The sequence below is a fragment of the Corynebacterium nasorum genome, assembly GCF_032821635.1.
Taxonomy (GTDB): domain Bacteria; phylum Actinomycetota; class Actinomycetes; order Mycobacteriales; family Mycobacteriaceae; genus Corynebacterium; species Corynebacterium kefirresidentii.
On sequence record NZ_JAVBIE010000010.1, the window covers coordinates 1 to 57,671 of the forward strand.

General features: G+C 57.3%; 43 protein-coding genes, 1 tRNA gene and 1 pseudogene. 18 read left to right on the plus strand and 27 right to left on the minus strand.

What is annotated here, in order from left to right; translation table 11 throughout:
• Window positions 1–868 precede the first annotated feature (868 nt).
• From RAE07_RS08725 to RAE07_RS08735, 3 genes are all read left to right on the plus strand, one after another.
• On the plus strand, window positions 869–1,678 hold the full coding sequence (locus RAE07_RS08725; protein ID WP_198010439.1) for a GDSL-type esterase/lipase family protein: 810 nt from the start codon (window positions 869–871) through the stop codon (window positions 1,676–1,678).
• 378 nt (window positions 1,679–2,056) lie between these two features.
• Complete coding sequence (locus RAE07_RS08730; protein WP_248099971.1) at window positions 2,057–5,326, plus strand: cytochrome P450; 3,270 nt, start codon at window positions 2,057–2,059, stop codon at window positions 5,324–5,326.
• Window positions 5,327–5,364: 38 nt separating this feature from the next.
• On the plus strand, window positions 5,365–7,050 hold the full coding sequence (locus RAE07_RS08735; RefSeq protein ID WP_259825171.1) for an AMP-binding protein: 1,686 nt from the start codon (window positions 5,365–5,367) through the stop codon (window positions 7,048–7,050).
• A gap of 101 nt (window positions 7,051–7,151) precedes the next feature.
• Here RAE07_RS08735 and RAE07_RS08740 read toward each other — a convergent pair whose 3' ends face one another.
• The 7 genes from RAE07_RS08740 to RAE07_RS08765 all read right to left on the minus strand — a co-directional run bounded on the left by RAE07_RS08740 (window position 7,152) and on the right by RAE07_RS08765 (window position 13,163).
• Entirely contained in the window at window positions 7,152–7,307 is a 156-nt protein-coding gene (locus tag RAE07_RS08740; RefSeq protein ID WP_234288152.1) for an IS3 family transposase, read from the minus strand.
• A gap of 57 nt (window positions 7,308–7,364) precedes the next feature.
• Window positions 7,365–7,973 (minus strand): IS3 family transposase, encoded by a 609-nt coding sequence (locus RAE07_RS08745; protein WP_317001695.1) that lies wholly within the window; start codon window positions 7,971–7,973, stop codon window positions 7,365–7,367.
• Complete coding sequence (locus RAE07_RS08750; RefSeq protein ID WP_317001734.1) at window positions 7,958–8,227, minus strand: hypothetical protein; 270 nt, start codon at window positions 8,225–8,227, stop codon at window positions 7,958–7,960. Before RAE07_RS08750 ends, RAE07_RS08745 begins: the two co-directional genes overlap by 16 nt.
• 1,166 nt (window positions 8,228–9,393) lie before the next feature.
• Window positions 9,394–10,452, minus strand: coding sequence for an SGNH/GDSL hydrolase family protein (locus RAE07_RS11945; RefSeq protein ID WP_369075971.1), 1,059 nt, complete (start codon window positions 10,450–10,452; stop codon window positions 9,394–9,396).
• Entirely contained in the window at window positions 10,335–11,135 is an 801-nt protein-coding gene (locus tag RAE07_RS08755) for a GDSL-type esterase/lipase family protein (protein WP_259825176.1), read from the minus strand. The genes RAE07_RS11945 and RAE07_RS08755 overlap by 118 nt, the downstream gene beginning before the upstream one ends.
• Before the next feature lie 48 nt (window positions 11,136–11,183).
• Window positions 11,184–11,495 carry an SGNH/GDSL hydrolase family protein gene (locus tag RAE07_RS08760; RefSeq protein WP_259825177.1) on the minus strand — a complete coding sequence of 104 codons (312 nt, stop codon included), beginning with the start codon at window positions 11,493–11,495 and terminating at the stop codon, window positions 11,184–11,186.
• 1,356 nt (window positions 11,496–12,851) lie between these two features.
• Window positions 12,852–13,163 (minus strand): hypothetical protein, encoded by a 312-nt coding sequence (locus RAE07_RS08765; RefSeq protein ID WP_259825180.1) that lies wholly within the window; start codon window positions 13,161–13,163, stop codon window positions 12,852–12,854.
• A 340-nt stretch (window positions 13,164–13,503) separates the two neighbouring features.
• Between RAE07_RS08765 and RAE07_RS08770 the strand changes: the two genes are divergently transcribed.
• The 7 genes from RAE07_RS08770 to RAE07_RS08800 all read left to right on the plus strand — a co-directional run bounded on the left by RAE07_RS08770 (window position 13,504) and on the right by RAE07_RS08800 (window position 26,432).
• Window positions 13,504–14,904 carry an NAD-dependent succinate-semialdehyde dehydrogenase gene (locus RAE07_RS08770; protein WP_259825181.1) on the plus strand — a complete coding sequence of 467 codons (1,401 nt, stop codon included), beginning with the start codon at window positions 13,504–13,506 and terminating at the stop codon, window positions 14,902–14,904.
• A 137-nt stretch (window positions 14,905–15,041) separates the two neighbouring features.
• Entirely contained in the window at window positions 15,042–16,988 is a 1,947-nt protein-coding gene (locus RAE07_RS08775) for an alpha/beta hydrolase-fold protein (protein ID WP_248099979.1), read from the plus strand.
• 2 nt (window positions 16,989–16,990) lie between these two features.
• Window positions 16,991–17,422 (plus strand): hypothetical protein, encoded by a 432-nt coding sequence (locus RAE07_RS08780; protein ID WP_239206628.1) that lies wholly within the window; start codon window positions 16,991–16,993, stop codon window positions 17,420–17,422.
• Window positions 17,423–17,444: 22 nt separating this feature from the next.
• Window positions 17,445–18,356, plus strand: a complete 912-nt coding sequence (locus tag RAE07_RS08785; RefSeq protein ID WP_248099981.1) for a cutinase family protein — start codon at window positions 17,445–17,447, stop codon at window positions 18,354–18,356.
• Window positions 18,357–18,415: 59 nt separating this feature from the next.
• A complete protein-coding gene (locus RAE07_RS08790; RefSeq protein ID WP_248099983.1) occupies window positions 18,416–20,128 on the plus strand; it encodes an AMP-binding protein in 1,713 nt (570 codons plus the stop codon).
• A 78-nt stretch (window positions 20,129–20,206) separates the two neighbouring features.
• Window positions 20,207–24,901 (plus strand): polyketide synthase, encoded by a 4,695-nt coding sequence (locus RAE07_RS08795; protein WP_317001696.1) that lies wholly within the window; start codon window positions 20,207–20,209, stop codon window positions 24,899–24,901.
• Window positions 24,876–26,432, plus strand: coding sequence for an acyl-CoA carboxylase subunit beta (locus RAE07_RS08800; protein WP_317001697.1), 1,557 nt, complete (start codon window positions 24,876–24,878; stop codon window positions 26,430–26,432). The genes RAE07_RS08795 and RAE07_RS08800 overlap by 26 nt, the downstream gene beginning before the upstream one ends.
• Window positions 26,433–26,628: 196 nt before the next feature.
• Here RAE07_RS08800 and RAE07_RS08805 read toward each other — a convergent pair whose 3' ends face one another.
• From RAE07_RS08805 to trmB, 5 genes are read right to left on the minus strand one after another with little or no spacing between them, the layout of a single operon-like run.
• Window positions 26,629–26,958 carry a DUF3054 domain-containing protein gene (locus tag RAE07_RS08805; RefSeq protein WP_239208205.1) on the minus strand — a complete coding sequence of 110 codons (330 nt, stop codon included), beginning with the start codon at window positions 26,956–26,958 and terminating at the stop codon, window positions 26,629–26,631.
• Window positions 26,955–27,971 carry a lysylphosphatidylglycerol synthase transmembrane domain-containing protein gene (locus RAE07_RS08810; protein WP_317001698.1) on the minus strand — a complete coding sequence of 339 codons (1,017 nt, stop codon included), beginning with the start codon at window positions 27,969–27,971 and terminating at the stop codon, window positions 26,955–26,957. The genes RAE07_RS08805 and RAE07_RS08810 overlap by 4 nt, the downstream gene beginning before the upstream one ends.
• A complete protein-coding gene (locus RAE07_RS08815) occupies window positions 27,972–30,125 on the minus strand; it encodes an MMPL family transporter (RefSeq protein WP_023020054.1) in 2,154 nt (717 codons plus the stop codon).
• A gap of 12 nt (window positions 30,126–30,137) precedes the next feature.
• A complete protein-coding gene (locus RAE07_RS08820) occupies window positions 30,138–30,731 on the minus strand; it encodes an NYN domain-containing protein (RefSeq protein WP_023020053.1) in 594 nt (197 codons plus the stop codon).
• Window positions 30,732–31,508: a tRNA (guanosine(46)-N7)-methyltransferase TrmB gene (trmB, locus tag RAE07_RS08825; RefSeq protein WP_259825190.1), complete on the minus strand. Its 777-nt coding sequence runs from the start codon at window positions 31,506–31,508 to the stop codon at window positions 30,732–30,734.
• Between the two features lie 347 nt (window positions 31,509–31,855).
• Here trmB and RAE07_RS08830 point away from each other — a divergent pair, with 347 nt between their 5' ends.
• Window positions 31,856–33,679, plus strand: coding sequence for a phosphoenolpyruvate carboxykinase (GTP) (locus RAE07_RS08830; RefSeq protein WP_049359979.1), 1,824 nt, complete (start codon window positions 31,856–31,858; stop codon window positions 33,677–33,679).
• Window positions 33,680–33,723: 44 nt separating this feature from the next.
• Here RAE07_RS08830 and RAE07_RS08835 read toward each other — a convergent pair whose 3' ends face one another.
• A complete protein-coding gene (locus RAE07_RS08835; RefSeq protein ID WP_317001699.1) occupies window positions 33,724–34,467 on the minus strand; it encodes a class I SAM-dependent methyltransferase in 744 nt (247 codons plus the stop codon).
• A 24-nt stretch (window positions 34,468–34,491) separates the two neighbouring features.
• Between RAE07_RS08835 and RAE07_RS08840 the strand changes: the two genes are divergently transcribed.
• Window positions 34,492–35,601 (plus strand): glycosyltransferase family 4 protein, encoded by a 1,110-nt coding sequence (locus RAE07_RS08840; protein ID WP_316327404.1) that lies wholly within the window; start codon window positions 34,492–34,494, stop codon window positions 35,599–35,601.
• Here the strand turns inward: RAE07_RS08840 and RAE07_RS08845 are convergent.
• Together RAE07_RS08845 and RAE07_RS08850 are read right to left on the minus strand one after the other, a co-directional pair.
• On the minus strand, window positions 35,516–36,934 hold the full coding sequence (locus RAE07_RS08845) for an MmpA family trehalose lipid delivery protein (RefSeq protein ID WP_317001700.1): 1,419 nt from the start codon (window positions 36,932–36,934) through the stop codon (window positions 35,516–35,518). The two genes, RAE07_RS08840 and RAE07_RS08845, sit on opposite strands and share 86 nt — an antisense overlap.
• Window positions 36,924–38,081: a PorA family protein gene (locus RAE07_RS08850; RefSeq protein ID WP_317001701.1), complete on the minus strand. Its 1,158-nt coding sequence runs from the start codon at window positions 38,079–38,081 to the stop codon at window positions 36,924–36,926. Before RAE07_RS08850 ends, RAE07_RS08845 begins: the two co-directional genes overlap by 11 nt.
• A gap of 9 nt (window positions 38,082–38,090) precedes the next feature.
• On the opposite strand from RAE07_RS08850, the gene RAE07_RS08855 reads away from it, so the two are divergent.
• Complete coding sequence (locus tag RAE07_RS08855; protein WP_317001702.1) at window positions 38,091–39,251, plus strand: acyltransferase family protein; 1,161 nt, start codon at window positions 38,091–38,093, stop codon at window positions 39,249–39,251.
• On the opposite strand, the gene RAE07_RS08860 is transcribed toward RAE07_RS08855, so the two are convergent.
• Genes RAE07_RS08860 through RAE07_RS08870 form a run of 3 tightly spaced genes read right to left on the minus strand, consistent with a single transcriptional unit; the run spans window position 39,172 to window position 42,969 of the window.
• Window positions 39,172–42,240: an alpha-(1->3)-arabinofuranosyltransferase domain-containing protein gene (locus RAE07_RS08860; protein ID WP_317001703.1), complete on the minus strand. Its 3,069-nt coding sequence runs from the start codon at window positions 42,238–42,240 to the stop codon at window positions 39,172–39,174. The two genes, RAE07_RS08855 and RAE07_RS08860, sit on opposite strands and share 80 nt — an antisense overlap.
• 2 nt (window positions 42,241–42,242) lie before the next feature.
• Window positions 42,243–42,440 (minus strand): DUF2613 domain-containing protein, encoded by a 198-nt coding sequence (locus RAE07_RS08865; RefSeq protein WP_005325448.1) that lies wholly within the window; start codon window positions 42,438–42,440, stop codon window positions 42,243–42,245.
• 22 nt (window positions 42,441–42,462) lie between these two features.
• Window positions 42,463–42,969, minus strand: a complete 507-nt coding sequence (locus RAE07_RS08870; protein ID WP_317001704.1) for a universal stress protein — start codon at window positions 42,967–42,969, stop codon at window positions 42,463–42,465.
• Window positions 42,970–43,027: 58 nt separating this feature from the next.
• Between RAE07_RS08870 and RAE07_RS08875 the strand changes: the two genes are divergently transcribed.
• From RAE07_RS08875 to RAE07_RS08885, 3 genes are read left to right on the plus strand one after another with little or no spacing between them, the layout of a single operon-like run.
• Window positions 43,028–44,188, plus strand: coding sequence for a glycoside hydrolase family 3 N-terminal domain-containing protein (locus RAE07_RS08875; RefSeq protein WP_317001705.1), 1,161 nt, complete (start codon window positions 43,028–43,030; stop codon window positions 44,186–44,188).
• 34 nt (window positions 44,189–44,222) lie between these two features.
• Window positions 44,223–45,911 (plus strand): VanW family protein, encoded by a 1,689-nt coding sequence (locus RAE07_RS08880; RefSeq protein ID WP_316360686.1) that lies wholly within the window; start codon window positions 44,223–44,225, stop codon window positions 45,909–45,911.
• Between the two features lie 13 nt (window positions 45,912–45,924).
• Window positions 45,925–46,224 (plus strand): hypothetical protein, encoded by a 300-nt coding sequence (locus RAE07_RS08885; protein WP_239206591.1) that lies wholly within the window; start codon window positions 45,925–45,927, stop codon window positions 46,222–46,224.
• 23 nt (window positions 46,225–46,247) lie between these two features.
• Here the strand turns inward: RAE07_RS08885 and RAE07_RS08890 are convergent.
• Window positions 46,248–46,321: transfer RNA gene (locus RAE07_RS08890), tRNA-Gly, on the minus strand.
• 65 nt (window positions 46,322–46,386) lie between these two features.
• On the opposite strand from RAE07_RS08890, the gene dcd reads away from it, so the two are divergent.
• Both dcd and RAE07_RS08900 read left to right on the plus strand, forming a co-directional pair.
• Window positions 46,387–46,950, plus strand: a complete 564-nt coding sequence (dcd, locus tag RAE07_RS08895) for a dCTP deaminase (RefSeq protein WP_034656041.1) — start codon at window positions 46,387–46,389, stop codon at window positions 46,948–46,950.
• 42 nt (window positions 46,951–46,992) lie between these two features.
• Window positions 46,993–48,321 (plus strand): UDP-glucose dehydrogenase family protein, encoded by a 1,329-nt coding sequence (locus tag RAE07_RS08900; protein ID WP_317001706.1) that lies wholly within the window; start codon window positions 46,993–46,995, stop codon window positions 48,319–48,321.
• 65 nt (window positions 48,322–48,386) lie between these two features.
• Here RAE07_RS08900 and RAE07_RS08905 read toward each other — a convergent pair whose 3' ends face one another.
• From RAE07_RS08905 to RAE07_RS11950, 8 genes and pseudogenes are all read right to left on the minus strand, one after another.
• Entirely contained in the window at window positions 48,387–49,550 is a 1,164-nt protein-coding gene (locus RAE07_RS08905) for a YibE/F family protein (RefSeq protein ID WP_317001707.1), read from the minus strand.
• A 149-nt stretch (window positions 49,551–49,699) separates the two neighbouring features.
• Window positions 49,700–50,929, minus strand: a complete 1,230-nt coding sequence (locus RAE07_RS08910) for a pyridoxal phosphate-dependent aminotransferase (RefSeq protein ID WP_317001708.1) — start codon at window positions 50,927–50,929, stop codon at window positions 49,700–49,702.
• Window positions 50,930–50,968: 39 nt separating this feature from the next.
• Window positions 50,969–51,625, minus strand: coding sequence for a DUF1707 domain-containing protein (locus RAE07_RS08915; RefSeq protein ID WP_317001709.1), 657 nt, complete (start codon window positions 51,623–51,625; stop codon window positions 50,969–50,971).
• A 57-nt stretch (window positions 51,626–51,682) separates the two neighbouring features.
• Window positions 51,683–52,957 carry a cation:proton antiporter gene (locus tag RAE07_RS08920; RefSeq protein WP_317001710.1) on the minus strand — a complete coding sequence of 425 codons (1,275 nt, stop codon included), beginning with the start codon at window positions 52,955–52,957 and terminating at the stop codon, window positions 51,683–51,685.
• 34 nt (window positions 52,958–52,991) lie between these two features.
• On the minus strand, window positions 52,992–55,724 hold the full coding sequence (locus RAE07_RS08925; RefSeq protein WP_317001711.1) for a (Fe-S)-binding protein: 2,733 nt from the start codon (window positions 55,722–55,724) through the stop codon (window positions 52,992–52,994).
• 97 nt (window positions 55,725–55,821) lie between these two features.
• Window positions 55,822–56,718, minus strand: a complete 897-nt coding sequence (locus RAE07_RS08930) for an oxygenase MpaB family protein (RefSeq protein ID WP_317001712.1) — start codon at window positions 56,716–56,718, stop codon at window positions 55,822–55,824.
• A 32-nt stretch (window positions 56,719–56,750) separates the two neighbouring features.
• A complete protein-coding gene (locus tag RAE07_RS08935; protein ID WP_232212560.1) occupies window positions 56,751–56,984 on the minus strand; it encodes a hypothetical protein in 234 nt (77 codons plus the stop codon).
• Between the two features lie 387 nt (window positions 56,985–57,371).
• Window positions 57,372–57,518: pseudogene (locus RAE07_RS11950) on the minus strand (FAD-dependent oxidoreductase); the annotation flags it as partial.
• Window positions 57,519–57,671: the final 153 nt, after the last annotated feature.

Consider the following 57,671-nt stretch of genomic DNA (forward strand, 5'->3'; position numbering starts at 1 on the left):
TCGTAGAGGGCCACGGCATCGCGTTTGAACTGTTCGGAGTACCTGGACATGGTGGTAGATTACCTTTCTTCCAGCCCGACTGGGCTGGATATCAGGTGTCCACCAAACAGGGGTCAGGTCCACATGCATTGTGACTCTCAACCCCCGTTTTATTCGAACAGCGTAAAGAGAGCGTCAAGGGAATTTTGGTATCAGTGGTAAAGCGCACTAGCAGTCAGTTAGCGCGTGTAGGTGCCATTCCGGTGCATTGAACGAAAAACGGCCCTACTAAGGAGCAGTGCACCGCCAAAGCGATATTCCAATGTGTCAACTCGAATGCATGCTTACAAACTAGACACGCCTTCTGCTCAAAAGACGGAGGAATTTCCGAACGCTGTTCAAGCATTTATGGTTTGCATGTAGTGGAATCCGCGCAAATTTAGTGCTCCAGTGCGAGGAGATTTAGCAAGTAATGGGGAGACATGGGATACAGCGCAGAAAGGGATTTCTAAAAAAGTTACAAGCTATACAGAATATCCCTGAGGAACTTTGAGATGACGTGTAACATTTTAACGAAAGCTGAAAAACTATAAATAGTGCCACTGTGGTACTGTCAAAGATTGGCCAGTCAATTTTAACCTTGAGAAGAGGACCAATGAAGATACGAAAAATTTGCGGTGTAATAGTCGCGCTCGCCATCGGGGTATCAGGGGTGCCAATTGCACAGGCAGCCCCTTCTTTACCATCGTTACCTCAAGAAGCGCCGACACTTCCCCCGTTGCCGCAAATGCCACCGCTTCCCCCGTTGCCGCAAATGCCACCGCTTCCCCCGTTGCCGCAAATGCCACCGCTTCCAGCGGCACCAAAAAACCTCCAACCAAAGCCTCAAGTGAACCAAAACGTTCGGGAAACCTATCTGAGCTTTGGCGACTCCGTAGCGGCCAACCCTACAGCACTAGACGTGGCGGTATACAAGACTAAAAAGAACGTCCCGAATCTTGAGTGGCCAACCATTCGCAATGGCTCCTGCGCACAGGATCCTAACAACTTTGCAGTTCAGGCTGCGAAGCGTACTGGCCTGCGCCTAGAGGACTATTCTTGTCCGGGAGCGACTGCATACGTCGAACCGCACGGAAATGATGCAATCCCACATGACACAGTTCGTCAGCAGGTTGAGCGAGCAATAGCGGATCGTAAGCTCGATGCGAATACGCGGCTGGTGACTATCAGTGCTGGAGTTAACGACACTTACCAGCCAAATAACTTGCCATCAATGACTACACAGCCCCAACGAATGGCTCGTTACGATGCGGCAATGACAGGTGCTATTAACCGTGTGAAAAGCGTCGCCCCCAACGCAAAAGTAATTCTTCTGGGAATCCCAGATGAAACAGATGGGCACAATCATACGTGTGGCTCTAATCTTCTAGGGGTTACCAGTCACTGGTATTTCCCACTTGTGGCCTATTACCAAGATGAAGTGCGAGAACAGCAACGATTGGCCGCTCTGCATACGGGAAGTGAGTTTCTGGATATGGTCGCCGAGATTTCCGTTCAAAGTGGCAAGAATGGGTGCTCTAATGATCCTGGACGTTATGGTGCCTCGATCTTTGACGATTCACCGCATAAGTTGGCCGGGCATCTCACTGATGCCGGGCACGGATATTATGGTAGGCGTATTGCCGAAACTTATCGCTAAGGCATCCAAATGGGTCAACAGGCAGGCGATGGAAATAGCCATTAATCCCTGTCTATGACTTTTACTAGAAGAGACGACAATTTCGTCATTGACACAGAAAAAACGACATTATGACTCCTGAGTTTGTATTCACACTGGTCCAGAACTATCCGCTCACGACGCCGCTGGTTCATCTAACCGGTACATTGCGTTTAGACAACTTCTTGGACAGAACCTTGAATGCATGGCCGAGCATTCAACAAGTATTTCAATTATTCTAGAAGTACGCCTTCAAGAGCCATTTAACGTAGCTGTACAAATTCCTAGCTGTAAGTCCTAAAAAGACTTCAATCCGAGACGTATTACTGAGATGTGAATTCAAAGAAGGAGCTAATCTAGATGGCTGGCACTATCACCAACGCCTCGAAAAATGACAATAACTCAACTTGTTTGGCGGAATTGCCGGGACCCAAGGTTTACCCGTTTGTCGGAACTGCATATTCGGTTGACCCTAATAACATTGTACAATCCGCAACTAAGCTTGCTAAAGAACATGGGCGATTTTATCGACAGGTAATCCCTGGGACAGAGCCTTTCTATGTAGTGAGCTCCTTCGCACTGGTGGATGAACTATCGGATGAATCCCGATTCCATAAATTAGTCCACCCTGCTCTGCAAGTAGTGCGTAATTTTGCGGGGAATGGACTGTTTACTTCTGAATTTGATGATCCGGAGTGGGGCAAGGCCCACCGTATTCTCATGCCAGCCTTCAACCCGTTAGCGTTGCGAAGTATGTATGGTCAAATGACGGACATTGCGGACCAGTTAATGCTTAAGTGGTCCAGAAATTCTTCAGGAGCGGCAGTTGACGTTGCTAATGATTTCACTCGTTTGACTCTCGATACAATCGCACTATGCTCGTTCAGCTATCGGTTTAACTCGTTTTACACCGAAGGTTTCCACCCGTTTGTCAATGCAATGGCAAGAGGCCTACATCATGCAGGCCGAAAAGCGCACGCACTTGAAATTCAAAAAAAGCTTGACTTTATTGGTCAACACCGGTTCCAAGGGGACATTAAAACCATGGAAAATACGGTGGATGAGCTGATTTCAGAACGGCGTCGGAATCCCAGCGCTGAGGGTGATGAAGATGTTCTCGACGTGATGATGAACGCTGAAGATCCGTCGACCGGTGAAAAGCTAAGCGATGAGAATCTCCGTTACCAGCTCATTACTTTTCTGATTGCAGGCCACGAGACTACCTCAGGACTTTTAAGTTTTGTGGTGTATGAGTTAATCAAGAATCCGGAAGTCCTTAAGAAGGCTCGAAAATTAACAGACAAGGTTTTGAATGGTCGCTTTCCTAAGTATGAAGATCTTAAAAATCTGGGATACATAGACCAGATCTTACGTGAAGGCCTGCGACTATATCCGACGGCACCAGCATATGCTGTGACACCTTATAAAACCACCACAATCGGCGAAAATGGAGGAACGGCTGGCGAACCTGTAACTGTTAATCCAGGCGACACTCTTCTTGTCCTTTTGGGACACATGCATCGTGATCCGGCTGTGTGGGATAGCCCTGAGGAATTTAGACCGGAGAGGTTTGAATTTGAGAGTGCAAAGAAAATTCCCCACAACGCTTGGAAGCCGTTTGGCAACGGCGAGCGATCCTGCTTAGGCCGTGCATTCGCCATGCAGGAAGCGACAATGGTTCTTGCTTTAATTATCCAACACTTCGATCTTGAATTCGCTGATCCTTCATACGAACTGACCATGTTGGATGGACTCACTTCGAAACCGAAAGACCTATTGATCAACATCGCTCCGCGAGAAAAGTTCCCGTACCGGGGTCGAGGCGGGGAGTCTGAGACCGAAGCAGGTGGGTCGATTTCCGGCGAGGAAAAGTTTGACAAGGTTGCGGTTGCCGAGCCAAACGGGCATAAGCTGCGGCTATTCGTCGGATCCAATGCTGGGACTTCTCGGAATCATGCGAAAAAACTGGAAGCGTTCGCTAATTCGCAAGGTTTTGAAACGGAGGTGGCTGACCTCGATGATGCAGTTGATGACCTGCACTCTGGAGACGTAGTAATAATTGCTACCAGCTCTTATGAGGGATTGCCGCCGGAGAATGCGAAGTCTTTTTTCAAGTGGCTGACCACTGGGGACTGTCCTGACTTAGGTGAAGTAAGCTTTGCCGTAGTTGGTAGTGGTAATTCCGAATGGGCGGAAACGTTCCAACGCGTGCCGTCAGTCATCGATCAGGCTATGGAAGCGGCGGGGGCTAACCGGCTCGTCGATAGAGGAGCTGTAGATGTTCGCGGAGACTACCTCTCGGATTTCGCGGACTGGGAAAAGCAGCTTTGGCAGGCTATTGGAGATCATCTTTCGGTAGAAATTAACCGCCAAGACGAAGCGAATTCAGTTCAGATCCAGTACATGAGCGAAGGTCGAGCAGATGCCCTGTCGACCGATTCGGAGAGCGAGTTTTTTGAGGCCGAAGTTCAAAGAGTTGTCAGGCTTTCAACCGCCGCAGATGGACCGATCAATGATAAGTACCGGGTGGATATAGAGCTACCTCAAGAAGTTAATTATTCTACAGGTGACTATCTTGAAGTACTACCGCGAAATCCAGAAGTTTCAGTAAATCGCGTTTTGGATCGATTTAGGCTTTCAAGCGAAGCCCGCATAAAGCTGAACGGCAAATCTACGATTCTTCCAGTCGGCCAAGTGATGACTCTTACTGAACTGCTTACTAACTACGTTGAGCTTGCAACTCCAGTTAGTAAACAGCACATCGGCATCCTACAACGCAACTGTGTGTGCCCCCCGGAAAAGAAGGAATTGGAAATGCTCCTTGAGCCGGCCACTTATGCTCAGTTGTTGAGGAATAGGACCTCATTGATAGACCTCCTCGAGAAGTATTCATCAATTGATTTGAGCTTTGAAGAGTATTTGTCCCTCCTTGAGCCACTGAAGCCCCGCCGCTACTCTATTTCCTCCTCCTCTTTGGCGTCTACGAATCGGGTGTCCCTTACCTTCTCTAGGCTAGAGTCTCCAGCTTGGTCTGGAAGTGGAGTTTTTTCCGGTGTTGCCTCTAACTATCTAGCTGGACTAAAACCAGGGGCAAAGGTTTGCGTTTCCGTTGTTGGTGGAAACCCCCATTTCCGCGCCGATGACGTGGACAAACCAGTGGTGATGATTGGTGCGGGTACAGGGATCGCACCTTTAAGGGCGTTTATCGAGGAACGCGCGATTCAATCACGGAATAGTAGGCGTGCTGTGGAACCTGTACTACTCTTTTTCGGATGCCACGGACCAGATTCGGATTACTTGTATCGGGAAGAATTGGAAGTCTGGGAGAAAGACGGTCTAGTCGACGTTAGGACAGCCTTTTCTAGGCATCCAGAAATGAATTCTTCCCAAAATGAGGTGAAGTACGTCCAAGACAAAGTATACGAGAATCGTCACGAGGTAATGGACTATATTTCCAGGGGCGCGAGGGTCCTAGTTTGCGGAGATGCGACCAAGGTTGCGCCCTCGGTGCGTGAAGTCATGCGAACGATTGTTGGGGAACATCTCAACCTAGATGAAAGCGCTGCCGCCGCTGCAGTTGGAAAGATGGAACGAGAATCGTTTACCTATGTCACTGATGCATTTTCATAAAATTGCAACTAGGTAATTTAAGCCGTGAAAGGAAAACAATGTCAAAATACACACTGCAACCTAACACTCAGCATGGTGTTCCTAGGAAGGAAGTTGTTCGTCAGTTCCTTTACTTTCTTAACGTCATTCGGAAAAACAACATCTTTGAGTTCGGTTCGGCGCGGGAGGTAAGGTCCGACTTTGAGACTATTCGAAGGTTTGGGACGTTGGAAAGTGGCGCATTGGCGAATACCGCACGCCGTCACCCTGAACGTCTGGGCCTAGTTGATGATGACGGCGAGCTAACGTTTGGTGAGTGCTTCGAGCAAGTGACTCGACTAGCAACCGGACTTCTCAAAAACGGTGTGGAGGACGGAAGCAATGTAGCCGTCATGGCACTAAACGGGCGTGCTGCAATATTTCCGCTTTGCGCACGTCAGATGGCTGGCTACCATATTTTCATGATTAACGCCAACAGCTCTGGCCCCCAGATCGAGCGCGTGCTTGAGTTCCATGAAGTTAAAACCCTCATCGTGGACCAATGTTTCTACGAAAGGCTTACGGAGACTACTAAGAAGACGTGTCAGATCATTATTGGTCACGTGGAGGATAGCTCCTCCCTCCCTGAGGATGTCCTTACTATGGAGGGAATCATAGAAGCCGGCAGTCCTAATTTGAGCCTCCTGCCCAAAAAGCCTACGAAGTCTCAGCATGTCGTGATGACCTCGGGTACCACAGGAATGCCGAAGGGAGTTGTACGCCGTCAGCTTAAGTCGCCTCAGGGTATTGGACCGGTTTTGGACGCTATCCCATGGCGCCGAGATATGTCTGTCCTTCTTACAGGCGTACTATTTCACTTCTACGGCTGGGGTAATATGCTGTTGTGCTTATTTACCGGTTCGACGATAATTACTCAACGCAATTTCGATTCAGCGAAAGCACTTGAACAAGTGGAACGGTATGGTGTGGATGCGTGGATCAGCTCCGCCTCTCGGCTTCGCGGGATGATAGGTTATTTGGATAAGAACGGTATTGACCGCGTGCCTGGCCTTGAGTTTGTAACGTCCTCGGGTAGCCCCCTCACCCCTTACGAGGTGCAAAAGGTAAATCAAAAGTTCGGCCCCATTTTCCACAATTGCTACGGTTCCACTGAAACTTCTGGTCTTGCGATTTCTGCAGCCGAAGACTTGGCGGCAGACCCAACGTTGACTGGTACTATTCACCCAGGCTCAATGATTGAGATACGAAACGATGACGGTCAAGTGGTTCCCGACGGCGAAGTAGGGGAGATTTTCGCCGGTGCCTACGACATGTTTGCCGGATATACCGATCCATCAATTGATATTAAAACTCAAAATGGGCTACTGCGTATGGGTGATCGCGGCTATAAGAAGGGAAATAAGCTATACGTGGGCGGGCGTGCGGACGACCTAGTAATTACGCAGTATGGTGAGAAGATTTTCCCTTCTGAGCTAGAGGACTTACTGATCCGAGACAGTCGTGTCGCAGAGGTACATGTACACGGCGTTCAAGATCCTGACTTTGGCCAGGCTCTCCGTGCCTACATCATTCGGGAAGACGGCGTGAGTTCGGAGGAGCTTACAGAAGATGAAGTTCGCCGGCTAGTCCGCGAAGGCTTGTCCGACGCGCACACTCCTCGCGACGTGTTTTTCGTTACTGATCTTCCTCGCAACCCAATGGGTAAGGTTATACGCCCTGAGCTTCCTGGCGAGTCGACAGCCTAGAGAGTTCGATTCGTCTGTGTAGGATGAGATTTTCTAAGCCGATTCTCTCCTCTGCTTGCCTCCTGATATGAACCGGCCCCAAAAGTTGGACTGGTTTAATTCTAGGTGGTTAGACGTTCAAGGGCTTGATTCCGATAGTGCATCGGGGTCAGGCCCTTTAGTCGTTGTTGGATGGGTTCGGTTTTGTACCACTGGATGTAATCTTCGATAGCATGGGTGAGTTCCTCGACGTTGCTAAAATCCTCTCCGTGGTACATATCGGTTTTAAGTGTCCGAAAAAGTTGACCATTACTGCGTTGTCGTCACAGTTGGCTTTACGCGACACTGACTGAACACCGCCGTTGTCGTGAGTCAAAGTACGCCAGGTCGACTGCTGGTATTGGAAGCCTGGGTAGGTGTGCATCATCCACCCAGCCTTCGGCGCACAGGCCGCAATCGCTTTTGTCAATGATTTTGACGATAAACGCTATCGACAGTGATTTAGACACGGTGTGAGGGACAATGGGACGGTCGATGAGATCCATTACTGGGGACAAATACACTTTGCGGCCTGCAGTCCTAAACTCGGTAACGTCGCTAACAAAGATGGTGTAGGGCTTGTCTGGAGTGAACTTGCAGTCAAACTTTTTGCCAGCAATGCGACGGATGGTTCCTGCGTAGGAAGTAAAGGGCTTGCGCTGACGGATTTTGGTCCGAAGGCCCATCTGGCGAATGAGCTTGTAGACGAGTTTGTGGTTGACCAGCCAGCCTTTATTACGCAAGTCCGGCAACACTTGCCGGTGGCCGTAGCGATGCTTGTTGCGCCCGATGCTTCCTAGGATTGTTTGCTTTACCGCAGCATGCTTATCTGGCTTTTCGAGTCGCTTTTGATCGTAGAAGAATGTCGCCCGTGGCATACCTGCCGCTGCTAGGAGGTCTTCCAAGCGGTGTGGCGGCTTGGGGTTAACGATCGCCTGTTTTTCAGGAGTGTCCCTGGTTTCTCAAGTACCGCAATTTTTTTTAGATAGGCATTATCGGTTCGCAACTGGTCGTATTCGCGAGGCAATTTGTCTCCTTCAGTAAGCATCTTCGGGTTAGCTGCGCCTTTAGGCCTACCCTTCGGCTTGGGCTTTAACGCTTCATCACCGCCTTTTCGCCATTTCCGCGGCCGATCTCTGACCACCTGATCTGGCGACAGGCCAAACTCACGGACAAGATTGTACTTTGTCTCGCCGGCGAGGTGGCGTTGGACAACTTCTTTTTGACCTCGAAGGAGTACTGCTGCTTTGAGGGCTTTTCACAAGACACAGCTTGTCATGGAGCAAGAACCGACGAAACAAAACACGGACTAGATCAACGCGAACACCAACTTGATGAGCTGCAGCCCAGTAACCATAACTCTTCGCGAAACGGGCCACCAATTCTCCCGCTGCCTAACTGACAATAAACTACGTGCGCGAATACAACTGCTCCCCACTAGAGTAGGTAATTAATTTCTCAGGTCAACTAATGAGGCGCAGTACAATACGGGGAGGGCTGAGGGGCTTCAGTTGGTAGTACTTCTGAAGGCCGGGGTGGTGAAAAGTTATATAGCGGGGGCGCTCTACATCCAGCTAAAACTACGATCAATCTAGCAAGTTTCTCAAATTTTCGAGATGCCCCCAAGATTAACCAGAGCGACTAAACTACTCTTCTTCAACATAACTGAATGGGGACCGTTCCTCGACGGGGATTCGGTGGATTCCTTTTTCGACTGCTACCCACTGGTTGTTATATTGAACAATTAATTGCTTAAAAACTATTTTGATACCGTACTCATATCACTATATGAGAAAGCCTGGAGGCTTGGGGTTAAGTATCAATCAACGCCGAAGCAAGTTGCTACTCTGAAGATCCCTAAAATGCCCGCACCCCCAAACGTTCTATCTTCGTTGTTTTGTGACGAAGAGGGCTGCCGTTTTTGAGAAGAACGCCCTTTTTGTGTTTAGCTCAGCTACTTCTTTACTGGGCATGTCAAGTTTGGAGGAGTGCTCGTCAGTATCCAAGTCCCGCTAACTTGGCCGTCCATCACTCGAGGATGACCTCTGACACCCGAGTTGGTTGATTGGCGTAGACATCGGGAAGCTAGGCACCGTAAAATCCTCTCTCGCCTAGCTACACGAAGGCCGTGGCCGTATTAACGCGTCTTGTAAAAAGTTATTGCGACCAAGAGGTCTCCGTCAGACGCATGAACGACCAAATAACCGCGCTCGGTGTTTACAATCTGAGGAAATCACGAGCCTCCGAACTACCTAAGGCCCGAATTTCTCGACTACCTGGGCCAGAAGCCACTGAAATTTTCAACTGCTCCGCTCGGGCAGGAGGTTAGCGAACCTTGCGGGCGATTTCTTGTGCCATGTGTTGTTGGCCTAATGCGGTGGGATGAGCGATTAGATTGCCCTCGGGAAGCCCGTGGAAGTTGGAGTTTCGTTGATCCGGCGGTTTGCACCAACCTTCATCGTCATTTGGGGGGCTGATGTAAGTCGTGTGTGACTCCAAAGCTGCTTGTTTAAGCGTATAGTTCACCTTAGTGAGAAAGCTTTCAATGTATCGTCGATCGCTTAGAGAGAGAAAGCCACTTTCTGGGCAAATGGGCTCTGAGGTCGCGGCGGTGTAATAACCTGTGAAGAATATTTGGGCCGCCGGTGCGCGTCTCTTTACATCGTTGGCTATATCGATCATTCGCTGTTTAAGATTCCTGCCAGTGAAATCGGGGTTGTAGATACTTCCATCTGTTACAGGCTCGGCGAGGGGCGCGCACTCGGGCAGTCCGGGAATTTGAACGTGGGGTGCGCAACTAGCAAAAAGGGCGGCTAAGCCTGCGTCGTTTCCCCCGAGACTAATGGTGACTATTTTTGTGTCGGGGGTGAGATGTTGCTTCTGAGGACTTGGAGCGGTGAGCGGCAGAGTGTGATGTTGAGGGTTGTCATATTGGTAGGTAAACGCCCAAGCGCAGGTGGCATCGTCGAGCTGGAGGTTGAGGAGCTCAGCTAGTCGGTGGGGGTAGTTGTCTCGGTCTCTGACGCAGGCCGGGGTGCTCCCCGGAGCAGGCCGTGTGATTGTGCCCGTGGAGGCGTAGGAGTCCCCGAGTGCTACGTATTTGTCTCCTGGTCGGAGGGCTTGAGCGGAGGGTGCTAGGGCCGTGGTTGTAAGTATTGCGGTTAAAAGTGCGGCAGTGATTTTTTGGGCGTGCAAGAGTCTATCCAATGTACCAGGGAAGAAAAGCCTAGGCCTTTGATTGTTTACTCGGAACTGGCGGCATGGGGCTATTTTGCAATGTTTCGCCCAATGAACCGGCCATATTCGTGTGTGCCGTGGGCATTGAGGTGGAAAGGCAGGTTTCCTGGTGCTGGTGGCATGATGTCGACGAGATTTACCCACCATCGGTCTGGGGAGCAGGCGTCGTGTCCTTGGGACATCGGCCATGCGTCGAGGAAGGTAGCGTTGTTTTTTTGCGTGACTTCACGGAGTGTGTTTTGGAGGCGCTGTTCGGTGCCAGCGGTACTACCGGCTGGGATGGGTAGTGGGTTTGATGACCCCAAGCCACTGTTGTAGCAGGACATGTTATTGAAAGATACATGTGGGTAGCCGACAACAATGACTTTAGCATTTGGTGAATGGTGATGTGCTACGCTAATGGCGTTACGCAGACCGCTTCGGATTGCGCGTTCCGAAGCAGCAACATCAGACCCGTATGGGTATGTATCGTTGGCGCCTGCGACAATGACTACGTTTTTGGTCTGTGGGTTGAGATCGCCGCGTTGTGCTGCAGTTCGAAGCGCGTCTTCAATGTGTATACCGCCAGTTGCGAAAGAGGCGCCTGCGCATTGGTACTGATCGACGTGGGCGCCCCCAGAAGCGATGGCTATTTCATTGGCAATGGAGCCGTCGGTGACGCAGCCTACTCCAGTATTTGTCTTGACTTTGGCTTTATTTTGCAAGAAATCGGTGAGCGTTGGGTTTGCTACCACGCTGTCTCCGGTGAGGACAGTGTTGCCTGGTACTGCGGCTGTTGCAGTGATATTTCCGGCCATGAGAGCTGCGGCTGCGATGGAAGTTGCAACCATTTTAGTGTGGAGTCGCATTCTTAGGTTCTTCCTGGGATTGTCGTCTCGTTAACGCTTTTGAAGTTCGCTGGTGATGATTCTGGCCATTCCGTCGTGTCCGATATCTGTCGGGTGCATAGGCATGACGGAAGGTGCTGCTTGAGTTTTCAACGCTACAGTCCAACGCTGAGTGGCGTCAGGTTGGCAAGTGTCGTGGGTCTTGGCTTGGTCATAGAGGTTGATGAAGTTGGCTCCTAAAACTTGTGCTGCGCGTCCGATTTCACGGTTGAATTCGGCTTCCGCATTAGTAGCACCTGGGAAGGAGATAGGCACAACTCTGATGCCATCGTTAATCGCGCACAGCGTGTCATTTACAGTCATTGGCAGGTAGTTGACCATAGTGATCCGCGCTTTGGGGGCAACTCGGCGGATTTTGTCGAACTCTGAGCTGAGTAGCGCTCGATAGTTGGATCCTTTGGGAATGTTTGGGAGGGTGGAGTTGGCTAGGGCATCTATATGAGTGTCTGGCTGAAGTCCTCCGTACATGAAGACGACTTCTTTAGTGTGGTACCGGTACGAATCGCGTCATTTACGTAGGCGTCCACCCAGTAGCTGGTTCCGTTGCAGGAGTAATCTGCGAGGGTGTAGTGGAAGTTATCGGCGGTTTGATGTGCCCAGTTCCGTTTGTCATTAAAGCAGGGGTGGATTTGGATGTAGGGCTTGTAGATGCGCGGCTACCAGGTGCTCCGCCGTTGGCGGTAAAAGAATCACCGAAGGTTACCATTTCCTGCCCTTGGCTTGCGTTGGCAGTTTGGGTGAGGGAGAAACTCGCGGTGAGGGCGATGAAGCCGGCAGTTATCCTGTTTTATATTTTTCATGGTCTTAGGGATCGGGAACAATAGGAGTGTGTGAGGTTTGCTCATCACCCTGACAAACGTAGTGCTTATACAGAGAAAATCCAATTCTGAGGGGCGGTAATTCCTGTTATGGGGGTGAAAATTGGTAGCCGTGTGAGTTTAGAGGCTCTTGAATCCGAGTCTGTGAAAGTATCATTTTTCCGTTTGTGACAAGTGCGAGTTTCCCAGCCTAAGTGTTTTGAAACAGTAACGCGTGAATAGGCGCTGATGCACCGGTGTATATTTAACTAGCAGAGGGAATAGGTGCAGCGGGAGTGCGCGAACTCTATGAAATACTGCAACGTCGCGTATAGAAAACCGGTTTTCCGCTGACTTGCAACCGTCGTCCGAAACGATGGCCGTACGGCCACTGACAGCCAGTCAGAGGAGGGGGACTTAAAGAGCGGCTCAAACGCATCGCATTGGGGAGAAGATCGACAGGGAAGACTGTCCGAATGGTGCCTCCCCTCGAAAACGCGATTGTCTAACGACTTGATCCAGTTCGACATGAAGTAGAGTTTTGGAAAAGAAAACTGGTTAAAGTCGACAATCTTCTACGTCCATGCTGTACTAACCGATTGCTTCGCTTTTCATAAGATCTGAAAGAACCTATGGCCTAGCAATAGGCGCCCAACCTGTAGCACGCCAATCAAGAGGACGTTTTCCCTAAAACTAGATGATAAAAGATTGCGGGTGGGAACGGACTTATAAGTCCGTTCCCACCCGCAATCTTTTGGAAGGCGCATGATCTTTTGGAAGGCGCATGCCTAAACTAGTGCCGTGCTGCAGGAGCTTTCAATATCACTAGCATGTAGTAGGGTGCCGAGTGTTAAATGGGGGGTTAACCGCCCAAAACACTGCCTAGTGCGCTGAGATCCAGTTCGGAAGCCTGAAAGTCGTTCAGTAGCTCGGAAGAGCCAGTCTTGTTGAGGAAATTCGAGGAACCCAAGTCGCCGAAAGAGGAACCGCCAACCTCAAGGTTAACCTCTTCTGGGTAAGTCGGAGACGACATTGGTGGAAGCTCCGGGAGGTTTACTTCCGGCAAAGATATGTTCGGGAGCTTAATTTCTGGGAATTTTCCTCCAGAAATGTGAACTAGAAGGTCTTTAATGGGACCAGAAACGATTTCGTTGATTTGAAGCAGTACGGCCATAGCCATTCCTTCAATCGTGGGGATAGTACTGGGTGGTACGTTCACAGGTGTTACAAAAGGGTGCAACAGTTACGTCTCATATGTTTTTGCGTCAGTACAGGTTCCGAGAAGCTACGTGGCTGCTTCTTAGTGGCATTCAAGCCGGACATAGGTGTTGGATCTGGATGGGGGCATTGGCCTGTCGCTTGGCATCAAATAATCATTAAATAAACAATCCTTAAATTATTCGTTTACCGGGGTTTTGGGGAGTTGTAAATCCTGCGTAACTAGCCCAATCTAGAGCCGAGTTCGTCGCTCCATAAGCTTGCGTGGGTTGTGATCCGCGACTATACAGGGGCCCATGTTCGCTATTGAGAATCCAAGCACAGGCAAGAGTGAAGACAAGTTTGAACGCATCGATGATTCGCAGCGCGATGACATCCTAGACCGTTCCACCGCGGCCTACGATGCATGGCGTAGTACTCGCATTGAGGAGCGTGCCGCGGTTTTGTCCCGCGCTGCGGACCTTTATGAAGAGCGCATCGATGAGTTGGCAGATCACATCGGTCGTGAAATGGGCAAGCTGACCCGTTGGGCAAAGGCCGAAGTGCAGATTGTTGCCGATATCTATCGCTACTATGCCGAGCATGCGCACGAGCTGCTCGCAGATGAGTACCTGCCGGCTCAGAACGCGCACAAGACCGTGGTACGCAAGGAGCCGATTGGCCCATTGTTGGGCATTATGCCGTGGAACTTCCCGTACTACCAGGTAGCCCGCTTCGCAGCTCCTAACCTGTTGCTGGGTAACACCATCGTGCTCAAGCACGCTTCCATCTGCCCGCTGTCTTCCCAGGCATGTCAGGACATCTTGGAAGAAGCTGGTCTGCCGAAGGATGCGTATATCAACATTTATGCTTCCGGTTCCCAGATGGATGCTTTTGTAGCGGATAAGCGCATCAAGGGCGTTTCTTTGACCGGCTCCGAGGGTGCAGGCTCTGCCGTTGCTAAGACCGCTGGCGAAAATTACAAGAAGTCCGTGCTGGAGCTGGGTGGCAATGACCCATTCCTGGTTATCGATGATGAGAATCTGGAGTGGGTACTGGATCAGTACAACCTGATTCGCATGTATAACACCGGCCAGGCCTGCAATGCGCCGAAGCGCCTTATCGTTCTAGAGGACTTCTATGACCGCACTGTGGAGTACCTGGAAAAGAAGATCGGGGACATGAAGGTCGGCACTTATGACGACGAGAATGCCGATATCGGTCCGCTTTCGTCTATTGACGCTCGCGATGAGATTGTGGAGCGCCTCGAAAAGGCTGCGGCCAACGGCGACGCCAAGATTCGCGTAGGGGGTAAGAAGATCGATCGCGAGGGCGCCTACATGGAGCCTGCACTGCTTACCGACGTCGACCCATCCGCCGACGTAGGCTGCAACGAGATCTTCGGCCCAGTGGCGATTGTGTACAAGGCCAAGGACGTCGAAGAGGCCATCGAGATTGCCAATAACTCTGAGTACGGTCTGTCTAGCTCCGTGTGGGGCACTGACTTGGATGCTGCGTTTGAAGTAGCCAACCAGCTCAACGATGGCATGACGTTTGTTAACGAGGCGTCGGTAACCGCAGCAGGCCTGCCATTCGGCGGCGTGAATCGCTCCGGCTATGGCCGCGAGTTGGCGCGCTGGGGCGTAGGCGAGTTCGTCAACGAGCACCTGTACCGCGTGAGCGGACAGGATAATCCGGGTAATTCCCCGGCAATGTAGCGGCGTGTCTGTCTAGCGTAAGTCTCAAGTTCAACTTAAACTTGAGTGCACGATAGACAGCTCACGCCGTAGGCATCGGTCCGGGGGAGGGGAACCCTCGGAAAGGTACCGCGGCAAATCTTCAAGGACGTTTACCTATGCGCAAAAGCACTTCCCCGAGCAAGGCTCGCAAGGGCCTTGCTGTGGCCGCAGTACCTACCGCCATCGCCGTGGGTTTGGCCCTGCTGCCAAACGCCACCGCACAATCTTCTGTAGGCGATCTCTCTTCCGCAATCGGCGGCGATTCCAGCCTGTCCGATCATTTCGCACCGAAGGATCCACCCGCCCGCACCCCGCTGAACACCGAATACCCGGATGTTAAGGGCCTGCCGGAGGGCGTGAAGATCAACCGCGTGGAGTACCTAACCAACCGCCACTTGATGGTCTACATCAAGTCTGCGGCGATGCCGGACAAAGAGCAGAAGGTGCAAATCCAGCTCGCCCGTGACTGGTACTCCCACCCAGAAAAGAAGTTCCCAGAGGTATGGGCACTGGATGGCCTGCGTGCGCGTGACGATGAGTCCGGCTGGACCATTGAAACTAATATTTTGAACCAGTACGCCGACCGCAACGTCAACCTGATCATGCCGGTAGGCGGCGAGTCTTCCTTCTACTCGGACTGGGAGCAAGCAGACCGCGGTAAGCACTATATGTGGGAGACCTTCCTGACCAAGGAATTGATCCCGATCCTGGACAATGAGTACCGCTCCAACCACAAGCGCGCGGTAACCGGCCTGTCCATGGGCGGTACTGCCGCGATGAACCTGGCTGAGCGCAACCCGCACCTGTTTAGCTTCGTGGGTTCTTTCTCCGGCTACCTCGATACCACTACGCGTGGCATGCCGGAAGCCATCATGGCTTCGCAGCGCGATGCCGGCGGTTATGATTCCCGCAAGATGTGGGGCCAGCCGGGCTCCCAAAACTGGATCGACCATGATCCAAAGCTGGGCATTGAAAACCTGAAGGACATGAAGGTATATGTCTCCGCAGGTTCGGGCAAGGATGACTTTGGCAACGCCAACTCCGTGGCTAAGGGCCAGGCAAACCTCGCTGGCATGGGCTTGGAGGTCATCTCCCGTATGTCCACCCAGACCTATGTTGATTATGCGAAGCGCGCCAAGATTGACCCTGTGGTTAAGTTCCGCCCATCCGGCGTGCACAGCTGGGAATACTGGCAGTTTGAGATGCAGCAGGCATGGCCATACATCGCAGATGCATTGCAGATGGACAAGGCCGACCGCGGTGCGGACTGTGAGGCAATCGGAGCCATCGCTAAGGAGACCAAGAGCGGCGTTATTGGCTCTTGCTTGAATAATGAGTACGACGTCGCTAAGAAGGGCAAGGCCCAGGACTTCGAGTCTGGCACCGCTTACTGGTCCCCAGACACCGGTGCGCATGCCCTCTTCGGCCGCATTGGTGCTCGCTACGCCGAAATCGGCGGACCAACCTCCTGGCTTGGCTTCCCGAAGACCGGCGAGTCCAAGACGCCAGATGGCAAGGGCCGCTTCGTGCACTTTGAGCACGGCTCCATCTACTGGTCCGCGGAGACTGGCGCTTGGGAGATTACCGGCGATATGTTCCAGGCTTGGGGCAAGAATGGCTACGAAAAGGGCGACCTGAAGTACCCGACCGGCTCGGTAAAGAAGGTCGGTGAGGGCTACATGCAGGAATTCCAGGACGGAATCCTTACCCGTAACCCGGATGGCTCCAACCAGGTAGTACACGGTGCTATCGGCGCCAAATACAAGGACATGGGCGGCGCGGAGTCTGCGCTCGGCTTCCCGACGTCCGGAGAGAACGCCGTCAATGGCGGCTTCTTCCAGACCTTTGAAAAGGGCAGCATCTACTGGTCCCCGAAGACTGGTGCGCACTACATTCTGAAGAGCAAGATTATGGACCGCTGGGGCCAGGCTGGCTGGGAGCAGGGCGAGTTCGGCTGGCCTACCTCTGACTACTCCGAGATTGCCGCTGGTGGCTTGAGCCAGGAATTCCAGCACGGCAAGATCAGCGAGGTTCTGGGCCAGGTTCGGACCGAGAAGAAGTAGTCATGCGCAAGCTAGTAGTAGTGGGCGCGGCGCTGTGCTTGACCCTTGCGGGGTGCGGTTCTGCCACGGTGGATAGCGAACCTTCGCAAGAGACCGAGGTCGCGCCCCTCGAGCGGGAGTCGGAGGCCCCTACCTCTGCGGAAGAGACATCCTCTAAGTCGCAGGAAGACCGCGGTGCGCGTGAGATCTCTGAAATTCCCACCGCCGAGCTGCCGGAATCGGAAGCCAAGTACCTAGGCAGGCTAAAAGACGCCGGCGTCAACGTCGATGGCGTAGAAGATCAGCTCCTCGGCGCGGGCAAAGCAGCCTGTGATGAGAATGATGTCACCCTCTCTGCGGTCGCCGGCCAGCTTGTTGAGCAACAGCGCACCACGATGGGCTTTGAAGAGCTTTCTAAGCTGATTGCGGATTCCGCACGTACAGGGATTTGCTAGGTTCACCTGGTACAACTAATCCATGAGAAAAACCATTACCGTTGTCGCAGTCCTCGTCGTTTTAGCTGTTATCGGCGTGGGCGCGTCGCGTTACCTCAACCAGGGCACGGACTCCCCAGCTCCGCATTCCACGGAGCAGGCTGCGCCACCGCCGCAGCAGCCCGAGTGGTGCCCGCGCGTGGAGTTCATTTCCGCCCCGGGTACGTGGGAATCTGCGGCTGACGACGATCCCCTTAATCCTTCTGCCAATCCGCGCTCGTTCATGCTGTCTATTACGAAGCCATTGCAGGAGGCCTACGGGGAGGACGTGAAGGTATGGACCCTTCCTTATACCGCGCAGTTTAAAAACATCAATGCACAGCATGAAATGAGCTACGACGATTCCCGCAATGAGGGAACCGCCAAGATGAATGATGAGCTGCGCAGTGTGCATGAGAGCTGCCCGGCAACCAAATTCATTGTGAGTGGCTTTTCTCAGGGGGCGGTCATTGCAGGTGACGTTGCCGATGAGATCGGTGGCGGCCAGGGTGCAGTGCCGGCGGAAAGCATTGCAGGTGTGGCCCTTATTGCAGATGGTCGCCGCCAAAATGGCGTTGGCCAAAACCCAGGCCGCAAGGTCGGCGGCGTGGGTGCGGAAATTGCCCTCCAGCCGGTATCCGGTTTAGTTCAGCCCATCGTTCCGGGTGCGTCCATGCGTGGTGCGCGCCCGAATGGGTTCGGTAGCTTGGCGGATCGGACCTTCCAGATTTGTGCGCCCAATGATTCAGTCTGTGATGCCCCGCCAAACGTGTCTAATGCGCTGGAGCGCGCGCAGGGTTTGATTGCCGCGAATGGCGTCCATGCGCAGTACGCCTCTAATAGTGGTGTCATTGATGGCACGACGGCTAACCAGTGGGTAGTGGGCTGGGCCCGACAGCTTATCGACGCCGCGTAACAGCAATTCCCCACCCTCCGATAGTTTTATTAAAGAAACCATTCACTTAAGGAGATTCCATGGATCTGAAAGCGCAGATGGGGCAATTCCTAGCGCCCGAGTTCAGTTTGGCCCAGCTGGCAGAAAGGCTCTACCAGGCGGAGACTGACCCAGACCGTGTGGTTATGCGCCAGTGGATCTACGGTGAGGAAGAAACCTGCCGGGAGCTTAGCCGCGCGCAGGTCAATAAACGCATCAAGGTGGTGGCGGCGCGACTGCAGCAGGTAGCAGATCCGGGCACCCGCGTTGCCATCTTGGCTGGTAATTCACCGGAATACGTCTTTGGCTTCTTGGGTGCACTGTACGCGGGTATGGTGCCGATTCCGCTTTATGACCCCAATGAACCGGGCCACGCGGACCACTTGGAGGCGGTATTCGGTGATTGCGAACCGCCTATCGTGGTGACGAATCGTGTTTCTGCCGCCGCTGTGCGTAAGTACTTCTCTGCCCAGCGTGAGCGCCCGCGGATTATTTCCCTCGACGCTCTTCCTGATTCCTTGGCTGGTTCTTGGACACCCGTGGAGGGAAGCGCGGAGGACACCGCTTTCCTGCAGTACACGTCTGGGTCCACTCGGACCCCGGCCGGCGTGGAGCTCACCAACCGAGCGATTATCACCAATGTTGCGCAGATCTTCCAAGCACTGCAATTGCAGATGCCGGCTCGCATCGTCTCCTGGCTGCCAATGCACCACGATATGGGCATCATTTTGGCCGTATTCGTTACCATTTTGGGCTTGGACTTCGAGATGATGACCCCACGCGATTTCATCCAACACCCAGACCGCTGGATCCGGCGTTTGACCGCCGGCGAGCAAGCTACGTACTCCGCTATCCCCAACTTTGCGCTGGAACTGGCCGCGCGCCATGCCAAGGATGCTGATTTCTCGCACGTAGCAGGCATCATTATCGGCTCAGAGCCGGTAACGGAGGCGGCCGTGGATTCCTTCTTGAATGCCTTCAGCGTGGATCGTTCCGTGCTGCGCCCGTCCTATGGTCTGGCAGAGGCGGCGCTTATTGTATCTACCCCGCAAACCGACAAGCGCCCAGTCATCTCCCACTTCAATCGTGCCGAACTGGCCGCGGGACGCGCCATCATCGAGGATAAGTCCGACGCGACTGTGGCCTATGTGTCCAATGGGCAGTGCGTGCCGCATCAGCACCTTGCCATCGTGGACCCGGAAACGCGCGCTGAGGTCAAGGACGGCGTAATCGGTGAAATCTGGGTGCATGGTCCCAATATGGCTACTGGCTACCTCAATCGGCCTGAGGAAACCGCCGTGACCTTCCGCAATACCTTGGGTGAGCGCCAGCAGGACGGCCTGCCAGAAGACGATTACTGGATGGCAACCGGTGACCTAGCCGCCATCGTGGATGGTGAGCTTTATATCACTGGCCGCCTGAAGGACCTCATCGTCATCGCTGGGCGCAATCACTATCCGCAGGATATTGAAAGCACCGTACAAGCAGCGTCCACGCAGGTGCGACCGGACTCCGTTGCCGCCTTCTCTGTGGAAGGCAAGGATTCTGAATCTCTCGTATTGTTGGTGGAGCGCGCCGATGATGCGCAGCCGGCCGGCGATGCAGAGGCGTCCGCAGTCATCCGCACCGCCGTCACCTCGCATCATGGAATTACGCCAGATGACATCGTGTGGAAGGCCCCAGGGGAAATCAACCGTACTTCTTCCGGCAAGATTGCGCGCCGTGTAGCTAAGAAGAACTATGTAGGGATCTGATTTATCGCTAACAAAGTGACAAAATATAGCGATATATCCTCTTGCCATTTAATAACTTCTCGTAATGAAAGACCTTTTATGACCATCGAGCAACTGCGAGCATGGCTGCGTGACTGGGTCGCCCAGGCCACCGGTGTTTCCCCAGAAGAGATCCTAGATTCCAAGCCCCTGGAAAACTATGGTCTTTCTTCGCGGGATGCTGTAGTGCTATCTGGCGAACTGGAAAATCTACTCGGTACCCGCCTCGATGCCACCGTGGCATACGAGTACCCAACCATCGAATTGCTGGCAAATCGCCTGTTGAACGCTCCAACGCCTCAGCCTGAGGCGCACTCTCCTCGCATAGCGCATGGAGCCGATGCCGCGGTTATTGGTCTTTCGGGCCGCTTCCCGGGTGCAAAAAATGCCCAGGAATTCTGGTCCATGCTGGCCGAATCCCGCGCCGGAACAGGTCCACTGCCGGTAGGACGTTGGTCCGAGTACTCGGCGGACCCTGTAATGAGCGAGAAGATCACCCAGCAAAATACCGATGGTGGCTATATCGAGGATATTGCTTCCTTCGACGCTGAATTCTTTGGTCTTTCTCCACTCGAAGCCGCCAATATGGACCCCCAGCAGCGCATCCTGTTGGAGCTGGTGTGGGAAGCGCTAGAAAACGCTGGTGTTCCTGCCAACGAGCTGCGCGGCACGCAGACTGGTGTGTACATGGGCTCGACCAATAATGACTATGGCATGCTCATCGCCGCCGATTCTGCCGAGATGCATCCTTATGCGCTGACCGGTATTTCTTCGGCTGTGGTGGCCAATCGCATTTCCTATGCCCTGGATTTCCGCGGCCCTTCCATCAATGTGGATACGGCCTGCTCCTCCTCCCTCGTAGCCGTCAATCAGGCGGTGAAGGACTTGCGCACGGGAAGCGCGGACGTGGCGCTGGCCGGTGGCATAAATATCCTCGCCGCTCCCCACGCGTCGACGGCGTTTTCTGAATTGGGCGTTACCTCTCCGACGAGTGCCATTCACGCTTTTTCTGACGACGCCGATGGCATCGTGCGCGCCGATGCCGCTGGTGTCCTCGTCCTCAAGCGTTTGGAGGACGCGGAGGCGGACGGCGACGATATCTTGGCTGTCATTAAAGGCTCGGCCGTCAACTCCGATGGGCACTCCAATGGCTTGACCGCCCCGAATCCGGAGGCACAGGAGGATGTTCTCCGCCGAGCTTATGCCGATGCGGGCGTGAATCCGCAGGACGTGGACTATATCGAGGCCCACGGCACCGGCACCATCTTGGGCGATCCGATCGAAGCTTCCGCTTTGGGGCGGGTGCTCGGCGCCGGTCGTGGCGCGGATGCGCCGATTTTGCTGGGATCTGCCAAAACCAATATCGGCCACTCCGAATCCGCTGCGGGCGCGGTGGGCCTTATCAAGGTCATCCAGGCCATGCGCAATGATGTGATTCCGGCGAATATCAATTACTCGGCGCCGAACCGTTATATCGATTTCGAAGCAGAACGCCTGCAAGTAGTCGAGGACCCGCGCGAGTGGCCCGAATACTCCGGCCGCAAGGTCGCTGGCGTATCCGGTTTTGGCTTTGGTGGCACCAATGCGCACGTCGTGCTCACCGATTACCGCGGCACCCCGGCCGAGCGCGAGCCGCAGCTTTCCACCGACACGGTCGCGTTGCCGGTCTCTGGCCTCTTGCCATCGCGCCGGGCACGCGCTGCGGCCCTGTTGGCGGACTTCATTGAGGCGGAAAAGCCCGCGCTTGTCGACGTCGCCCGTACCGTCGCCCGCCGCAATCACTCCCGCTCTCGCGCCGTCGTGGTGGCTAGCTCCGCCGAGGAAGCAGTCAAGCGCCTGCGCCAGGTGGCCGAGGGCAAGGTTTCCGTGGGAATTGCCGCTGCGGATTCCCCGCAGGTGCCGGGTCCGGTATTTGTGTACTCCGGATTTGGCTCTCAGCACCGCAAGATGGCCAAGGACATGATTGCGCTCTCGCCACAGTTCAAGGCCCGCTTGGAAGAGCTAGATAAAATCGTGGACTTTGAGTCCGGGTGGTCCATCATGGACATTGTCAACGATGATGCGCAAACATATGACACCGAGACTGCTCAGGTAGCCATTACTGCTATCCAGATTGCAGTGACGGACTTGCTGGCCTCCTTTGGTGTGCGCCCTGCCGGTGTGATGGGCATGTCCATGGGCGAGATCGCAGCGGCCTATGCCGCGGGCGGTATTTCCGCCGAGGACGCTATGGTAATCGCCTGCCACCGCGCGCGGTTGATGGGTGAAGGTGAGGCGTCGCTAAGCGATGCCGAACAAGGAGCCATGGCCGTAGTTGAGCTCTCTGCCGAGGATATTGCCGCGCTTGATGGAAACATCGAGCCTGCCGTGTACACCGGTCCAGGAATGACCACCGTGGGCGGCCCGCGCCAAGAGGTGCTGGACTTGGTGGAAAAGCTCGATGGCGAGGGCAAATTCGCCCGCGCTCTCAATGTGAAGGCGGCCGGGCACACTTCGGCCGTAGACCCCATCCTGGGAGAGTTGCATGCTGCCATCGCAGGTATGGAAGCCAAGCCGCTGCACACCCCGCTATTTTCCTCCGTCGATAAGGGCACGGTCTATCGTCCTGGAACCACCGTGCATGATGAGGATTACTGGCTGCGCATGACCCGCCACTCGGTCTACCTGCAGGATGCCACCGAGGCAGCCTTCACTGCCGGGCACAACCAGCTGGTAGAAATCTCGCCAAACCCGGTTGCGCTCATGGGGCTCATGTCCACCGCCTTTGCGGTAGGCAAGGCCGATGCGCAACTGCTGTATGCCCTAAAGCGCAAGGTAGATCCCACCGAGTCTCTCCTCGACTTGCTCAGCAAGCTCTATGTCGCCGGCATGCCGGTGGACTTCGGTGCGGTCTTTGGCTCTGGCGCACGCGTAGAAGCCCCCTATACCCAGTTCAACCGCCAACGTTTCTGGACCAATGCCCGTCCATCGGCCGGCGTTTCTGGCCTGCCGGGCGCACGCGTTAACCTGCCCGAGGGCAAGGTTGCCTTCTCCACCAATGCGGACCAAGCGCCATCCGCCCTGGCCATCGTCGAGGCTGCGGCCGAGGCCGTCAAGCCAGGAGCACGCATCATCGCCACCGAGGAACACGCCGATTTGCCACCGCACGGCGAGGTCACCACGGTGGTAAATCAGTCCATCGGCGGTATGTCCGTGGCTGTCTACGCTGTTCGTGGTGCACAGACAGAGCTGGTGGCGGAAGGCTTTGCCTCCGCTTTGGATTTGGGTGCGGCGCCTATTCCAGGCGTGGCTGAGGTGCCCGAAAGCGCGCCTGCAGCGACGGAAGAAGTCGCTGCCGTGCGCTGGGATCCCACGGAGGAAACCGTGGAGGACCGCCTCGCGCTCATCGTTTCTGAGTCCATGGGCTATGACGTCTCTGACCTGCCGCGAGAGCTGCCGCTCATTGACTTGGGCTTGGATTCCCTGATGGGTATGCGCATTAAGAATCGCGTGGAAAATGACTTCCAGATTCCGCCGCTGCAGGTGCAGGCGCTGCGCGACGCCTCCCTGGCGGACGTCATTGCCATGGTGGAAGAGGCCGTAGCCGGCGGCAACGTAGATACCAGCGAGATTGCTTCCGAGGACACCCCTGCGCCAGAAGAAGATGAGCCGGGCCAGGGCGTGGGTGTTGCCCCGCGCGATGCCTCCGAGCGCATGGTCTTTGGCACGTGGGCTACCTTTACCGGCAAGGCCGCGGCGGGAGTGACCTCTGCACTGCCCAAGATAAGCGACGAGGTTGCTAGCAACATTGCCGAGCGCCTTACCGAACGTGCAGGCATCGAAGTCACTACCCAGCAGGTCCACGAGGCTGAGTCCTTGGAGAGCCTGGCTGACTTGGTCCGTGAGGGACTAGAGACCGAGGTAGAGGGCAATATCCGCGTGCTGCGCGAGGCCGACGGCCCCGCTGTATTCATGTTCCACCCAGCCGGTGGCACCACGGTGGTCTACCAGCCACTGACCCGCCGCCTGCCCGAGGATGTGGCTGTCTACGGAGTCGAGCGCATCGAGGGTTCGCTAGAGGAGCGAGCCAAGGTATATGTCGAGGACATCCTGCACTACGCTCGTGGCCGCAAGGTCGTGCTCGGCGGTTGGTCCTTTGGCGGCGCGCTGGCCTACGAGGTGGCCTACCAGTTGCACAAGCGCACCCAGGACTCGGTAGAGGTGGCGTTTATTGCGCTGCTAGATACCACCCAGCCATCCCACCCGGCCCCGGATACCCCGGAGGAAACCCGTGCTCGCTGGGAGCGCTACGCGGCCTTTGCCAAGAAGACCTACGGGCTGGATTTTGAACCCCCGTACGAGATGCTCGAGACCATGGGCGAGGATGCGCTCATGACCATGTTGGCGGAGTTCCTCGCTACTACCGACGCCTCCGAGCACGGCCTAGCCGCGGGCGTGCTAGAGCACCAGCGTGCCTCCTTTGTGGATAACCAGATTCTGGCCAAGATTGACTTCCACCGCTGGGCCGATGTGACCGTGCCGGTTCTGCTTTTCCGCTCCGAGCGCATGCATGACGGTGCGATTGAACTGGAGCCGCGCTACGCTGAGATTGACCCCGACGGAGGTTGGGGAGTTATCGTTAAGGATCTAGAAATTGTGCAGCTGCAAGGCGATCACCTTGCAGTACCGGACGAGCCGGCCATCGGCATCGTGGGCAAGCATATGAACGAATGGATCGAGGAGAAGGTACGTGGCGGCCAAGCAGACAACCGCTGAGAAACTCGCTGATCTGCGTGAGCGTCTGGATAAGGCGCAGGACCCAGGAAGTGAGCGCTCGCGCAAGCGCCGCGACGAGGCTGGACGCACCACGCCTCGCCAGCGCATCAATGAACTGCTAGATGAGGGTTCCTTCGTCGAGACTGGTTCTCTGGGCAAGACCCCTGGTGACCCTGAGGCCATCTATTCTGATGGCGTGGTCACCGGCTATGGCCGCATCTCCGGCCGCCCGGTGTGCATCTACGCTCACGATAAGACCGTCTACGGTGGCTCTGTCGGCGTGACCTTTGGCAAGAAGGTTACCGAGGTCATGGATATGGCCATTAAGATTGGCTGCCCTGTCATTGGCATTCAGGATTCCGGTGGTGCCCGTATCCAGGATGCGGTGACCTCGCTGGCCATGTACTCCGAGATCGCCCGCCGCCAGCTGCCGCTGTCCGGCCGCAGCCCGCAGATTTCCATCATGATGGGTAAGTCCGCTGGCGGCGCCGTCTATGCTCCTGTGACCACGGACTTTGTGATTGCCGTGGACCAGGAAGCGGAAATGTATGTCACTGGTCCCAACGTGATTCGTGAGGTCACCGGTGAGGACATTACTTCCGCCGAGCTGGGTGGAGCTCGCCAGCAGGAGCTCAACGGCAACGTTTCGGCCGTCGTTCCCTCTGAGGAAGACGCCTTCGACATGGTGCGCGATCTCTTGGACCACCTGCCGCTAACGTGCTTTGATGAGGCCCCGGAATTCACCGCGCCTTCCGACGCCGACGTGGCCGAAGACGAAGACCTCAGCTCCTTCATGCCGGATGACACCAATGCCGGCTACGACATGATGGATTTGTTGACCCAATTGGGCGATGACGAGGACATCATTGAAATTCAAGAGAACTTTGCGCCCAATATGATCACCGCCTTTGGACGCATCGATGGCAAGACGGTGGGATTTGTAGCCAATAATCCCATGCACCTTGCAGGCTGCATTGATGCGGACGCCGCCGATAAGGGTGCACGTTTTATCCGCATCTGCGATGCCTACAACATTCCGCTGGTCTTCGTGGTGGATACCCCGGGCTACCTACCAGGCGTAGAGCAAGAAAAGGTCGGCCTTATCCACCGCGGCGCCAAGTTTGCTTTCGCCGTGGTAGAAGCCACCGTGCCAAAGGTCTCGCTCATCGTGCGCAAGGCCTATGGCGGTGCTTATGCCGTGATGGGGTCGAAAAACCTGACCGGTGATATCAACTTGGCGTGGCCAACCGCACAGATCGCCGTTATGGGTGCCGCAGCCGCCGTGGTGATGATCGCCGGTAAGCAGCTAGACGCCGCCGAGACCCCTGAGCAGCGCGAGATGACCAAGAAGATGTTCATGGACTTCTACGATGAGACCATGACTGCTCCCTATGTTGCGGCTGAGCGCGGCTATTTGGACGCTATGATTCAGCCGAATCAATCCCGGTTGGCGCTCCGCCAAGCGCTGCGGCAGCTGGCAACGAAGCAGGAAAGCGATCTGCCGAAAAAGCACACCATTGCCCCGATGTAACGTCATGTGCTTGAATTAGCGATAGGAATATAAAGTCCCAATCCTAGTCAAGGAGTTATTTATGATTCTATCTAGCGCTGTGGATCTCATCAGCGAGATCATTGGTTTCGTAGCCGATATTCTCAATCAAGCAGGCGTACCGGTAAGCTCCAAGTAAAACGAGCAAAAAATAAGGAGGGTTCAACCCTCCTTATTTTTATTTGCGGGCGAAAAGCCGCCAGCCAAAGAAGAATAGTGCCGACATAACGGTTGCCACGATGAGGAAGCTCCAGTGTGGTAGCCGGCCATTGACCAGCATCCACAGGGCCATGCCGCCCACGATGGTGCTTAGCCAGACGACGCCGCCTTCCTTCCACTTGCCCTGCACCTTGGCGGCCAGGATGATAGCCCAGCCGATGAGCGCGCCGATGGCCCATGGCCAGAAAGCATCAACCCAGGTGGAAAAACTTAGTCCGCCGTGGGCGAGACGGGCGGCCACAGCAAAGAGCATCAAGGCGATGATATCGATGACGGGGGCGATTCTCATGCGTTTTCCTTTCGATTCAAGGCGGCGTAAGTAATGCCCTTGCGAGCATAGTGCCAGAAGTAGATTACCCAGCCAATGATGGTGATAAGGGCAAAGGAAATCAGCCGATAGATGATTGCCGCGCCGGTTGCATCCACCGCGGTCATACCGGTGGCAACCAGGGTGGCGATAATGGCGGCCTCTACCGTGCCCAGGCCGGCGGGCGTGACCTGGGCGGAGCCGGCCAGCTTGGCGGTAAGATACGCTAGCGCCACACCGGCCATAGTTGTGGTGTCTTCACCCGCATGCAGGGCAGGGAGGTGGCCGGTTACGGCCCAGACACAGCCCCACAGCGAGACCATATCGATAAGGCGGTTGGCTAGGGAGTAAAAGGAACCCCAAGCGAATTGGCGGCGGGTGAGGTGAACCTCTTCTAGATTCTTTACCTGGTCCACGATGGCTTCGCGCTTGGAGCCCTTAACGAGTTTCTGGCGGTTGAGCCAGCGAATGATGGTGTCTGGGTGATTGGTCAGCCAGAAAAGGCCGCCGGAAAGCGCCAGCATGAGCACCAGGGTGCCAATGAGGGACCACAATGCCATGTCGGCATTGAGGAAGAGCACGCCGCCCAAGCCGATGAGTACGAGCCACATGGTGGAAATGGCCGAAGACAGCACGAAGAACCACCCACAGAGCATGACGGAAGCGCCCCACGTGCGCTGCACGTAGAAGGTGAGGATGGCGGAAAAGGCCGGGCCCGCTGGAAGCGTGGTAGACCAAGCATTAGCCGCCAGCGTGAGGGCGGCCGTTTCTGAGGCTGGCACATGTACGCCGCCGGCGCGAATGAGCAGGCGCATAACCTCGCCCATGGCAAGGACTGCCACGATTGAGGCGATGACCACCAGTGCTACCGCAGCCGGGTCAGAATGAGACAGCCGCGAGAAGCCTTCGCGCAGGAAGTCCAACTCATCGCGGAAGACATAAATCAGGATAAACAGGACGATGAGCGAGGCGATAAGCCGCAGCCAGTTCTTCACTTATTTATCTCCTTCGAGGCGTTGTTTGAGCTCAGAGAAGGGAACAGTCTTGCCGCGGTGTCTAGCGCCACCAGTCAGAGCAGTGGTGGCGTGGCGCAGCCAGCTAGGTGCCCACCAGTTATCTTCGCGCAGCAGGTGCATGACAGCGGGGACAAGGAGCATGCGGACAATGGTGGCATCGATAAGCAGGGCAAAAATCATGCCATAAGCGATGTATTTCATCATCACGATATCGGAGAAGCCGAAAGCGCCACAGACCACAATCATGATGAGCGCCGCCGCAGTGATGATCCCACCCGTATGCGCGGTGCCGGCCGCAATGGCCTCATCGGTGGTGGAACCACGCCGTCGCGCCTCCACCATGCGGGAGACCAAGAAGACCTCATAGTCGGTGGACAGGCCGTAAACAATGGCGATGATAAGCACCAAAATGGGGCTCATGAGCGGGCCAGGGGTGAAGTTGAGGGCGCCCGAGCCAAGGCCAGCGACGAACATCAGGGTCAAAATGCCCAGCGTTGCCCCCAAGGTCAAAAGTGTCATCACGATCGCCTTGAGCGGGAGCACGAAGGAACCGAAGACCAACGCCATGAGCAGGAACGTGGCTAGCACCACGTAGAGTGCCATCCACGGCAGCTTATGGAAGAGCGCATCAAGGGATTCCACTTCCATGGCAGGCGTGCCTCCCACGTACAGGTTCACGCCCTCGGGTGCCTTTACTTGTTCCAGTTCGTGGACAATCTTCGCGTAATCATCGCGGTCTTTAATGCCGGCGGAAAGAACTGTCGTGCCGTCCTTGGTGGCTGTTGTCGGCGCCATGGGCTCGGTGAGGCCATTGAGGCCACGGACTTGCATGACGACGTCGACAAGCTGCTGGTTAGACGCATTTTCCACGACGAGCTTTACCGGCTCCGTGCGGAAGGTAGGGAATTCCTCATTGAACCTATCCTGCGCCACACGGGTTTCCTGGTTGGGCGGTAAGTAAGACTCGTTGATGCCGCCGAAGGTGATACTCATGATGGGCAGGGTAAGTGCGATAAGCAGGCCGCACACGGCGATGGTCAACCCGCGGGCATGGCGCATTGCCCAAAGCGGCAGCTTGTACCACCAGGTGTCTTCGATGGTGCGCGCCGTCCGAGAGGTGCGGCGCACAGACCAGGTATCGATCTTGGGGCCGAGCATGCCAAAAATTGAGGGCAGGACGGTGACCGAAAGCAGCGCTGCTAGACCCACGGCGGAAATGGAGCCATAAGCCACGGACTTCAGGAAGGCTTGCGGGAAGAGAAAGAGCCCCGAAAGTGCGACGGCGACCATGGCTGCCGAGAAAACCACCGTTTGGCCGGCAGTCGCGGTGGTGGTAGCAACGGCCTCCTCGGTGGAGCGACCCTTATCCAGCTCTTCGCGGAAGCGCGAGACCATAAAGAGACCGTAATCGATGGCTAGGCCGAGGCCCAGCAGCGTGACAACGGCCTGAGCAAAGACATTGACCTGGGAAAATCCCGCCAAGATGGACAGGATTCCCAAAGACCCCAGGATGGAGAGGCCGCCGACGATGAGCGGCATGCAGGCCGCAACGACGGAGCCAAAAACCACCAGCAGGAGGATGCCCACCAAGGGAAGCGCGGCCTTTTCGGCGCGGGAGATATCGTGGGACATGCCATTATCTAGGGCATCAGCAACTGCGGTAGCGCCCGCGATTTCCACTGGGGCGGAGGTATCCGTAAGCGCGCCTTGGATGGTGCGGAAATCCTTGAGTGTTTGCTCATCATCGCCTTTAAGACCGATGGCGGCGAAAGCTAGGGAGTGATCGTCATTGACTAGGTTGGGGTTCTTCGTATCGAAGTAGCTGGTCACCGAATCAATCTGCTCGGGATACTCTGCTTTCAGCTGCGCCAAGTGCTGCTTGGCGGCGTCGAAGTTCTCATCGGGGGAGTGGAAGAGCAAGATGACATCGCCGGAGTTATCGCGGCCGAATGTTTCCTCCTCGATCTGGGCCGCGCTTGTCGACGCCGCATTGGGATCCTCCCAGCCCTCTTGGCTCATGCGATCTTCGAGCTGCAAGCCAAAGCCCACGAAGAGCGCAAGGATGGCAGCGACAACGATGGCGGGGATAAGCCGGCGGTGCGCATAGGAAAAACGTCCCCATTTCTCAAACATTGGGGCAGCCTCCTAGCGGTTATTAAGCAGGGCCGCCAAGGGACGGAATGGCTGCAGCCATGCACCACCCTCGGGCAGGTTATCCAGATTCACGCGCGGTAGCGGTTCGCGGAATACGCCCTCGATGTCTTCTAGATCCACAAAATTGATATCCGCGTGGCCGACGGCCCAAGCGGCGTGCTCGTGGAATCCCAGGACCGTAACCGGAATCCCCGCGGCGATGAGCTCCTCCAAAGGCTCTTGGAAGTTTTGGCCATCGGCGGAGGCGACAATGACACCGGCCAGATCCGCACGAAGATTGTCGATGTGGTCGAGCATATCCGGATCTACGTCATCGTCTTCGTGGATCTTGGGCTTGGCAAAAACACCGAAACCCACGTTGCGGATGGCTTCTACCCATGGGCGAATGACATCTGCGCCGCCGGGGGTCACATTAGTAAAGACATCGGCGCGCGGTTCAGCATCAACGTCTTGAGCAAGATGTACCAGCCAGCGACCGATGGCGTCGAAGCGCGGGCGGTGTGCGGCGGTAGGCCGACCGCCCAGCAGGGAGCCTAGGCCCATGTCCATATTGGGTGCATCCCAGACAAGCAGATAGGTGCTCATTTATTTCTTCTCCCAGAGATACTCCGTAATCACGTGTTCTTTATCTAGGCCCTTGCCCTCAAACTTGGTGATGACCTGACGATCTACCAGCTGCGGGCACTCCGGCCATGGCCAGCCCTTGTAATCCAGGCTTGGTTCTACTTCAACTAGTTCATCGATCCACTCGGCATACCCGGCGTGGTCGGTAGCGACGTGCAGCACACCGCCCTTCTTTAACCGGGAGGCAAAAAGATTGAGGGTGCCCGACTGAATAATGCGGCGCTTGTGATGGCGCGCCTTTGGCCACGGATCCGGGAAGAAGACGCGGATTCCGTCGAGGGATTCCGGTTCAAACATGCGCATCAAGACTTCGATGCCATCGCCGCGGATCATGCGGATATTTTCGATACCCTCACGCTCAATCTGGCCGAGCAGCTTGGCAAGGCCTGGTTTGTAGAGCTCGACGGCGATGATGTTGGTATCGGCTTCTTTCGGTGCCATGGCAGCGGTGGAGGTGCCGGTACCGGAACCGATTTCCACGATCGTCTTGGCGCCGCTGCGGCCGAACCAGGAAGCGAGATCAATGACCTCGTCTTCCAGCACGCGTCCGAGCTCCGGCCAGCGCTTTTCGAAAAGTTCATGCTGGTTTTCGGTCAGCGTGCCGCGGCGGAAAGTGACGTTGCCTAGGCGCGGGTAGTCAAGCTCGTTGTGGAAAACGGCGTTGAAGTCGGTTTGTGGCGGGCGGCCAGGGGGCATTTCCCCAGCGCGGGTGTTTTGAGAATTATCTGTGCTATTCATTGCGGCCTATTTTCCCCTGCTTAGCCCCGCCAAGCAATACGCCGCGCCGAGGGATACATGTGGCGATGACATCCCGGATATAACCAGTGGGCCCAGTTGGGGGTGGTAGAAGATCGTTTCGAGGCGGAAAAGTGGGACAATGAACCCCCAGAAAGGGGGAGTGGAAAAGGCGATTTTTAACACATTACCTTCGTATGCGCTTGGTGAAGTTCTGGTTAACGTGGTGGATATAACCGGTGTAGCAAGTTCTGCGCAAATTATTCGGGCGAGCACGTTAATCTTGAGGTGGAAGGCACAGTTGGGGCTTTTCGCTCCAATTTTCACACCCACCCTCAGGAGAATTACTAATGACCGCCACTATCCCAGGGCTCGTCGGAGAGCTGCCGACTAAAAATGAAAAGCTTATCGGCTGGATTAGCGAGAATGTTGAGCTTTTCCAGCCGGACCAGGTGGTCTTTGTAGACGGCTCCCAGGACGAGGCTGACCGTTTGGCCGGCGAGCTGGTGGAAAAAGGCACGCTTATCAAGTTGAACGAGGAAAAGCGACCTAACTCCTACTTGGCTCGTTCCAACCCTTCCGACGTCGCACGTGTGGAATCCCGCACCTTCATCTGTACCGAGCACGAAGATGGCGCCGGCCCTACCAATAACTGGGCTCCGCCTGCGGCAATGAAGGAAGAGATGACGGAAGCTTTCCGTGGTTCCATGAAGGGTCGCACCATGTACGTGGTTCCCTTCTGTATGGGCCCGATTAGCGATCCGGAGCCGAAGTTGGGCGTGCAGCTGACTGACTCCGCCTATGTTGTGCTCTCCATGCGCATCATGACCCGTATGGGTGCTGAAGCCCTGGAGAAAATCGGTGCTGACGGCAACTTTGTCCACGCCCTGCACTCCGTGGGTGCCCCGCTGGAGCCGGGTGAGGAAGACGTGGCATGGCCATGCAATGACACCAAGTACATCACCCAGTTCCCTGAAACTAAGGAAATTTGGTCCTACGGTTCTGGCTACGGCGGCAACGCCATCCTGGCTAAGAAGTGCTACGCGCTGCGCATCGCTTCCGTTATGGCCAAGGAAGAGGGCTGGATGGCCGAGCACATGCTCATCTTGAAGCTGACCAACCCAGAAGGCAAGAAGTACCACGTTGCAGCCGCCTTCCCGTCGGCATGTGGCAAGACCAACCTGGCCATGATTACCCCAACCATTCCGGGCTGGAAGGCTGAGGTCGTCGGCGATGACATTGCGTGGCTACACCTGCGCGAAGACGGTCTCTACGCCGTAAATCCGGAAAACGGCTTCTTCGGCGTGGCTCCTGGCACCAACTACGACTCCAACCCGATTGCCATGCGGACCATGGAGCCGGGTAACACCATTTTCACCAACGTTGCGCTTACCGACGACGGCGATGTCTGGTGGGAGGAGATGTCCAAGGAGGCACCAGAGCACCTCATCGACTGGACCGGTCAGGACTGGACTCCGTCTTCGTCCACTAAGGCTGCACACCCTAACTCCCGCTACTGCGTGCCGATTTCCCAGTGCCCGAGCGCCGCTCCAGAGTATGACGACTGGCAGGGCGTAAAGATCGATGCCATCCTCTTCGGCGGCCGCCGCAAGACCACCGTTCCGTTGGTCACCCAGGCTTTTGACTGGAACCACGGCACTATGATTGGTGCCCTGCTGGCCTCTGGCCAGACCGCTGCAGCAGAGGGCAGCGTTGGCACCCTGCGCCACGACCCGATGGCTATGCTGCCGTTCATTGGCTACAACGCCGGCGATTACCTGCAGCACTGGATTGACATGGGTGAAAAGGGCGGCGACCGTATGCCGTCTATCTTCCTGGTTAACTGGTTCCGCCGCGGCGACGATGGCCGCTTCCTGTGGCCGGGCTTCGGCGAGAACTCCCGAGTGCTCAAGTGGATCATTGACCGCATCGAAGGCAATGTTGAGGCTGAGGAGACCGTCGTAGGTCACACCGCTCGCGCCGAGGATATCGACCTCGAGGGCATCGACTTTGATATCGAGGATGTGCGCGCTGCACTCGCCGTCAACCCGGAGGACTGGGAAGGCGATATGCAGGATAACGCCAGCTACCTCAACTTCCTAGGCTCCCGAGTGCCATCTGAGGTGTGGGACCAGTTCCACGCTCTAAAGGAGCGCGTAGAGAACGCCTCTTAAGCTCTAAGTTCAATAGCACCCAGCGACAGCACTGTTGCTGGGTGCTATTTTTGCAGCACCAACGTCAGGTTAGAAACCGCGAATTCCCGCACACCTGGCACGCGAGTTAGCCACCAAGCCCAGCTAGGGTGGTAACGGGGGAAGGCGAGTTTGAGCGCGCCGGTGCGCTGTGCCCAGTGGAGGCCGGCGGAACAGGGGACGTCGAAAAGCGAAGTGCCAAAGACATTCTTGGGCGGGTGACCGTGGCGGCGGGTGTAGCGATCGCGGGCAAACTCGCCGCCCACATAGTGCTCCCACAGGCCGGTCTCGTGGCCGCCAAAGGGGCCGAGCCATACCGTATAGCTCAGGATAGTCAGGCCACCCGGGCGGGTCACGCGCAGCATCTCCTCGCCCATATCCCAAGGATTGGGGATGTGCTCAGCCACGTTGGAGGAATAGACCACGTCAAAAGAGTCATCGGCAAAGGGAAGGTTGGTGCCGTCCCCGCGCACCGAGTTGCTCAAGTGGATGCCAGCCGCAGACATTTCGCCGGCATCTGGCTCTAGTCCCACATAGTGGGCCCCGTGCCGGGCAAAAGCATCCGCAAAATAGCCCGGTCCGCCGCCCACATCGAGTACCCTCGCCCCGGGAAGCTGCACGCCCAGGTCGCGGCCGAGGTTATCTACCAGTGCGGCCGTATCTTCCGCTAGCCCACCGTAGAAAATCTCGGGGTGCGTCTGCTCAAAGCGAAAGGAACGCAACAGCTGCAAGGAGCGGCGCAGCGTGGCCATCTCACGGGTATGTCTCATAACCCACTAGGCTAATACCTCACAATGAAGATTCTTTTACTATGCTGGCGCGATTCCACCCACCCGCAAGGCGGGGGCTCGGAGCGCTACTTGGAGCGCGTGGGCGAATACCTCGCGGCGCAGGGCCACGAGGTGGTTTTTCGCACCTCCAAGCACATGAATGCCGCGCGCCGGGAGGTGCGCGACGGCGTGCGCTATAGCCGCGGTGGCGCCAAGTTCGGCGTGTATCCGCGTGCCTGGGCGGCGATGCTGGCAGGCCGTGTGGGGCTGGGTGACCTGCGCGGGGTGGATGCGGTAATCGATACCCAAAACGGCATTCCTTTCTTTGCCCGCTTGGTATCTGGAGCACCGACGGTGCTACTTACCCACCATTGCCATCGCGAGCAGTGGCCGGTGGCAGGTCCCCTCCTGGGCCACCTCGGCTGGTTCCTTGAGTCCCGGGTGGCTCCGCGTGTGTATCGCGGCGCGCCTTATGTCACCGTTTCTGAGGCTTCCCGCGAGGATCTAGAGGCACTGGGAATTAAGGGTGCGCACATCATTGCCAATGGTCTGGACCCGGTTCCGGACCATGTGCCTTCCCTGGAACGAGAGGCCGACGTGCACTTGGTAACGCTCTCGCGCCTGGTGCCGCATAAGCAGATTGAACATGCCATGGATACGGTGGCGCAGACCCCGGGCGCGGTCCTGGATGTCATAGGCTCCGGTTGGTGGGAGGCTAACCTGCGTGCCTATGCCGAGGAACACGGCGTCAGCAGTCGCGTGCGCTTCCGCGGCCAGGTGACCGAGGACTATAAGCATGCCCTGCTCGCCCGGGCCGATGCCCTGCTTATGCCCTCCCGTAAAGAGGGGTGGGGCTTGGCAGTAATGGAGGCCGCCCAACATGGGGTTCCCACCGTCGGCTATACGTTTGGCCTGCGTGACAGTGTTATTAACGGTGAGACCGGCATCCTAGTAGAGCGTGAGGAAGACTTTGTTGCGGCCACCAAGCAGCTGCTTGCCGACGCCCCCTTACGCCGCACCCTCGGCTCCAACGCGCGCGATTTTGCCGCTAGCTTCTCGTGGGAGAAGACCGGCGAGCAATTCGCGGAATTGCTGCAAAGGCTAGTAGCGGACAAGCCATCCACAATGCCGTAAACGCCCATGGAACCTGCGGCCGTGGTGCGTCCGTCTCCGCGGCTATAGCACCGTCTACGACAACGACGCCGACACCGATCCGGGCCAGCTGCTCCATATCGTGTGCCTCCCACGCGCGCAGCGCCGCCCGGTACTGCGGCGAAGCCTGATCCACCACGGTCCCGTCCACGCTCAATTTCCCGGATTCCACCATGGCCAGCGCCTTGGAATAGGGATCTACCGCCACACCGCCAGGCACCTCTACAAGGTTGGCGCGCTCTGGAAAGAAAGCCACCCGGCCGTCAATCTCGCGCACCAGCTGCTTATCTACCCCCGTATCCCGCGGCGCGAGCACCCCTAGCCGCCCCGGAACCGGAATCAGCTGCACTGCCGCGGCCACGGTGGCTAGTGCCGCCGGCAGGTTCGGCAGCGCACCCAGCGAGGCCACATAAAGCGGCAATGCCAGCATGGTCAGCTTTCCGCTATCGCGCAGTAGCGCCGCCCCCGGTACGTGATCGATGGACCACACCAACGCGCCGGGAACCAGCCAGAAAAACACAGCCCCGCCAAGACCAATAGCTGCCAGTATGCTCAGCCGAACGGGAACCCGCCACGCCCCGAGCAAGGCGATGATCGCCACGATGACACCGCATATCGCGAACCCGATGGCTGCCTGTGCATTCCAGATGCCGCCCAAGCGCAGCAGCGCGCCCCCGGTGCCGACGTGCTCTTCCGCTCGCGGGGCAAACGCAGCCACCGCCGCAGCGGTATCGCCGGGCGCAGCGGGATAGAACATGCCCGGAATGGCCCACGGCAAGCACAAGACCGCGCCGCCAAGTGCTACCCGCTTGCGGCAGGTCACCGCTGCGGTCACCACGGCAAAGAGCCCACCCGTAGGGGTAAGTGAAGCGCCCCACATGGCGAGCCACGCCACCCAATTGCGCTGCTTTCCGGCCCACGCGATGACCGGGAGCAGCCACGCGGCCACAGCAAGTGACCACTGGCCTTGGAGGAGGCGCTCGATGACGAAAGGATTGGCCACCGCCACCCCCATCGCGCTCACCGCGGAGGCTGTGGAGCGCGCCCAGCGCGCCGCGGTGAGCGCGGAGGACGCGGCAGCGGCAAAAATGAGCACCCGAGCTGCCCACGCGCCGCCTACTACAGCCAAGAAGCCGTCTTGCGGGGCATTGCGGGCAGGCAAACTGCCGCCGCCGAAAGCCGAAGGGGAAAGCGCCGGATGGTCAAGCAGCGCCATATCGCGCCACAGGAACTCACCGGGCAGGGCAAAGGGCCAGCACACCGCGGCCACGAGAATGAAGCCCCAGGCGAGGAGTACTAGACGCTTAGCCTTCACGGTGGCGGCGCATGTACATATAGGCAGCACAGAGCAATAGGCCGACGCCGATGGCCTTGCCCGCCCAGCCGACGACCATCAAGGCACGAATGGTGCGAATGACCGGACGCACCTCGTCGAGGCGCTCTGCGCGAGTGTCATCGGACCAGCGCATATCGGCAGCGAAGATGGAGCGATCCTCCGTATCGTCATTGGCCACCATGGTGCCGGCTTGTTTTTCGTCGGCAGCGAAGAAAATCTTGATATTTTCCCGCAGATCCACGATGGTGCCGGTGGTGGGTTCCACGGAGATATCGCGGCCGACGGTATAAAAAGGTTCCACCGTGACCCGGTCAGTAGGATCTAGGCCGAGGAGCTTGCGCGAGTCTTCGTCATAGAACCGCTTCGCCGGCCCAGAGATGCGGAAGTCCTTAGCGGCCAGCTGCTTTTCGCCGCTACCGGAATCGACCGCCTCGGTGGTGATGTTTCTGCGCATATCGGCCAGGGAAATGGGCTGAATATCGTGGTGGAAGGAATAGGTGGGGATACCATCTAGCTTTTCCGTAGTGGTGAAATCCACCGCCGTGGAGGATTGCGAGGCCAGATCGAAAAAGGGATAGGAGCGCTGCTCGGTCCCGGAGGGGAAAAAGTAGTTGATGCCATCTCGTTCGAAATTTGTGCGGGCCATGCCCGTATCCACTGCCGGCAGGAGGAATTCCCATTTATCCTTAGGGGCCGCCACAGGGTAGGTGGATTCTCGGTTCAACACGGAGTGCTCGGTGATTTGGGCGAGCGGAGTCTCTCCGGCGAGCAGGCGCGATAAAGAATCAGAGTGAGCGAGCGCATCGTCTTCTGCCACCTCAGCGGTCGTGGTGTTGCGCTCGATGGTCAGCAGGTCATGGTGCAGGTAGCACCAGATGGGTGCCTTCTTTTCTTGGCACTGCGGATTCTTGCTATCGCCTGTGGCCTTGGCGCCGGCGATAAAGGCGGGCGCATCCATCCACACGCCGGCGGACGGTGCAGTGACAGTGTTGATGTTTTGGTCGAAGGCGAGGGGCCGGGTCTGATTGTTATATAGCGGTGGCACCACAGTGCCCAGCACTAAGAAAATGACGGCGGCAATGACAACCCACGCCAGTGGCGAGCGTGGCCAAAGGTAGCGTTTCATTGCAGTAATATGTCCAATCAGTTTCAGGTCGATCCGGGGTTAGGAGCAAGCGTGCAGCCGCAGGCATCTGTGAAAAGCGTACCCCAGCATCTGCCGGAGCTAGACGGTCTACGCGCGGTCGCCTCCCTTGGAATCATTGTCACCCACGTGTCTTTTCAGACCGGAACTGGGTGGGGGTTTGCCGGGCGCTTCGATTTTTTCGTCGCCGTTTTCTTTGCACTCAGCGCCTTCTTGCTGTGGCGCCGCCGTGGCTTGCACAGCTTATCCGGCTATGCGCGCTCGCGCGTGGCACGTCTGTTGCCGGCCTATTATGCCTGCGTGGTGGCGGTGATGCTCCTGCTTCCCGACGCCCACTCACTCACCCTCACCCAATTGCTGAGCAACCTGACTTCCACGCAAATTTATGTGGTCGACGGGTTGGCCCCAGGTCTTACCCATCTGTGGTCGCTGTGCGTGGAGTTCTTCTTTTATCTCTTCTTGCCTGTGCTGGTGTGGCTGCTTGGAACGCTGCCGCGGCGCTGGCGCATTGCCGCCATTGTCTTGGCGGGAGTGCTCAGCTGGGCGTGGGGATTCGTGCCCTTTGTAGCCGATTACGCCAAGGACCAGGTCAATTCGCAGATCTGGCCGCCGGCGTATGCCTCGTGGTTTGCCGTGGGAATGCTGGCCGCCGAATGCGAAGAGGCCGGCATCAGTCGGCGAGTGCAGCGCGTGCTGCGGCCGCGCTGGGCGTGGTGGCTCGCGGCGGCGGTGGTGCTGTGGGTTGCCAGTCGCGAGTGGTTTGGGCCGCAGGGGCTTATCCATCCCGAACCCGCGGAATTTTCTCGCCGCATCATGGCGGGCGCGGCCTTTGCCGCAGTCGTGGTGGTACCGGTGGCTCTAGCCCCGCGGGAGAAATCTTGGCTGACCAGCCCACTCATGCAGGCACTGGGTACATGGTCCTATTCCATCTTCTTGTGGCATGTGGCTATCTTGGGCCTGGCCTTTCCCCTTACCGGGGTGCCGCTTTTTAGCGGGAAACCCCTGGACTTTTGGGTCATTCTGGCTGTGACTGTGGTGGGCACCGTGGTGGTTTCGGCCGCTAGTTATACGCTCACCGAGCGTCCCGGCCGGGATCTTCTCCTCGGTCGGCGGCGAAAAGACAGGCCACGCCCGCGGCACACAAGCAGCTAAGCAAGAGCGAATCACCCGCATAGGAACCAGACGTCCACGGCGCGCGGGCGAGGATGGCTCCAGCCGCAGCGACTACGCCGGGGGCGAGATAGCCGCGCGGGATGGTGGTCCAGCGCACTACCAACCACGCGGCCACGGCCGCCACTGCGGCCGGCCAGCCGGTAAGGGCCAGTGCACCAAGTGCCACGGCGGCTGAGGCAGCGCCCTCACGCGGTGCGTGCCAGGCGGGCTGGGACGGGCGGCGCGCGACCGCAAGGAGGCACAAGCCGAGCGTCAGCAATCCCAAGGAGCCGCCCAAGAGGAGGGTGGCGCGATAAACCGGCTGGGCGGTGAAGGACATATGGAAGTCGCCGGAACGGCCGGCCGGAATGACAAAAGCCTGGGTGGCGGCGTCGATCTCGCGCGGGGTGAGCTCGTCATTGTCCAAATACCCGCGCAGGCCCTTATTAAAGGCGCGTCCGGTGACCAAGAGGCGGTCTTCCTCGCTGGCTTTAATCGAGTATCCAGTGGGCTCCGAGGGCTCCGGCGGGCGCCAGCCCACCTCGCGAAGGCTCACCCACGGTCCAGTGGTGCGCACACGGTGCGTGCCGGGGCTCAGGGTGAGGGAATCGCCGGGGGAGTAGCGGTGGGCGTCGATAAGCACCGGCTTGGTGGAATCTACCTTTACCCGCATGGGGCGCGGCGCCGTGAAGTCGCGGATGAGCACACCGGTATCTTGCAGCATCTGCTGGAAGAAGAAATGGTGCACATCGGGGGAGGTATCCGGCACGGTTACTACGCGCTCGACCGGCTGGCCCTCTACCCCTAGTTCCGCGATGCCGGTGCGGTGGGACAGCTCCACGCGGATGGCCTCGGTATCGCCGCCAGGTACGCGTACCTCCTGCGAGCGGAAGGGCTGTAAGTCCACGTCTACTGCGGCGCTGCCGGAGCGCACCGTAACCGTAGTGGCGCTGGTGGCCATGAGCTTTAGGCGCGGTTGGGTGAAATGACCGCGCAGCTCAATCCACCCGGAATCATCGCCCGGCGCGGGCCACCACGCGGTGGAATTTTCCCCATCCACCGCGGCCGTAGCGGACTTGTGCGGTTGGGCGCCACCGAAGGCCGTGGCATCGGCTGCCGAGGAGGAGACCGCCACGGAACCGCCGTGAGTCTCGACCTGGCTAAGAGGCCCCGCGGAGGGATAATCGCGCAGGCGGTTATTTACGTGGCTGGGGTCGTCTGCAGCCAGGGGTGCGGAGATAGGGCCGTCGAGGGTGCCATAGTTGCGGTCCGAAAGCGTCGGGGTATCGGTGACGATATCGGCGTCGCGATCGACGAGCTGGCGGGTGGTGGGGCCATAGTGGGCGTCGAGAAGCGCCAAGGCTTCCCCGCCGCCGGCCACGCGGACTGGGTCTGTGGGCCCTAAGGACATGCCGGCGTGGTTGAGCAAGATGACATCGACCTCGTCGAAGCGGTGGACTTCGCCGCCAAATTTACTGGCCAGGGCCTCGTCCTCACCGGTGAAGAGATCGTGGCGCACCATGACCGCGCCGATGCCCAGGCGCTGAAGGGAGCGCACGCCGGTGGCTGGGTCCTCCTTCAGTGCGGCCATGACGCCGTCGAGCCCGCGGATAGCCTCTGCTGGTACGAGTGGAACGGCATCGCGCACGGCCCAAGGGACATCGAGCAGCGGCTGGGCCGGCTCATCGCGCGTCCACCCCCAGGTCTGCCGGGCAAAGGATGCTTCCGGGTAGATAAGGGTGCGGGTATCGGCGGCATGAGTATTGATAAAGTCCGTGGCCTCGTGCCAGTAGGAGGGAACCTCCTTATACGCCCCCAGCGGCAGCAAGCGCTGCGACCATGCCGGGGAGATGACCGCGATGCACAGCAGTAGCGTGAGCGCGCCTACTGTCTGCTTCTTGGTAGGCCGCAAGCTCTGCGGTAGAGGCAGATGCGCGCAGGCGCGCGCGACACCCAAAAGCAGTGGGATGCGCACCAGCGGATCAAACTTATGCAGGTTGCGCAGCGCGGCCAGCGGGCCATCGAGAGCATCGAGGTACCACCCCGCCTGGCAGCCCAGCACCGCGATGCCCACCATTAGGACAACGGCCCACACACGCGGCAGTTTGGTGAGTCCGTAGATGCCCACGGCCGCGATGCCCATGGTGACCAGCACGAAGAAGGATTCGGTAGCCAGCGCATTGCCCGCCACGCGCTCGGTATCTACAAACGGTGTCCAGCTCGTGGTTCCGCGCAGAATTTCTGGCAGGTTGAGCCAGCGCGTGGTCACGCGAGCGGATTCGATGAATTCCGTAAACGGCGGGGCGTAGCGGCCAAGTACGATAAGCGGGCCGATCCACCACGCCGATACCGCCAGGCACCCTAGGATCCAGGCCGCGCCGGGTTTGAATGCGCGGCGGTAGAGCACAATTACCGCGGCCGGGGTGCAGGCGGCGATGGTGGCGGTGGCATTGACCGCACCCATGAGCGCTACGGGGATGGTGGCTGCGGCGGCGTCGCGCCAGGTGAGCTTGGCATTGAGGAAGGGCAGGATGACCCAGGGGGCGAGCATGACCGGCCAGGTCTCGGAAGAAATGGCGGTCAGGGTAGAAAGCGCGCGAGGCGAGAGCGCGTAGAGCATCGCCGCCACCCAGACCCACCCGCCGCGCAGGCCTACCTTGCAGGCGAGCTTATGAAAGCCGATGAAGCCAACGCTTAAGACCACCAGCCACCATAGGCGCTGGGCCAGCCAATCGGGCAGTGGCTGGGTCAAAACGAAGAAGGGCCCCTGGGGAAAAAGATAGCCATAGGCCTGATTTTGTAGTTGTCCCAGGGTAAAGGTATCCGTATAGGCGCTCAGTGCCCCGCGGAGAAAGTGCAGCGGATTGGCGGCCAGATCATGCTTGGTATCGGCAGCTGTCAGCCCCCACGGCTGCACGAGGAGGATGAGCGCTAGGGCAAAGATCCCCAGCGGGTAGGGGCGGGCAAGCCGCCCGCGGAGGGTACGCACACCTAGTTGCGGGATCCGTACTCAGGGCCGCCCAAAACCGCATCGGAAGCAGAAACCGCATTGCCTTCCGGCACGGTATCAGTGCCGGAGAACTGCGCGATGCCGATGATGGTGATGACGCCGAGCGCGATGCCCACAACAGCGCTACCGATGGCGGGGCCAAGGGTGCGCTTGTTCAAAGAATCGGTTTCCAGAGCCATGGCTAAAAATACTAGCAGCTATTTAGAAGTATTCTGCCTCATCATCGTCCGCGTCTTCCTCGTTTTCCTGCGGCACGATAAAGACGGGAAGGCCGGCATTGCGCACAATCTGATCGGCGGTGGAGTTGGTCCACCAGGCGCGGAAACCTGTCAGGGCGCGGGTGCCGGTCACGATGACATCCACGTCCAGCTCGTGTGCTGCATCAATGATGGCGGAGGAAATAGTGGTGGCGGATTCCACCAAGTGGGCGCGGCCAGCCAAGCCCAGGCTTTCGGCTAGTTCGATGCCCTGGCGGCAGATTTTCAACGCTTCCTCGTAGGCCGGATCCTCTTCGACGCCGTCCGGGGAGACGGTGGACTGGTGCATTCCAGTGCGGCTGACGGCGCGGGCGGTCTGCCGGGCTACGGGTTCCCAAGCGGTGAGGATTTCCACCGTGGTGGGCCGCAGCAGCTGGGTCGCGTGCTCGAGGGCGCGGCCGGCTCGTTCGGTGCCATCGTAGGCAATTAGCATTGTCTCGCCGTTACTCATGTGGCTAGTCTACCCACCGTTTCAGACAGAAGGCGAGGAATATTGCACACTGGAAGGCATGAAAACTCCGCGCATTCTCGCCAGCCTTGCCCTCGTGACGGCCTTGGGCGCCTGCTCTACCTCCCCTCAGGAGGACGCCGAGAGTCAGGACTCCACCACCCCAGCGGCATCGAGCTCACCGGCCGCGACGCAAGAGACGCAAGAAGAGACTTCGCAGGAAGCAGCCCCGCAGCAGGACATCCGCGCCATGGCCGCCTCTGTGTTGATGCCCCCGGTCACCAATTACGACGATGCTAAGGCCAAACTGGATGCTGGCGTGGGCGGAATCTTTATTCCCAGCTGGGCGGATCCCAACCTGCTGCAGGAAGAGGGCCGCGATATTAATGCCCTGCGCCAAGAGGTAGGCCGCGACTTTGAAGTCTCCATCGATTTTGAAGGCGGGCGGGTGCAGCGTTTCTCAGAGATCTTGGGCGATTATCCCGCACCGCAACAAATGGCAGCCGAGCGTTCCCCGCAAGAGGTGGAACAGCTGGCCCACGAGATTGGCACGAGCCTCAAGGCTAATGGCATCAACGTGGACTTTGCGCCGGTGCTCGACGTCGATGGCAATGGCCTAGAGGTGGTGGGCGATCGGTCCTTTTCCACCGATCCAGCACAGGCGGGTGAATACGGCGCCGCCTTTGCCCGCGGGTTGGATTCCGCTGGGGTCAAGGCCGTATTCAAGCATTTCCCGGGACACGGCCGTGCTTCTGGCGATACCCACCTGGCCGAGGCCGTTACCCCGCCGCTGGAAGAGCTGGAGGGACACGAGTTCATTCCTTTTAAAACCGCCCTCCCTCAAGCGCCGAATGCCGCGCTCATGATGGGCCACCTCGCCGTGCCCGGTTTGGGCGATGGCCAGACTCCTGCTTCTATGCTGCCGGAGGCTTATGGCTTGGCTCGCGAGACCCTGCAGTACGACGGCCCTATTTATACCGATGACATCGGTGGCATGAAGGCGATTGCGGATTCGCTCCCGCTTGCCGACGCCGTCGTGACCTCCCTCAATGCGGGTGCCGATATGCCCCTGTGGTCCACCGAGGGCGATATCAATGCGGTAATCGATGCCGTTGTCGGTGCCGTGGACGAGGGGCGCCTGCCGCGCGAGCGTCTCGAGGACGCGGCCCGCCATGTCAGCGTTCCACCGGCCGACGTTGCAGCCGAGGCCGCACAGGACTAGGAAAAATACCACTAAAACCGTTAACCTTTAAGGCGTGAAAAAGGCAGAAGGAAAAAACGGTGCTAAAGGCTGGCTCATCGCGCTCGGTGTATTTGTCGGCCTTGTCCTGATCGCGGGTATTGCTTATGCCTGGGATGTCGCGGCAAACCAGGACAAGATTCCGCGCGCCGTTTCCGTCAACGGCGTGGACATCTCCGCCATGGATCGCACTGCCGCCGTGGAGAAGCTCGAAGATGAGCTTGCGGGCGTAGAGACCGAACCCGTTTCCGTCACCTCCGGTGACCTTCACACAGAACTCGTCCCTTCCGAATCGGGCCTTGCCCTGGATAACCAGCGGGCCGTGGACAATATTAAGGAGCCTTCCCTCAACCCTTTCACCCGCCTGTATAGCTTCTTCCGTTCCACCCGGGATATTCCGGTAGAGACCAACGTAGATGAAGCCCAGCTGCAGCCTGCCTTGGAGCGGGTGAAGAAAAACCTTTCCACCCACCCTGTCGATGGCATGTTGGAGCTTAACAACGGCGAGCTCAAGGTCACCGACCCGAAACTTGGCCAAACCGTGGATGCCGGCTCCTTGCACAACGCGGTCACAGAAAACTGGCTCGATTCCGAGGGCGTGGACGTGGACCCAGAAGAGGTAGAACCGGCCATCAATGATGCGGCCATCGAGGCCATGCGCACCGGCGACGCCGCTAAGGCACTGGATAATCCGATTACCTTGAAGGCTAAAAATAATGTCACGGCTACCCTGAATAAGCCGGAAATCTCCCAATTCACCAGCATTGAAAAGAAGGACGGCAAGCTCAAGCTCGCCGTGGATACCAACCGCGCGCAGGAGCTGTTGGCGGAGCGCTCTGAGGGCGCCGATGTGCCCGGTGTGAATGCCAAGATTTCCTTCAACGGCAACGACAAGCAGGTCACCCCGTCCGAAGATGGCGAAATCATCGACTGGGAGCCGACCATGAAGGACTTTGACAAGCGTGTGACCGGTGACGACCGCGAGTGGGACGCTACTTATAAGCCGGACCCTGCCGAGTTCACCACCGAAGACGCCAAGAAGGCGACCTTTAACGATACCGTTGGCGAGTTCACAACCGAGGGCTATTCCGCTGCCTCGGGCAAGAACATCGAGCTGGTGGCCCAAGAGGTCAACGGCGCTGTAGTCAACCCCGGCGAGACCTTCTCCCTCAATGGCTACACCGGCCCCCGCGGCACTGCCCAGGGCTATGTGGAATCCGGCATCATTATTGATGGCCACTCCGGTTCCGCCGTCGGCGGTGGCATCTCCCAATTCGCCACTACCTTGTACAACGCTGCCTACTTTGCGGGCATGGAAGATACCGCCCACACCCCGCACTCGTACTATATTTCGCGCTACCCCGCCGGCCGCGAGGCCACCGTTTACGAAGGCGCCATCGACCTGCAGTTCACCAATACCTTCAACACCCCGGTCCGCATTGAGACCGACTTCGGGGGCGGCAAGATTACCGTGCGTTTGAAGGGCACCAAGACCGTTGACGTTGAGTCTGTGAACAATGGCCGCTGGGCCAATACCGACCCACAGCCGATGTCTGTGCCAGGCAGCGACTGCTCGCCTTCCTCTGGTGCGCCAGGCTTTACGACGTCTGATACCCGCATCATCAAGGACCTCGGCGGCAAAGAGCTCTCCCGCGAGACCACCACCACGGTCTACGACCCGCAGCCCATCGTTCGCTGCGGATAGTAGGCTCGGAGCCATGGAAGAGAGAACTCTGACAACGCTCATCTTTGGCAATGTGGTTATCGAATCGAACCTGCGCGGGGCAGAGCTGCGCGTTTACAGCGAAGATTGGCGCGGATATCAGCTCCGGACTGACCTTGGAGTGACGTTCCGTGCCCCGCTGGATAATATCCGTGGCACCGTGCCTCAGCGTGATATGGCCGAGCTTGTGGAGAGATTCTTGAAGCCGGCCGCCGCAGAACTAGAGGCGCACTATCCAGGCGGGGTAGAGCGGGCACAAAAAGAACTTGCCCAGTGGTTAAGCGCCACAGACTAGCAAGAAAATTCCCCCCCGAAAATTGGAGCCGACGACGGGAATCGAACCCGCGCTAGCAGCTTGGGAAGCTGCAGTTCTACCATTAAACTACGTCGGCACTGCGCACTTGTGCGCTCCGGCCTACTATACACCTTGGCCTTCGGCATGAGTAGAATTGGGGCCGTGCTTCTTTCAGATCGTGATATCCGTTCCGCCATTGACGCCGAAGAATTGGGCATCGAGCCCTTCGACAGCGAGCTTATCCAGCCCTCCTCGGTAGACGTGCGCCTGGATAAATATTTCCGCGTCTTCAATAACTCGCGGTATACGCATATTGACCCCAAAGAGGAAATGCCGGATCTCACCACCTTGGTGGAGGTAGAAGAAGATCAGTCCTTCATCCTGCACCCAGGCGAGTTCGTCCTCGGTGCTACGTTGGAAAAGTTCACCCTGCCTGCGAACTTGGCTGGCCGCTTGGAGGGCAAGTCTTCGCTCGGCCGCTTAGGATTGTTGACCCACTCCACCGCGGGCTTTATTGACCCAGGCTTTTCCGGTCACATTACGCTCGAGCTTTCTAATACAGCCAACCTGCCCATTGCCCTGTGGCCGGGCATGAAGGTGGGTCAGTTGGCGATTTTCAAGATGACTTCAGCAGCTGAAAGCCCTTATGGCACGGGTTCGCTGGGGTCGAAGTACCAAGGCCAGCGTGGCCCGACGCCATCGAAGTCTTACCTGAATTTTCGATAGGCTTAAACCGGTATTCACATAAGGCCTTTAAGATAAGGCCTTATGCGTATGACTGTAATCGGCACCGGATACCTGGGTGCAACCCATGCTGCGTGCATGGCCGAGCTCGGCCATGAAGTACTAGGCGTGGACGTAGATGAAAATAAGATTTCCGCTCTTAAATCGGGCAAGGTTCCGTTCTATGAACCGGGCCTGCCGGAGGTTCTGGAGCGCAATATCGAGGCCGGACGCCTCGATTTCAGCACGGACTACGAAGAAGCAGCCGAGTTCGGCAATCTGCACTTTTTGGGCGTCGGAACTCCGCAGCGCCGTGGTTCCTACGCGGCGGATATGACCTACGTTAAGGCCGTTATTACGGACTTGGTGCCCAAGCTCAAGGGCGATCACATCATCTTCGGTAAATCTACCGTCCCGGTCGGCACCGCCGCGGAACTCCAGGAACTAGCCAATGAGCTTGCCCCAGAAGGCGCCACCGTGGAAATTGCCTGGAACCCGGAGTTCCTGCGCGAGGGCTATGCCGTCAAGGACACCATCACCCCAGACCGCATCGTGTTCGGCGTTGGTGAAACCAACAATGAAAGTCGAGCTGAAGAGGTCGCGCGTGAAGTCTATGCCCAGCCGCTCTCGCAAGACACCCCATTTATTGTCACGGACTGGCAGACCGCGGAGCTGGTCAAAGTCTCCGCTAACGCATTTCTAGCCACCAAGATTTCCTTTATCAACGCAGTCTCCGAAATCTGCGAGATTGCGGGCGCGGACGTGACCGCGCTTGCCGACGCCATTGGGCTCGACGAACGCATCGGCCGCAAGTTCTTAGGCGCCGGTCTCGGCTTTGGTGGCGGTTGCTTGCCCAAGGATATTCGCGCCTTCATGGCCCGCGCCGGCGAACTTGGCGCCGACCAGGCGCTGACCTTCCTGCGCGAGGTAGACGCTATCAATATGCGCCGCCGCGACCGCGTGGTAGACCTTGCCAAGGAAGCCTTCAATGGTTCTCTGCTTGGTCACCGCGTGACCGTGCTGGGCTGCGCGTTTAAGCCAAATTCCGATGACGTGCGCGATTCGCCCGCCCTTTCCGTGGCCGGTTCCTTGTCCTTGGCCGGTGCGGCAGTAACCGTCTATGACCCAGAGGGTATGGACAACGCCAAAAAGGTATTCCCCACCTTGGATTACGCCGCAGACACTGATGACGCCCTGAGCGAGGCCGAGCTGGTGATTTTGGCTACCGAGTGGAAGCAATTCAAGGAATTGGATCCGCAGCAAGCGGGCCAGCTCGTGGACAATAAACACATTATCGACGGCCGCAATGTGCTGCCTGTCGCGGATTGGCAGCAGGCAGGCTGGAAGGTTGAGGCCCTAGGCCGCACCCTCTAGGTTCTCAACTGCCTAGATACGAAAGGCTGAGCAGCGTCGATGCTGGCTCAGCCTTCCGCTTAGGCTTAAGCTTTTGTACGCTTTGGCACCGTGAAGGCCGCAATGGCCGTAGTGATGGGAACCGCGAGGGTCAATGCCATCGCGCCCACTCCAGAACGCAGCAGCTCAGTAGCGACGAGATCGCTGCTCAAAATCTGTCCGGCAGGGCGTTCTGCTGCGGTAATCAGCATGAGCAGCGGCAAGGTCGCGCCGGTATAGGTGAGAATCAGCGTATAGACCATGGAGGCAATATGGTCGCGGCCCACCTTCATTGCGGAGAGGAAAAGCTGTGTAGGGCGGGCATCAGGATCCGCTTCGTGGAGTTCGGTAATGGTGGATGCTTGGGCCACGGCGACGTCGGCAAGGCTGCCCAAGGCGCCAACTACAAAGCCGCACAAGAGCACGCCCACGATGGATACATCAGGCATATAAAGAAGTAGCTTGAGGTTGTCCTCAGAACTGTAGCCCTGCAACTGCGAACCATTGATAGTGGCCCATGCCAGCACCGCTGCGAGAATGAGAGCGGTGAGGGAACCACCCACCGCCGATGCCGATTTCCAATTCATGCCGTGGACGAGAGGAACGGCCAGCAGAATGATGGCAGAGCAAGCTACAAGGGCGGACCACAGGGGATTATGGGCGTCGATAAGAGCGGGGACGAGGAATGCAAAGATCACGCCTAGGCTGAGCACTAAACCGATAATGGCACGCACGCCATGCCACGCCGCAAAAGCGATAATGACGACGGCGACGATAACCGCCCACAGAGCTAGGCTTCCGGTGCGCTGATAATCAGCAAAAGCATAGGACACAGCGCCGGAAGGGTCATCTGCCTTAGAAAGAACAATTTTATCGCCCGGTTTAAGCTGCGGATCGCCGGCATTTCCGTAGGTGACCAGTTGGGTCATGCGTCCTTCGTCCTCGCCGGAGGTGATATTGACCAAGGCGCGGTCGCACTGCACTTCTTCAGACCCAGGAATGAGCGGTGGCTTATCGAAGGCCTGCCCAGTAAGTTCCGATTGGCAAGCCGAGTGGTCTGTCGTGTCGACCGTGCCTTCGACCTGTGGGTGGTTGAGGGCGTAGGTTTGCTGAAAATCGGTGGAGGTGTGCTCGCTGGCTGGGCTAGTAGGCCACAGCAATGCCATGCCCGCAATGGTGGCTATAAGAGCTATGACGAGCACGCCGAGCAAGGCTAAGCGCCAAGGATGGTGAGCTATCGAAGTAGAGAGCCGACCCCATGAACTTCGAGTCGGCTGAGGCTTAGGTGCCGCAGAATGTCTTCCCATGCACCATATTGTTATGGATTATTACTATCATTAGCAACTGGCGGGGAAGAAAGCTACTGCTTATAGCTCACCAGGAAGTTGCCAAGGCGCTCAATGGCGTTTTCGATCTGGGATGCCCACGGCAGCGTGACTACGCGGAAGTGATCTGGGTTCGGCCAGTTGAAGCCGGTTCCCTGAACCATGAGGATCTTTTCCGCCTTCAAAATATCCAGCATGAGCTTGGCATCATCATGGATTTCATACACATTCGGATCCAGGCGCGGGAAGAGGTAGAGCGAGCCCATGGGTTTTACCGCGGAAACGCCGGGAATCTCATTGAGCTTCTCGTAGGCGATATTGCGCTGGCGTAAAAGACGCCCGCCGGTACCGGTGAGCTCAAAGATGGACTGCCGGCCACCCAGCGCCACCTGGATAGCGTGCTGCGCCGGTACGTTCGGGCACAGGCGAGTTCCGGCCAGAAGCTCAAGGCCTTCGATGAAGCCACGGGCGTGGTGCTTAGGGCCTGTAAGTACCATCCAGCCGGCACGGTAGCCACACACGCGATAGGCCTTGGATAAGCCATTAAACGTGATGGTGAGAAGGTCAGGGGCTAGCGAAGCGATGGAGATGTGCTGCGCGCCGTCATAAAGAATGCGGTCATAGATCTCATCGGCCAAGATGAGCAGGTTATGCTCGCGGGCGATGCTGACAATCTTCTGCAGTACTTCGCGCGAGTAGACCGCACCCGTCGGGTTATTAGGGTTAATGACCACGATGGCTTTGGTCTTATCCGTAATCTTGGACTCGATGTCCTCGATGGATGGATTCCAATCATCCTCCTCATCACACAAGTAGTGCACTGGGGTACCACCTGCCAGAGAAGTAGCTGCGGTCCACAATGGATAATCCGGTGCCGGGATGAGAACCTCATCGCCGTTATTAAGCAGCGCTTGGGTGGTCATGCTGATGAGCTCGGAGACGCCATTGCCCAAGAAGACATCGTTGATATCGAAGGGTGGGAAATCCTCCAGCTCGTAGCGGGTAACGATGGATCGGCGGGCAGGAATGATTCCCTTGGAGGTGGAATAGCCCTGGGAATTAGGCAGGGCGGCGATCATATCGCGCATGATGACATCGGGTGCTTCGAAGCCGAAGACGGCCGGGTTACCGGTGTTGAGTTTCAAGATGGTGTGGCCATCGAGCTCCATGCGTTCCGCTTCCGCAGAGACCTCGCCGCGGATGTCATACGCGACGCCCTTGAGTTTGTCGGATTGGTCAAAGATGCGGTGTTTGGGAGAAGTCATGGGAATATTGTGCCACGATTCACAGCCACACAAAATGCTTCAACACCGGCGATGACTATTTTTACTCCACTCGCTGAACTTCCGCTTGGCCAGATCCATGGCTTGGCCGGTAATTTCGCCAGCTTGCATACGGCGATCGGCCCACATCTTTTCCTCGATCATTTTTTGCTGCGCGCGCTCATGCGCCGTGAGAGCGCGAATTTCACGCAACTGCTGCCGCTCAATCTGGCGCACGGATGGGGCGTGCCATGAGGAGGGGCCGACCTTGGCGACGTAGAGCATGATCCACAAAATTGGAATGAGGGCGGCTGCCACCGCGCCCCCGAGTAGAAGCCATGGGTTGCTCATGGTAGCGCTCAAGAAGATCAGAGTGGGGCTTGCTACTGCAAGCACCACAGAGCCGGAAAGGGCAGTGGCAAACTTTGGTTTCTTTCCTGCATTATGGGCGCGCGTGACGTCTCCCCGAGAATAAATCTTGACCTCGTGGGAACCACGCGCCGGAATATCTTGGAAGACGGGCACGAGGTCTTGGTGGGTGCTAGCGCGCATGACATCGTCCGAGCGGTCCTCGAACTCCTCCATGGTTAACCGGCCTTCACCCACGGCGCGGGCGAGGTCATTGATGGCATCGTTGCGCTCGGAATCGGACAGCCGCAGAGTCCGATTGACAGGGGAAGAACCAAAGTTATTACTCACGTTTTCCAGTCTAGGAAAATTCTGCCCTTCCAGGGACGTGCTCTCAGCGAACGCAGCCTATAGTTCCTTGGATTCAGCGTCAGGGCTCTTCTCGTCCTTCTTTTCTTGCTGGTTTCCGCCCACCAAGCTGGCCAAGAATGGGAAGATGGCGACGGTAAGCGCTCCACCGGAGACGAAGATCGAGGCATTCTCCGGCTCCATGATTCCGGAATTGACCGCCAGGGACGTTACCGCCACGATGATCGGCAGACCGGTGGCGGAATACAAACCTACTTGGAGGCGCTCGCGGAAGGTTTCAATATCAGATCCAGTATGCCCAACATTTTCACGCAAGAAGACGGGCAGGCCACGCGTCACCAAGATGAGAGCTGGAATGCCCAGTACCTTCCACGGATTATGAGCGATGGTATCCCAGCTAATGCTCATGCCAGAGACCACAAAGAAGACCGGAATAAGCATCGAATAAAACACCACATCGAGGCGGTGCTCTAGGCGGCGGTGGAACTCATCCGGGATAATACGGTTCAAAATGATGCCGGCAGCAAAAGCACCGAGCACAATATCGAGTTCAAAGACTGCGGTAACGGCCATAAGAATGGCCAGAATAAGGATGATAAGACGCAGAATCGTTTGGTTGGTTGAACCCGCACCAGAGATAAAGGCGGTCTTTACCCAAGGGATCGCTGATGCGATAGCCGCCGGCATGATGGCGACAGCAACGGCTATGATGATGAAGAACAACAAAATGATCATCGTCGTCAGCGTGGAACGAGTACCCAGCAATAGTGCCATTGCGGTAATAGGGGCGACCTCACCAATGGCACCGTGAATCATCACAGAGTTGCCCACTTTGGTGCCCAGAATGCGGTCCTGTTTCAGCATCGGCGTGAGCGTGCCCAGCGCCGTTGAAGTCAGTGCCAAGGCAACCACGATGGCACCTGGCACATTATCTACCAGGAAGTAGGCACCCACCCCACAGGCGAGGGCACAGATTGCCCAAGTGGATAACGCCGTTCCGGCTTCCTTTGTTTTGAGGGTGGAGATTTGAATTTCAAAGCCCGCGAGGAGAAATAACGCTCCCACGCCGAGCTCCTTGAGCATTTCGATGCCTTCGTCCTCGGCAGCGAGGTCGAGCACCGAAGGACCAATAATCATGCCGAAAATCAGCAAGAGGGCTACCGATGGAAGACGGTAGCCCAGCATATAAGAGATCAGCGGCGCCAGCAGGGCCGCGGCCATGATCCAAGCGAAAGAGACGAGGGAGTGTGTATTTTCGGTCGCGCCTGCTGCTAGCAGCAGGGCATCGGTAGGGAGTCCCGCATTAAAATGCATGGACTACAGCGTACGCACCCATGCCCCTGCGCGCCTACTCAGATTCAGGCGGCTGTGGCGCGCTTTCCGACGCCGGCGGTGCCGGAGTTGCAGGCGGCGTCGGTGCCGACGGAGCAGAAGGTGCACTTGGCGCAGGCGCAGCCGGTGCGCTTGGAGCTGCAGGCGCTGCGGGTGTGCTCGGCGGCGTTGGAGCGGCTGGTGCTTTCGGTGCAGGTGCTGCTGGGGCACTCGGTGGGGTAGGCGCGGTCGGTGCGGCGGGAGTTGCCGGCGCTTGGGGAGCTTGCGGTGCAGCTGGCGGCGTCGGTGCCGATGGAGCAGAAGGTGCGCTTGGCGCGGGTGCTGCGGGCGCTGCGGGTGCGTTCGGCGGCGTTGGAGCGCTTGGTGGTGTTGGAGCGGCTGGTGCTTGTGGTGCAGGTGCTGCCGGGGCACTCGGTGGGGTAGGCGCGGTCGGTGCTGCGGGAGCTGCCGGTGCTTGGGGAGCTTGCGGTGCAGCTGGCGGCGTTGGCGCTGATGGAGTAGAAGGTGCACTTGGCGCAGGCGCAGCCGGTGCCGCAGGGGCGGCGGGCGCGCTTGGTGCCGCGGGTGCGCTGGGAGCTGCCGGGGCCGAGGCGGAGGGGGCGGGAGCGTTAGGAGCGTCGGAAGTGGGGGCGTCGGCAAGCGGGGCATCATTGGTGCCGGTGGACTTCTGGTGGCGCACCGGAGTGGCAAGGAAGGCCTTGGGGTGGGGCTCAGGCAGGGTGCCGGTCTTGTCGAGGGAAATGGAATTGCGCAGCATAACTGCCACGTCATTGACCTTGGTGGTGGGGGCAGAATCCTGCGCCAAGGACTTCACGCCGCCGGTCATCATGACATTACAGAAGGGGCAGCCGGTGGCAATTTCTTCCGCGCCGGTTTCCAAAGCCTGTTCGGTGCGGAAGTCATTGATGCGGGTGCCAAGCTTTTCTTCCATGAACATGCGGGCACCGCCGGCGCCACAGCAGAAGGCCTCGTCGCGGTTCTTGTCCATCTCGCGCATTTCCACGCCGGTGGCCTCGAGCAGCTCGCGTGGGGGATCGAAGACCTTGTTGTGGCGGCCGAGGAAGCAAGGGTCGTGGTAGGTAATCGGTTTGCGGTTTTCCGGCGTACGCGGCACCGGCTTGAGCAGGCTTTCGCGTACCAGGCGGTTGAGCAGCTGGGTGTGGTGGAAGACGTCGAAATGCCCGTCAAAGTCTGGGTACTCGTTGCGGATGGTGTTAAAGCAGTGCGGGCAAGTGGTGATGATCTTGCGCTGGCCCTCCGGTACGCCGTCGAAGGCGTTGTTGAGGGTCTCCACGTTTTGCTGCGCCATCATCTGGAAAAGGAACTCGTTGCCAGCGCGGCGGGCAGGATCGCCCGTACAGGTCTCGCCGGTGGAGAGGACACCAAACTTCACGCCCGCGGTATGCAGCAGGTCTACGACCGCACGGGTGGTGCGGCGGCCGTCGTCATCATAGGCGCCGGCGCAGCCCACCCAGAGCAGGTATTCCATATCGGAGAAATCGGCCTCGTCCTCACCGATGATGGGCACGTCGATGCCATCGGCGCGGGCCTCATCGATCCAGGCGCGGCGCTCAGAATTATTCCGGCCCCACGGGTTGCCCTTGTTTTCCATGTTCTTGAATAGGCCGGTGAGCTCAGATGGGAAGTCAGATTCAGCGAGCACCTTGAAGCGGCGCAGGTCTGCGATGTGGTCGATGTGCTCAATATCGGTAGGACACTGATCCACGCACGCACCACAGTTGGTACAAGACCACAGCACATCATCATCGATAACGCCGGCCATGGACAGTACATCCAAGCCCTCGTGCGGGTTGTAGTTATCCAGCGCTCCCTGGCGCAGGTCCATCATGAGCTTTTTGGGGCTCAGTGGCTTCTCGGTATTCCAGGCTGGGCATAGCTCCTGGCAGCGACCACACTCGGTACATGAAGTGGAATCCAGCAGCATCTTCCAGCTGCCTGGTGTGATGTCCTCTTCCAAATCCGGGGTGGGCAAGGACTGCAGTGCCTTTTCACCGGTGGCATTGCGTTGGAAGAAAATATTGAAAAAGCTGGTGAAGCGGTGCCACATGACGCCCCACTGGAAATTGCGGGAGATAAAGACGATAAACAGCATGCCGGACAGCAGCTTGAACAGGGCGAAGAAGCTCACCAGGGCCGGTGACTCGGGGAAGAGCTTGGCCAAGTGGATACTCAAGAAATCCGCCCAGGCGGAACCGCCGCCGTAGGTGGCGATCTTGGTGGACTTCACCAAGATCATGCCGAGGCCCTCGGAAAAGACGATGAACTCTACCCAGCGTGCGGAGGCGGTCTGGGAGTTGAAGAAGCGGCTGCCACGCTCGGTATCGCCGAGCTTGAGGCGCACACCGATGAGGAAGCCAATGCCGAGCACCGTCGCGATGCCCAAGACTTCTTCCACAAAGTGGTAGACCGGCCAGTGGCTGAGCCACGGCCAGCCCTTATTCGGTGCGAAGGTTTGGATATAGGCCTCGAACCACACCAGGATGCCGAAAAGGAAGCCCACCATCACCAGCCAGTGGGCGGCATTGACCAGAGGTTTTCCCTTGAAATGGGAGTGGCCAAAGACCTCTGCAATCACGCGCCATAAACGCTTGCCTATATTGTCGGTGCGTTTGAGCTGGGTAGGCCCGCCCGAGCGGATGAACTTGAAGAGGGCCCATACGCGGGTGAAAAAGTACAACCACACCGGAATCGATGCGGCTATAGCGATCCAACCGAACACGGTGGTCATGCGTGCTCCTTTAAAACTGATGCTCCACGTTTCTCTCTACCTTAAAGCCTAGGGCTGGAAATCAGAGAGTCTGCATTCAGTGCGGAGGCGTGACGTCCTAATAACGAAAGCCGCCCTCAGCCTCTGCGCGATCGAACGCACGAGAAGCGATAGGCACCATACGCAGCTTTCGGGGCAGTACTGAGAATGCGACTCTGACGCTGCGAGAGAAAAGCTTGAGCCTGCGCGCGTCCTTCTTAGTCCACTCCCAACCCAGTTTGTTTCGCAGCTTGTCAGGAATGAGACCAATAGCTACCCACAACAAGAGGCGTGAAGCATATGGAGAAATAGGGCGCCACAGCCAGTTAGGGACTTTGGGATCAGGGCTGTCTAGTGTCAACCCATTGATAATGCGAGAACGCTCAATGGTTTCGCTTATTGAGAGCTCATCGATCATGCGATCCATGTATTTTTCATACTCGGCATATGACTTAGGTGCATCATCGGGTTCAGCGACGCCATAGAAGCTGTACCAAGTCCGAGTCTCCTGGAATAAACGCTCGCGCTCCTCGCTGCTCAGAGGGTTCATGAAATTGCCCGCCAAGGCATATGGCATAGCAGCGAAAGTGGCGTGCGCCCAGTAATAGACCTCAGGGTTTAGAGGGTGGTAGCGACTTCCATCGGGGTGAGTTCCCTTAATGTCTTTGTGAAAATCACGAATCATGATGCCAACTTCTGGGCCCTCATAAACTGTTCGAATAATTGGGAACGCAGAGCGGACCAAGCGGGCTACCTCATTGTCAAAGACATTGAAGTGCTGGACCAGGGAACGGCTAATGTCGCGGTGTGCAATTTGGAGAAGTCCGGCGGACAGAGCGACGAAAGCGGAACGCCAATCACCAAAACGCTGCCACAGTAAAGAATCTGGACCAAGCTCTGGGAGTTCCGGCTGGCTTGGATGGGCCGTGGAGTCAACGAAAGTAGTGCTGGTGGGATTGCTCAGGTTAGTCATCATGCCTCCTTGAGGGCGGTAGCTTTATTGCGCTGTTAGGTAGTGGAAGAGACGGTCTGGGCGTCATAGTTGCTAGCAGTTGTAAATGCGTGCGCGCCGGCGTCGAATCCTGCAAGGGTAGTTCGTATGCCGCGGACGGTACCCGGCTGAACTAGCCACTTATCGTGCTTTACAGTCAGTGCGCCTGGACCGCGAATCTCCAATTGGCGTACGTATCGACGGCAGTGATCAGCGCGCGCTTCTACTGCTGCGAGTGGATGCCGCTTCAAGTAAGAATCCTGTGGCACTGGCCCATCAACGAATAAAGTATTGGGAAGCCCCAGTACCTCAATTCCGTGATGAAGATATAAGTCATCGATCTTGGTATGCGGCCGTCCTGGAACTGAAATCCATGGTGAACTTTCTCCGGTAGCTCGGATAAGAACATCAAAAGATCGGGATTCAAGTCCCGATTCTCCACTGTAGGAAACGGTCCAGTGACCTTCTTCAGCATCGAATTCTGCTGCCGTTACCTCTGTCGAGCCGCGGAATATGGCACCGCTCGCTTCGACGGCAGCTTCGAGGTGCTGCGAAATCGACGCCGGTGACCCATCGGTTCTGGTCAGTCGAAGGTACGGGGTGCGAAAATGAAAAGACCGAGAGACCCTTGGCGCATTAGGCGAGGTGAACTGACCTCCGATCTCCGAGTTCTTATCAAAAAGTGTCGTGTCGAATCCGGCGAATGCGCACTCAGAGGCGGCAGCGCATCCTGTCACCCCGGCTCCAACCACGGCAACGGTTGGTCGGCGGTAGGGCTTGAACATTACTGTTCCTTTCGAGGTTGCAACGGTAGGGTGCGGAACCTTTCGTATCGAGTAGTGGATTTGGGGGGTTAAAACTATCGCGGGATGATATGTGATGATACACACATTTATTGGCCATGTGAAGCGCAGCACACAAATCGGGTAGTTGTGTGA

What these genes read in the sequence shown, in the direction of transcription:
- RAE07_RS08730 (WP_248099971.1), top strand. Translation starts at nt 2,057, where the DNA reads ATGGCTGGCACTATCACCAACGCCTCGAAAAATGACAATAACTCAACT.
- RAE07_RS08735 (WP_259825171.1), top strand. Translation starts at nt 5,365, where the DNA reads ATGTCAAAATACACACTGCAACCTAACACTCAGCATGGTGTTCCTAGG.
- RAE07_RS08740 (WP_234288152.1), bottom strand. Translation starts at nt 7,307, where the DNA reads ATGTACCACGGAGAGGATTTTAGCAACGTCGAGGAACTCACCCATGCT.
- RAE07_RS11945 (WP_369075971.1), bottom strand. Translation starts at nt 10,452, where the DNA reads ATGGTGGGTAAATCTCGTCGACATCATGCCACCAGCACCAGGAAACCT.
- RAE07_RS08755 (WP_259825176.1), bottom strand. Translation starts at nt 11,135, where the DNA reads ATGGTTGCAACTTCCATCGCAGCCGCAGCTCTCATGGCCGGAAATATC.
- RAE07_RS08760 (WP_259825177.1), bottom strand. Translation starts at nt 11,495, where the DNA reads ATGACTGTAAATGACACGCTGTGCGCGATTAACGATGGCATCAGAGTT.
- RAE07_RS08765 (WP_259825180.1), bottom strand. Translation starts at nt 13,163, where the DNA reads ATGGCCGTACTGCTTCAAATCAACGAAATCGTTTCTGGTCCCATTAAA.
- RAE07_RS08770 (WP_259825181.1), top strand. Translation starts at nt 13,504, where the DNA reads ATGTTCGCTATTGAGAATCCAAGCACAGGCAAGAGTGAAGACAAGTTT.
- RAE07_RS08775 (WP_248099979.1), top strand. Translation starts at nt 15,042, where the DNA reads ATGCGCAAAAGCACTTCCCCGAGCAAGGCTCGCAAGGGCCTTGCTGTG.
- RAE07_RS08780 (WP_239206628.1), top strand. Translation starts at nt 16,991, where the DNA reads ATGCGCAAGCTAGTAGTAGTGGGCGCGGCGCTGTGCTTGACCCTTGCG.
- RAE07_RS08785 (WP_248099981.1), top strand. Translation starts at nt 17,445, where the DNA reads ATGAGAAAAACCATTACCGTTGTCGCAGTCCTCGTCGTTTTAGCTGTT.
- RAE07_RS08790 (WP_248099983.1), top strand. Translation starts at nt 18,416, where the DNA reads ATGGATCTGAAAGCGCAGATGGGGCAATTCCTAGCGCCCGAGTTCAGT.
- RAE07_RS08795 (WP_317001696.1), top strand. Translation starts at nt 20,207, where the DNA reads ATGACCATCGAGCAACTGCGAGCATGGCTGCGTGACTGGGTCGCCCAG.
- RAE07_RS08805 (WP_239208205.1), bottom strand. Translation starts at nt 26,958, where the DNA reads ATGAGAATCGCCCCCGTCATCGATATCATCGCCTTGATGCTCTTTGCT.
- RAE07_RS08815 (WP_023020054.1), bottom strand. Translation starts at nt 30,125, where the DNA reads ATGTTTGAGAAATGGGGACGTTTTTCCTATGCGCACCGCCGGCTTATC.
- RAE07_RS08820 (WP_023020053.1), bottom strand. Translation starts at nt 30,731, where the DNA reads ATGAGCACCTATCTGCTTGTCTGGGATGCACCCAATATGGACATGGGC.
- trmB (WP_259825190.1), bottom strand. Translation starts at nt 31,508, where the DNA reads ATGAATAGCACAGATAATTCTCAAAACACCCGCGCTGGGGAAATGCCC.
- RAE07_RS08830 (WP_049359979.1), top strand. Translation starts at nt 31,856, where the DNA reads ATGACCGCCACTATCCCAGGGCTCGTCGGAGAGCTGCCGACTAAAAAT.
- RAE07_RS08835 (WP_317001699.1), bottom strand. Translation starts at nt 34,467, where the DNA reads ATGAGACATACCCGTGAGATGGCCACGCTGCGCCGCTCCTTGCAGCTG.
- RAE07_RS08840 (WP_316327404.1), top strand. Translation starts at nt 34,492, where the DNA reads ATGAAGATTCTTTTACTATGCTGGCGCGATTCCACCCACCCGCAAGGC.
- RAE07_RS08850 (WP_317001701.1), bottom strand. Translation starts at nt 38,081, where the DNA reads ATGAAACGCTACCTTTGGCCACGCTCGCCACTGGCGTGGGTTGTCATT.
- RAE07_RS08855 (WP_317001702.1), top strand. Translation starts at nt 38,091, where the DNA reads ATGTCCAATCAGTTTCAGGTCGATCCGGGGTTAGGAGCAAGCGTGCAG.
- RAE07_RS08865 (WP_005325448.1), bottom strand. Translation starts at nt 42,440, where the DNA reads ATGGCTCTGGAAACCGATTCTTTGAACAAGCGCACCCTTGGCCCCGCC.
- RAE07_RS08870 (WP_317001704.1), bottom strand. Translation starts at nt 42,969, where the DNA reads ATGAGTAACGGCGAGACAATGCTAATTGCCTACGATGGCACCGAACGA.
- RAE07_RS08875 (WP_317001705.1), top strand. Translation starts at nt 43,028, where the DNA reads ATGAAAACTCCGCGCATTCTCGCCAGCCTTGCCCTCGTGACGGCCTTG.
- RAE07_RS08885 (WP_239206591.1), top strand. Translation starts at nt 45,925, where the DNA reads ATGGAAGAGAGAACTCTGACAACGCTCATCTTTGGCAATGTGGTTATC.
- RAE07_RS08900 (WP_317001706.1), top strand. Translation starts at nt 46,993, where the DNA reads ATGCGTATGACTGTAATCGGCACCGGATACCTGGGTGCAACCCATGCT.
- RAE07_RS08910 (WP_317001708.1), bottom strand. Translation starts at nt 50,929, where the DNA reads ATGACTTCTCCCAAACACCGCATCTTTGACCAATCCGACAAACTCAAG.
- RAE07_RS08920 (WP_317001710.1), bottom strand. Translation starts at nt 52,957, where the DNA reads ATGCATTTTAATGCGGGACTCCCTACCGATGCCCTGCTGCTAGCAGCA.
- RAE07_RS08925 (WP_317001711.1), bottom strand. Translation starts at nt 55,724, where the DNA reads ATGACCACCGTGTTCGGTTGGATCGCTATAGCCGCATCGATTCCGGTG.
- RAE07_RS08930 (WP_317001712.1), bottom strand. Translation starts at nt 56,718, where the DNA reads ATGATGACTAACCTGAGCAATCCCACCAGCACTACTTTCGTTGACTCC.